This window comes from Olivibacter domesticus, from assembly GCF_900109575.1.
GTDB lineage: Bacteria > Bacteroidota > Bacteroidia > Sphingobacteriales > Sphingobacteriaceae > Olivibacter > Olivibacter domesticus.
On sequence record NZ_FOAF01000002.1, the window covers coordinates 57,672 to 115,342 of the forward strand.

General features: G+C 36.8%; 49 protein-coding genes and 1 tRNA gene (2 of these 50 cut by a window edge). 27 read left to right on the forward strand and 23 right to left on the reverse strand.

Annotated elements, in window-relative coordinates; translation table 11 throughout:
* Together BMY50_RS10930 and coaD are read left to right on the forward strand one after the other, a co-directional pair.
* On the forward strand, positions 1-275 hold the 3' portion of the coding sequence (locus BMY50_RS10930) for an RsmD family RNA methyltransferase (RefSeq protein ID WP_093323951.1). The gene continues 262 nt to the left of window position 1, outside the view; the window shows 275 of its 537 coding nt (coding positions 263-537); its start codon lies off the left edge, out of view; its stop codon occupies positions 273-275.
* Between the two features lie 72 nt (positions 276-347).
* Entirely contained in the window at positions 348-815 is a 468-nt protein-coding gene (gene coaD, locus BMY50_RS10935; protein ID WP_093323954.1) for a pantetheine-phosphate adenylyltransferase, read from the forward strand.
* Here the strand turns inward: coaD and BMY50_RS10940 are convergent.
* Positions 806-1,396 carry an NUDIX hydrolase gene (locus BMY50_RS10940; RefSeq protein ID WP_238383731.1) on the reverse strand — a complete coding sequence of 197 codons (591 nt, stop codon included), beginning with the start codon at positions 1,394-1,396 and terminating at the stop codon, positions 806-808. The two genes, coaD and BMY50_RS10940, sit on opposite strands and share 10 nt — an antisense overlap.
* 22 nt (positions 1,397-1,418) lie before the next feature.
* Here BMY50_RS10940 and pyrE point away from each other — a divergent pair, with 22 nt between their 5' ends.
* From pyrE to BMY50_RS10960, 4 genes are all read left to right on the forward strand, one after another.
* Positions 1,419-2,069: an orotate phosphoribosyltransferase gene (gene pyrE, locus BMY50_RS10945; RefSeq protein WP_093323960.1), complete on the forward strand. Its 651-nt coding sequence runs from the start codon at positions 1,419-1,421 to the stop codon at positions 2,067-2,069.
* Between the two features lie 8 nt (positions 2,070-2,077).
* Positions 2,078-2,479, forward strand: a complete 402-nt coding sequence (locus BMY50_RS10950; protein WP_093325701.1) for an SRPBCC family protein — start codon at positions 2,078-2,080, stop codon at positions 2,477-2,479.
* A gap of 277 nt (positions 2,480-2,756) precedes the next feature.
* Positions 2,757-5,354, forward strand: coding sequence for an ATP-dependent chaperone ClpB (gene clpB, locus BMY50_RS10955; RefSeq protein WP_093323963.1), 2,598 nt, complete (start codon positions 2,757-2,759; stop codon positions 5,352-5,354).
* Positions 5,355-5,475: 121 nt separating this feature from the next.
* Positions 5,476-8,028: a hybrid sensor histidine kinase/response regulator gene (locus BMY50_RS10960; protein ID WP_093323966.1), complete on the forward strand. Its 2,553-nt coding sequence runs from the start codon at positions 5,476-5,478 to the stop codon at positions 8,026-8,028.
* Here BMY50_RS10960 and BMY50_RS10965 read toward each other — a convergent pair.
* The 3 genes from BMY50_RS10965 to BMY50_RS10975 all read right to left on the reverse strand — a co-directional run bounded on the left by BMY50_RS10965 (position 8,025) and on the right by BMY50_RS10975 (position 12,961).
* The gene (locus BMY50_RS10965; RefSeq protein ID WP_093323968.1) at positions 8,025-9,395 is read right to left on the reverse strand and encodes a sigma-54-dependent transcriptional regulator; all 1,371 of its coding nucleotides are present in this window, start codon (positions 9,393-9,395) and stop codon (positions 8,025-8,027) included. The two genes, BMY50_RS10960 and BMY50_RS10965, sit on opposite strands and share 4 nt — an antisense overlap.
* Positions 9,396-9,512: 117 nt before the next feature.
* Positions 9,513-10,781: an NADP-dependent isocitrate dehydrogenase gene (icd, locus tag BMY50_RS10970; RefSeq protein ID WP_093323971.1), complete on the reverse strand. Its 1,269-nt coding sequence runs from the start codon at positions 10,779-10,781 to the stop codon at positions 9,513-9,515.
* An 11-nt stretch (positions 10,782-10,792) separates the two neighbouring features.
* Positions 10,793-12,961: a cation:proton antiporter gene (locus BMY50_RS10975; protein WP_093323974.1), complete on the reverse strand. Its 2,169-nt coding sequence runs from the start codon at positions 12,959-12,961 to the stop codon at positions 10,793-10,795.
* Positions 12,962-13,275: 314 nt separating this feature from the next.
* Between BMY50_RS10975 and BMY50_RS10980 the strand changes: the two genes are divergently transcribed.
* Entirely contained in the window at positions 13,276-13,611 is a 336-nt protein-coding gene (locus BMY50_RS10980) for a MerR family transcriptional regulator (RefSeq protein WP_093323977.1), read from the forward strand.
* Here BMY50_RS10980 and fbp read toward each other — a convergent pair.
* The 9 genes from fbp to BMY50_RS11025 form a co-directional block, all read right to left on the reverse strand.
* Entirely contained in the window at positions 13,595-14,641 is a 1,047-nt protein-coding gene (gene fbp / locus BMY50_RS10985; protein ID WP_093323980.1) for a class 1 fructose-bisphosphatase, read from the reverse strand. The genes BMY50_RS10980 and fbp overlap by 17 nt on opposite strands.
* 186 nt (positions 14,642-14,827) lie before the next feature.
* The gene (locus tag BMY50_RS10990; RefSeq protein WP_093323984.1) at positions 14,828-15,322 is read right to left on the reverse strand and encodes a metallophosphoesterase family protein; all 495 of its coding nucleotides are present in this window, start codon (positions 15,320-15,322) and stop codon (positions 14,828-14,830) included.
* 6 nt (positions 15,323-15,328) lie between these two features.
* The gene (locus BMY50_RS10995) at positions 15,329-15,901 is read right to left on the reverse strand and encodes a Maf family nucleotide pyrophosphatase (protein WP_093323987.1); all 573 of its coding nucleotides are present in this window, start codon (positions 15,899-15,901) and stop codon (positions 15,329-15,331) included.
* Between the two features lie 34 nt (positions 15,902-15,935).
* The gene (locus BMY50_RS11000; RefSeq protein WP_093323991.1) at positions 15,936-16,454 is read right to left on the reverse strand and encodes a KdsC family phosphatase; all 519 of its coding nucleotides are present in this window, start codon (positions 16,452-16,454) and stop codon (positions 15,936-15,938) included.
* Between the two features lie 57 nt (positions 16,455-16,511).
* Positions 16,512-17,279 (reverse strand): Rossmann-like and DUF2520 domain-containing protein, encoded by a 768-nt coding sequence (locus tag BMY50_RS11005; RefSeq protein WP_093323994.1) that lies wholly within the window; start codon positions 17,277-17,279, stop codon positions 16,512-16,514.
* A 76-nt stretch (positions 17,280-17,355) separates the two neighbouring features.
* Complete coding sequence (locus tag BMY50_RS11010; RefSeq protein WP_093323998.1) at positions 17,356-19,809, reverse strand: heme lyase CcmF/NrfE family subunit; 2,454 nt, start codon at positions 19,807-19,809, stop codon at positions 17,356-17,358.
* A gap of 37 nt (positions 19,810-19,846) precedes the next feature.
* A complete protein-coding gene (locus BMY50_RS11015; RefSeq protein WP_093324001.1) occupies positions 19,847-20,251 on the reverse strand; it encodes a cytochrome c maturation protein CcmE domain-containing protein in 405 nt (134 codons plus the stop codon).
* A gap of 137 nt (positions 20,252-20,388) precedes the next feature.
* On the reverse strand, positions 20,389-20,799 hold the full coding sequence (gene arfB, locus BMY50_RS11020; protein WP_093324004.1) for an alternative ribosome rescue aminoacyl-tRNA hydrolase ArfB: 411 nt from the start codon (positions 20,797-20,799) through the stop codon (positions 20,389-20,391).
* Positions 20,800-21,205: 406 nt separating this feature from the next.
* Positions 21,206-22,624 carry an IS110 family RNA-guided transposase gene (locus tag BMY50_RS11025; protein ID WP_202907817.1) on the reverse strand — a complete coding sequence of 473 codons (1,419 nt, stop codon included), beginning with the start codon at positions 22,622-22,624 and terminating at the stop codon, positions 21,206-21,208.
* Between the two features lie 207 nt (positions 22,625-22,831).
* On the opposite strand from BMY50_RS11025, the gene cmk reads away from it, so the two are divergent.
* The 3 genes from cmk to BMY50_RS11040 all read left to right on the forward strand — a co-directional run bounded on the left by cmk (position 22,832) and on the right by BMY50_RS11040 (position 28,139).
* Positions 22,832-23,521, forward strand: a complete 690-nt coding sequence (gene cmk / locus BMY50_RS11030; RefSeq protein WP_093324007.1) for a (d)CMP kinase — start codon at positions 22,832-22,834, stop codon at positions 23,519-23,521.
* A gap of 148 nt (positions 23,522-23,669) precedes the next feature.
* Positions 23,670-25,610, forward strand: a complete 1,941-nt coding sequence (gene rpsA / locus BMY50_RS11035) for a 30S ribosomal protein S1 (RefSeq protein WP_093324011.1) — start codon at positions 23,670-23,672, stop codon at positions 25,608-25,610.
* 144 nt (positions 25,611-25,754) lie between these two features.
* Positions 25,755-28,139 carry a glycoside hydrolase family 3 N-terminal domain-containing protein gene (locus tag BMY50_RS11040; RefSeq protein WP_093324014.1) on the forward strand — a complete coding sequence of 795 codons (2,385 nt, stop codon included), beginning with the start codon at positions 25,755-25,757 and terminating at the stop codon, positions 28,137-28,139.
* A 116-nt stretch (positions 28,140-28,255) separates the two neighbouring features.
* Here the strand turns inward: BMY50_RS11040 and BMY50_RS11045 are convergent, their stop codons facing one another.
* From BMY50_RS11045 to BMY50_RS11055, 3 genes are all read right to left on the reverse strand, one after another.
* Positions 28,256-29,839, reverse strand: coding sequence for a SusD/RagB family nutrient-binding outer membrane lipoprotein (locus tag BMY50_RS11045; protein ID WP_093324018.1), 1,584 nt, complete (start codon positions 29,837-29,839; stop codon positions 28,256-28,258).
* Positions 29,840-29,851: 12 nt separating this feature from the next.
* The gene (locus tag BMY50_RS11050; RefSeq protein ID WP_093324021.1) at positions 29,852-33,184 is read right to left on the reverse strand and encodes a SusC/RagA family TonB-linked outer membrane protein; all 3,333 of its coding nucleotides are present in this window, start codon (positions 33,182-33,184) and stop codon (positions 29,852-29,854) included.
* A 117-nt stretch (positions 33,185-33,301) separates the two neighbouring features.
* Entirely contained in the window at positions 33,302-34,492 is a 1,191-nt protein-coding gene (locus BMY50_RS11055; protein ID WP_093324025.1) for an ROK family protein, read from the reverse strand.
* Between the two features lie 205 nt (positions 34,493-34,697).
* Here BMY50_RS11055 and ychF point away from each other — a divergent pair, with 205 nt between their 5' ends.
* Positions 34,698-35,798 (forward strand): redox-regulated ATPase YchF, encoded by a 1,101-nt coding sequence (gene ychF / locus BMY50_RS11060; protein WP_093324028.1) that lies wholly within the window; start codon positions 34,698-34,700, stop codon positions 35,796-35,798.
* Positions 35,799-36,002: 204 nt separating this feature from the next.
* On the opposite strand, the gene BMY50_RS11065 is transcribed toward ychF, so the two are convergent.
* A tRNA-Arg gene (locus BMY50_RS11065) sits at positions 36,003-36,074 on the reverse strand.
* Positions 36,075-36,256: 182 nt separating this feature from the next.
* On the opposite strand from BMY50_RS11065, the gene BMY50_RS11070 reads away from it, so the two are divergent.
* The gene (locus BMY50_RS11070; protein WP_093324033.1) at positions 36,257-36,691 is read left to right on the forward strand and encodes a DoxX family protein; all 435 of its coding nucleotides are present in this window, start codon (positions 36,257-36,259) and stop codon (positions 36,689-36,691) included.
* Between the two features lie 65 nt (positions 36,692-36,756).
* On the opposite strand, the gene BMY50_RS11075 is transcribed toward BMY50_RS11070, so the two are convergent.
* Both BMY50_RS11075 and BMY50_RS11080 read right to left on the reverse strand, forming a co-directional pair.
* Positions 36,757-37,212, reverse strand: a complete 456-nt coding sequence (locus tag BMY50_RS11075) for a DinB family protein (protein WP_093324036.1) — start codon at positions 37,210-37,212, stop codon at positions 36,757-36,759.
* Between the two features lie 83 nt (positions 37,213-37,295).
* Positions 37,296-37,985, reverse strand: a complete 690-nt coding sequence (locus BMY50_RS11080; RefSeq protein ID WP_202907818.1) for a hypothetical protein — start codon at positions 37,983-37,985, stop codon at positions 37,296-37,298.
* Between the two features lie 260 nt (positions 37,986-38,245).
* Between BMY50_RS11080 and BMY50_RS11085 the strand changes: the two genes are divergently transcribed.
* From BMY50_RS11085 to BMY50_RS11145, 13 genes are all read left to right on the forward strand, one after another.
* Positions 38,246-38,737, forward strand: a complete 492-nt coding sequence (locus BMY50_RS11085; protein WP_093324042.1) for a YdeI/OmpD-associated family protein — start codon at positions 38,246-38,248, stop codon at positions 38,735-38,737.
* Positions 38,738-38,766: 29 nt separating this feature from the next.
* Positions 38,767-39,357 carry a Crp/Fnr family transcriptional regulator gene (locus BMY50_RS11090; RefSeq protein ID WP_093324046.1) on the forward strand — a complete coding sequence of 197 codons (591 nt, stop codon included), beginning with the start codon at positions 38,767-38,769 and terminating at the stop codon, positions 39,355-39,357.
* A gap of 98 nt (positions 39,358-39,455) precedes the next feature.
* A complete protein-coding gene (locus BMY50_RS11095; RefSeq protein WP_202907819.1) occupies positions 39,456-39,977 on the forward strand; it encodes a YceI family protein in 522 nt (173 codons plus the stop codon).
* Between the two features lie 244 nt (positions 39,978-40,221).
* Positions 40,222-40,425 (forward strand): fructose-6-phosphate aldolase, encoded by a 204-nt coding sequence (locus BMY50_RS11100; protein ID WP_093324051.1) that lies wholly within the window; start codon positions 40,222-40,224, stop codon positions 40,423-40,425.
* Position 40,426: 1 nt separating this feature from the next.
* Positions 40,427-41,110, forward strand: coding sequence for a cell division ATP-binding protein FtsE (locus tag BMY50_RS11105; protein WP_093324054.1), 684 nt, complete (start codon positions 40,427-40,429; stop codon positions 41,108-41,110).
* Between the two features lie 150 nt (positions 41,111-41,260).
* On the forward strand, positions 41,261-41,878 hold the full coding sequence (locus BMY50_RS11110; protein ID WP_093324057.1) for a nucleotide exchange factor GrpE: 618 nt from the start codon (positions 41,261-41,263) through the stop codon (positions 41,876-41,878).
* A gap of 2 nt (positions 41,879-41,880) precedes the next feature.
* Positions 41,881-43,032 carry a molecular chaperone DnaJ gene (gene dnaJ, locus BMY50_RS11115; RefSeq protein ID WP_093324060.1) on the forward strand — a complete coding sequence of 384 codons (1,152 nt, stop codon included), beginning with the start codon at positions 41,881-41,883 and terminating at the stop codon, positions 43,030-43,032.
* A 347-nt stretch (positions 43,033-43,379) separates the two neighbouring features.
* Positions 43,380-43,967 carry an outer membrane beta-barrel protein gene (locus tag BMY50_RS11120; RefSeq protein WP_093324063.1) on the forward strand — a complete coding sequence of 196 codons (588 nt, stop codon included), beginning with the start codon at positions 43,380-43,382 and terminating at the stop codon, positions 43,965-43,967.
* A gap of 120 nt (positions 43,968-44,087) precedes the next feature.
* Positions 44,088-45,002, forward strand: a complete 915-nt coding sequence (locus BMY50_RS11125) for an ABC transporter ATP-binding protein (protein ID WP_093324066.1) — start codon at positions 44,088-44,090, stop codon at positions 45,000-45,002.
* A 6-nt stretch (positions 45,003-45,008) separates the two neighbouring features.
* Entirely contained in the window at positions 45,009-46,325 is a 1,317-nt protein-coding gene (locus BMY50_RS11130; protein WP_093324069.1) for an ABC transporter permease, read from the forward strand.
* A 78-nt stretch (positions 46,326-46,403) separates the two neighbouring features.
* Positions 46,404-47,015: an HAD family hydrolase gene (locus BMY50_RS11135; protein ID WP_093325710.1), complete on the forward strand. Its 612-nt coding sequence runs from the start codon at positions 46,404-46,406 to the stop codon at positions 47,013-47,015.
* 223 nt (positions 47,016-47,238) lie between these two features.
* Complete coding sequence (locus BMY50_RS11140; RefSeq protein ID WP_093324073.1) at positions 47,239-49,569, forward strand: transglycosylase domain-containing protein; 2,331 nt, start codon at positions 47,239-47,241, stop codon at positions 49,567-49,569.
* An 80-nt stretch (positions 49,570-49,649) separates the two neighbouring features.
* The gene (locus BMY50_RS11145; protein ID WP_093324076.1) at positions 49,650-52,781 is read left to right on the forward strand and encodes a basic secretory protein-like protein; all 3,132 of its coding nucleotides are present in this window, start codon (positions 49,650-49,652) and stop codon (positions 52,779-52,781) included.
* A gap of 29 nt (positions 52,782-52,810) precedes the next feature.
* Here BMY50_RS11145 and BMY50_RS11150 read toward each other — a convergent pair whose 3' ends face one another.
* Positions 52,811-53,158 (reverse strand): GIY-YIG nuclease family protein, encoded by a 348-nt coding sequence (locus BMY50_RS11150; RefSeq protein ID WP_093324080.1) that lies wholly within the window; start codon positions 53,156-53,158, stop codon positions 52,811-52,813.
* A 102-nt stretch (positions 53,159-53,260) separates the two neighbouring features.
* Here BMY50_RS11150 and BMY50_RS28785 point away from each other — a divergent pair, with 102 nt between their 5' ends.
* Together BMY50_RS28785 and BMY50_RS11160 are read left to right on the forward strand one after the other, a co-directional pair.
* Positions 53,261-54,043, forward strand: coding sequence for an XRE family transcriptional regulator (locus BMY50_RS28785; RefSeq protein ID WP_093324083.1), 783 nt, complete (start codon positions 53,261-53,263; stop codon positions 54,041-54,043).
* Positions 54,044-54,067: 24 nt separating this feature from the next.
* Positions 54,068-54,958: a 3-hydroxyacyl-CoA dehydrogenase NAD-binding domain-containing protein gene (locus BMY50_RS11160; protein WP_202907820.1), complete on the forward strand. Its 891-nt coding sequence runs from the start codon at positions 54,068-54,070 to the stop codon at positions 54,956-54,958.
* A 35-nt stretch (positions 54,959-54,993) separates the two neighbouring features.
* Here the strand turns inward: BMY50_RS11160 and BMY50_RS11165 are convergent, their stop codons facing one another.
* The 3 genes from BMY50_RS11165 to BMY50_RS11175 all read right to left on the reverse strand — a co-directional run.
* Positions 54,994-55,731: an RluA family pseudouridine synthase gene (locus tag BMY50_RS11165; RefSeq protein WP_093324089.1), complete on the reverse strand. Its 738-nt coding sequence runs from the start codon at positions 55,729-55,731 to the stop codon at positions 54,994-54,996.
* 94 nt (positions 55,732-55,825) lie between these two features.
* Positions 55,826-57,034, reverse strand: a complete 1,209-nt coding sequence (locus BMY50_RS11170) for a GAF domain-containing sensor histidine kinase (RefSeq protein WP_093324092.1) — start codon at positions 57,032-57,034, stop codon at positions 55,826-55,828.
* A gap of 273 nt (positions 57,035-57,307) precedes the next feature.
* Positions 57,308-57,671, reverse strand: the 3' portion of a protein-coding gene (locus BMY50_RS11175; protein ID WP_093324095.1) for a response regulator transcription factor. The gene runs 323 nt beyond the window's last position; 364 of the gene's 687 nt are visible here — the last part of the coding sequence; the start codon falls outside the window, past its right edge — the gene reads right to left on this strand; it ends in the stop codon at positions 57,308-57,310.

The window sequence follows — 57,671 nt, forward strand, 5'->3', positions numbered from 1 at the left end:
AATTTCACTTAGAGCAAGTAAATGTCATTAAATATGATGCGCTGAAATATTTGGCTAGCTGCAAAAAGAAATTCGATTTTATTTTTGCCGATCCACCCTATGATCTGCCGCAGCTCCCCCAGATCCCCAAGCTTGTTTTTCAGTATGAATTGCTCAATGCTGGTGGATTATTAGTGCTGGAACATCCAAGCACGAAGAAATTAGATCAATCAACATTTTTCATTGAGCAGCGCAAATACGGTTATTCCTCTTTTAGTATTTTTGCGATGCCGTAACGAATTTTGCATACACGTCGATTTTCTATATGTTTGACTAATATATTGCAGTAAATTCATAATTGATCTTATATGGCAAAACAAATCGCTTTATTTCCAGGGTCATTCGATCCAATAACCAATGCGCATCTCGACGTAATCAATAGGGTTGCACCGTTATTTGATGAAATTCATGTTGCAATTGGTTTAAATAGTTCTAAAACACCCTTCTTTACACTTGAGCAGCGCTTGGATATTTTACAGGGAATATTTAAAAACCGACCCAAAATTATAGTCGGAACTTATACAGGCTTAACAGTTGAACAGTGCAAAAAAATAAAAGCGAAATATATTTTACGGGGGATCCGAAATGCTGCTGATTTTGATTTCGAAAATGCCATAGCACAAAACAATTTACAACTAGCTCCTGATATAGAAACGATCCTGTTGTTAAGTAGTCCGGGCTATGGCCATATAAGTTCAACAATAGTAAGAGATATTTTAAAAAACAAAGGTAACATTAAGCATTTAGTACCTAATGAGGTATTACGTTACACGTAGCCAGTTTTCACAAGCACATCTCCTATTAATCGATAGGTATTTTTCAGCACTTTAGCTAGATCATCCTTACGCAACCATTTAGCCTGTGTGATATCTTCACTAATTTGTGGTACTAATTTGGGCGTATTATTAACAGCCATCTCATACCATTTTGTTCTTTTCAGAACTATTATACCTTTCATTTCATAAATATGATAAGATGACATGATCTTTTCACCTAAGTAATCTACCTTAATACCACACTCTTCTTGAACTTCTCTCACGGCGGTTGTTCTACTTTTTTCACCTGGGTCAACTTTTCCTTTTGGAAGGTCCCATTTCCCCAAACGGTAGATAAAAAGTAATTTCCCTTCTCCATTTTTCACCAGGCCCCCTGCTGCATGAATCACTTTTACTTGTTTTTTTATCTCTTTAAGAGTGGCTTTTGGATCTTCAACTAATAGTAAATAATTTATTACTTGATCGACTTGTTTACATTTCTTATAAAGATCAACAATATCAAATGTCTGTAAATCAATTTGTTGATAACCATTAAGGGTGGACGGCATAAAATCGGCTACAATTAAGACCGATTCGTTCATATAAATTTTATAAATTTGCATCATGAATCACAAGAGTGAGATTGAACAAAAAGTTGCTGAATTTTTATTACAAATTAAAGCAATTAAATTACAACCTTCCAAACCTTTTACGTGGGCATCAGGATGGAAGTCCCCAATTTATTGCGATAATCGTATATCTTTATCCCATCCCACAGTAAGAACTTATATTCGTCAGAAGCTTTCTGAAGTAATACAGGAGGAATTCGGATCAATCGGAATGATCGCTGGTGTTGCCACCGCAGGTATTCCTCAGGGAGTGCTCGTAGCACAAGATCTTGGGTTACCCTTTGCGTATGTACGTTCCAGTGCCAAGGATCATGGTAGGCAGAACATGATAGAGGGTGAAATAATTGAAGGGCAACGAGTTGTTGTTATTGAAGATCTTATTTCTACAGGAAAAAGCAGTTTAAAAGCGGTGGAAGCATTACGCGAAGCCGGCTGTGACGTAGTGGGATTAGTAGCGATATTTAGTTATGGTTTTGATGTAGCCGACGAAAATTTCAAAGCTTCGAAGTGTAGATATACCACCTTATCAAATTATAGCGCGCTAATAAAATATGCTTCTGAGAACGGTTTTATACATCACGAAGAAGAAGATCTTTTGCGTGATTGGAGAAGAGATCCTGCAAATTGGGAACCGAAAACAGTTTAAGCCTTTTTATGACAACTATCGAGAGTAAAAGTATAATAAACCAACCCATTGAGGTAGTGTATAAGTTTCTAGCAGATTGTAATAATCATGAGAAACTTATGCCCGAAAATGTTTATAATTGGTCTTCTACGCAAGATGAAGCAAGATTTACCATACAGAATATGGCAAAACTTGCTTTAAAAGTTAAAGAACGCAAAGAAAATGAAGAAGTATTAATTGTTCCATCAGAAAAGGCCCCTTTTGACCTTACACTGTTATGGCGACTAAAACCCGTGGATACTTCCACTTCTGAGGTGATCTTCCTAATAAATGCAGATTTAAACATGATGATGAAGATGGTAGCAAGTGGGCCTTTAAAAAAACTCACAGACTTCCAAACAGCAAAATTGAAGGAAGAACTAGAGCAATAAATTCATTTGGTTATTGACCTACAGAACTAATATCGACAGCTATCGAGCGTGGCGATTCCCAAAAAACTTATAATTACTGATTATTAATCTGTTAATGGTTAATTCAGTCATTTTTTCAGTACAAAACACTAATAAACAGACAGTTAGTCAGCACAAAAGTACAATATAGCGACAAAATGTCTACTTTACAAAAACATGTTTTGCTGGTATTCGTTTTGTTAGTGAGATTAACAGATATGATGAATTATATCTGTTAGTTATACTTAAGAACTGAAAAATGAATTTAAACAATTTTACTATCAAAGCCCAAGAAGCTATTCAAAAAGCTTCTGAAATTGCTGGTGGGAACCAGCATCAAGCGATAGAAAATGCACATCTCCTAAAAGCCTTATTAACGGTTGATGAAAATGTTGTAAGTCATTTGTTAAAAAAACTAAATGTCAATATAAATCGCTTGAATGAAGCATTAGACGAGCAAATTAATAGTTTCCCAAAAGTTAGTGGAAGCAATGTATATCTATCGTCTACTACCAATACCGCTTTGCAAAAAGCACAAAATTATCTAAAAGATTTTAAAGACGACTTTGTTTCAGTTGAGCATCTTCTATTAGGTATTCTAAATTCTGGAGACAAAACCGCTACTTTATTGAAGGATCAAGGAGTTACGGAAAAAGATTTAAAAAAAGCAATAATCGAGCTAAGGGGTAATAGTAGAGTAACGGATCAAAATGCCGAAGCAACCTATAATGCCCTTAACAAATATGCCCGAAATCTTAATGAGTTTGCGGAATCTGGTAAACTAGATCCTGTTATAGGACGGGACGAGGAAATACGCAGGGTAATTCAAATCTTATCTCGAAGAACAAAGAACAATCCTATTTTAGTTGGCGAGCCGGGTGTTGGTAAAACTGCTATTGCCGAAGGAATTGCCCACAGAATTATCAAAGGGGACGTTCCAGAAAACTTAAAAAGTAAAACGGTCTTTTCCCTTGATATGGGTGCCCTTATTGCTGGCGCTAAATACAAAGGGGAATTTGAAGAACGTTTAAAAGCTGTTGTTAAAGAAGTAACAGAAAGCGACGGTGAAATAATTTTATTTATTGATGAGATTCATACCCTAGTTGGAGCAGGAGGAGGAGAAGGTGCTATGGATGCTGCCAATATATTAAAACCTGCACTGGCCAGAGGAGAACTTAGAGCAATCGGGGCTACCACATTGAACGAGTTTCAAAAATACTTTGAAAAGGACAAAGCCCTAGAGCGTAGATTTCAGAAGGTAATGGTTGATGAGCCCGATACACAAGATGCTATCTCTATTTTAAGAGGTATTAAAGAACGTTATGAGACCCATCATAAAGTCCGCATTAAAGATGAGGCAATCATTGCAGCCGTTGAACTTTCTCAGCGATACATCGCTGATCGATTTTTACCCGATAAAGCGATCGATTTAATGGACGAAGCGGCTTCAAAATTACGGCTAGAGATGGACTCTGTACCAGAAGTGGTGGATGAAATCGAGCGAAAAATCATGCAACTCGAAATTGAGAGAGAAGCAATTAAAAGAGAAAATGACACACACAAGGTAGAAGAATTAAGTAGAGAAATCGCCAATTTAGCTTCGGAACGGGATTCTTTAAGAGCCTCATGGCAAGGCGAAAAGTCTTTGGTAGATAATTTAAATAACCATGTGCAGCAAATAGAGGACTTTAAATTAGAAGCCGAACAGGCTGAACGAGCAGGTGATTATGGTAAAGTTGCCGAAATAAGATATGGCCGAATAAAACAAGCACAAGATGAGGTAGAGAAGCTTAAAAAAGAGCTAGAAGAAAAACAGGGTACTGGGAGAATGCTTAAAGAAGAAGTGACAGCGGAAGACATAGCCGACGTTGTATCTAGGTGGACAGGTATACCTGTAAATAAAATGGTGCAGAGTGAAAGAGAAAAGCTGCTCCATCTCGAAGAAGAACTTCATAAACGTGTTGCAGGTCAAAGTGAGGCTATTGAGGCTATTTCTGATGCTATTCGTCGCTCCCGAGCTGGTTTAAGTGATAAAAGACGCCCCATAGGCTCGTTTATCTTCCTCGGTACAACGGGCGTTGGCAAAACAGAGTTAGCAAAGGCTCTAGCCGAGTTTCTATTTAATGATGAACATTCTATGGTTCGCATTGATATGAGTGAATATCAAGAACGTCATGCCGTATCAAGATTAATTGGCGCGCCCCCAGGGTACGTTGGTTATGATGAAGGTGGGCAACTAACAGAGGCCATTCGAAGACGCCCCTACTCTGTCGTTTTATTAGATGAGATTGAAAAGGCACATCCTGATGTATTTAACATATTATTACAAGTTTTAGATGATGGTCATTTAACTGACAATAAGGGTCGAGTAGTGAATTTTAAAAACACCATCATTATTATGACATCTAATATTGGTTCACATCTCATACAGGAAAATTTTGCAGAGCTAAATGATGAAAATAAAGACGAGATAATTGCCAAGACAAAAAATGAAGTTTTTGAATTACTTAAGAAGTCTATTAGACCTGAATTTTTAAATCGCATAGACGAAGTAATAATGTTTACACCTCTTAATAGAGATGAAATTGGTGAAATTGTTCGTTTACAATTTGTGGGTTTACAAAAGCAGTTAGCCGAAATGGGTATACAGATTGAAGCGTCTGAGGAGGCCTTAGATTGGTTAGCTCAGCTAGGCTATGATCCTCAATTTGGAGCTCGACCATTAAAACGGGTTATACAGAAAAAAATACTTAATGAGTTATCTAAGGAAATACTTGCGGGAAAAATAGATAAGGAAAGTAAAATTAAGTTGGATATGTTTGACAATAAGTTTGTTTTCTTACAAGGTAACAATTAACAGATTTCTATAAATATAAAGCCAACTTGATATTGAAGCAAGTTGGCTTTTATTCGTTGTTCAAGTACTTAACCAAGTAAAGGTATCTCACTACTTAACCAAAATTCGTAACTTTACAATAATGGTGAATCAAAAGCAATCAAATAGAAGCGTAAGAAGGAAAGTCATTTTTGTCTTTATCTGCTGCTGTATTGCCCTTGGCATGGCTTGGGTAATAAGTAATGATGCTTTTAATCAGGTGCTAACAGCCGTAGATAATATTGCTAAACCGAATGAAAAAATGCGACTGGTAAGCCAGGTTTCGCGCGATATCATGCAATTGGATCAATTACAAAAAGCTGAAGTATTACTGGACCACGACAATAAATTCAATAGTTTCCAAAAAGAATCGAAGCTCGTTTCTAACGCGCTCGATTCACTAAAGAATCTGTATTCGCAAGACACTAACCAAATAAGACGGGTCGACTCTATTAAAATTTTGCTAAAGGAACGTGATAAACTTTTTAAAGCTTATGTACAAGTTCGGGAAAAGTTAGTAGATAGCCGTGAATTCTCAGAACAATTACAAAGCATAGGAAACATTCTACAAAATACCCCGCAAGCTGATAGTACTGTTGTTACCAGCAGAAAAACGGTAGAAACAACCACTATCGAGCCTGGTGAAGCTGCTAATAGAGATTCTACTATTGACGATCGTTCTTTCTTTGGAAAACTTTTTGGTTCGAAGAAGCGTACAACTTTTAAACCTAATATTCTTAATCAGCCAAGGAAAATTGTTAAAGAGGAATTAAATGTATTAATAGATACTATTAGTACCGCTAGGCAAGATAGTGCAATTAAACTAATAGACAGTGTTTTAAAGCAGATCGAAGAAACACAAAGAGCCCAGAGCATTTCTTTTATTGATCGTGAAGTAGAGCTCACGTATGCTGGTAATCTTTTGATAAGCAAAATGTTAAGCATTCTGAACGAGGTTGAAAAAGAAGGCATGCTACAGATGGAGAATGAAAATACACAAGCCAGGTTTGTAATGAACGACAGTGTCAGTAGGATCAACCTTGTCGTAATTGGTTTCTTTGCGATTACTGCTGTTCTGGTTTTACTTATTTTAGCTGATATAAGAAAAAGCAATCGATACCGTATGGAGCTGGAGGTAGCTAAAGAAGAAGCTGAATATCACAGTGCGGCTAAACAGCGGTTTTTATCAAATATGAGCCATGAATTGCGTACACCTTTGCAGTCTATAATTGGTTATGCAGAACAATTACGCGAGGAACACCCAGAGGATAGCAGAAAGGTAAATATTATCTATCAATCATCCGAACATCTATTGCAAATTGTGAATGAAGTGCTCGATTATAATCGGATTAATTCCGGCAAATTTCACTTTAACAATCAAGATTTTTATTTATCACAACTTATTGATGAAGTTTTCGGTGCTATGCAACTGCAAGCTGAAGAAAAGTTTCTAACCTTAGGCTTAATTAAGGAAATTGACGGCACAGGTTATATGTTTGGTGATCCATTTCGGCTAAAGCAAATTCTCTATAACCTTCTAAGTAATGCAATAAAATTCACAGAAAAGGGCTCCGTTACACTGAAGGTCAGCACAGAAGTTAAGGAAACGATTGCTAATCTACGGATTATAGTAAATGATACAGGAAAAGGAATACCTGAGAACGATTTATATCGTATTTTCAATGAGTTTGAACAGGCTGAAAATTCTAATTCAGGCATTCATTTTGGTAGTGGATTAGGGCTTAGCATTGTCAAAACGCTTTGCGAAGCAATGGGTGGATCTATTAATATAAAAAGTGAATTAGATAAAGGCTCTGTCTTTGAAGTATTCTTACCGCTAAAAACTTCTACATTAATCAAATCAGATGAGGAGCAAGAAGATCTTGTACCGATCAAAGATTTTCAGGGCACCATTTGGGTAATTGATGATGATGATTTTATTCTAGAACTTTGCCGCAACATTTTTAATAAATACAACATTAAACACCGTGCTTTTTCCAGCCCTACTGAACTTCTCAATACACCTTGGGACCCAGCCGTCAATATCCTGTTAATGGACATGAGAATGCCTGGGAAAACCGGAACTGAACTTAATCATGAATTGAGACCTAAAATTGGCAACGATGTTAAAATATATGCTTTTACTGCGCAGGCTCTCCCAGAAGAGAGAGAACAAATTTTAGCAGAAGGCTTCGATGGGTTGCTACTTAAACCATTCAAAGAAATTGATCTATTACATCTATTGGGGTTAAGAAAAACATCAGAAGAGGCTTGGGCAATAAAAAACAGAAATGATTTAAAGGATTTTGATTTCTCGAACCTGAGGAAACTTACATTTAACGATAATAATCAGGTACTGAAGATTCTAAATATTTTTGTGAAAGATACCACGAAAGACCTAATCAGTTTAAGAAATGCGCTCCAAGCAAACGAAAGAGATGAGTTGTCTTTGATATGCCATAAACTAGCAGGAAGAACTTCTCAGATAGGTGGACAGAAAATTGCAATGAAATTGAGAAAATTAGAAATAGACATTCGTAATAACGAATTTGATATTTTAGAAATTCAAGCTGTAATAGACCAACTTTATCGATTATTAGATTATCTTCAGGAGGAACTGCACTCTTCTTCTTCAAATATTAATCTTGCCATTTAAGAAATACCATATTTCTCTAACTTGTTATAAAGCGTTTTACGGTCAATGTTTAATACCTGAGCTGCCTTACTTTTATTGTATTTTACTTGTTGCAACACATCCATTATTAACTGGCGCTCATGGGCCTCACTTTGAGATTTCAAATCGACCGCAACATTTTCGCCAACATTCGCAGGAAGGGTGTCATGATTATGCTGATTGATCGACAAGACCATTTCATCAGGTAAAGCCGCGATCTCAGCTGTATCTCCAGGAGTTAAAAGGACCATTCTTTTAATTACATTCTTTAATTCTCGAAGGTTTCCTGGCCAATCATAAGATTTAAATATGTCCAAAACTTCTTTAGACAAATGAATTACGTTTCTATTTAACTCACTATTTGCTTTATCTACAAAGAAATTAATAAACGTATCCATATCATTCCCCCTATCCCTTAATGCGGGTACAATAATCTCAAATTCATTTATCCTGTGGTAAAGGTCCTCTCTAAAATTAACAGAAGATGAATTCCCCAATAAATCATCATTCGTCGCGGCAATTACACGTACATCTACTTTTATTTGTTTATTAGCACCAATTGGTTGTATCACGCGTTCTTGTAACGCTCTCAAAAGTTTCACCTGAACATCATAAGATAAATTACCAATTTCATCTAAAAACAGCGTCCCTCCATTTGCCTCTTCAAATTGTCCTTTTTTATCCGTTAATGCTCCTGTAAAGGAGCCTTTAATATGACCAAATAATTCGCTAGCTGCCAGTTCCTTCGATAAGGTACCGCAGTCAATCGAAACGAATGGTTTATTTGCTCTGTTGCTTTTTAAATGTATTGATCGCGCGACATATTCTTTTCCTGTTCCACTTTCCCCTCTAACCAGCACTGACATATCGGTTGGAGCTACTAGATTAATATACTCATGTAATTTTTTAGATTGGGCGCTTATCCCTTTCACAAAATCAACATTCTCCGGAGATTCAACCTTTTTGCGCTCAATAACAGGTATCTCATCTTTCTTATTACTTAAGGCATCTTTCAGAATCATCAATAACTCATCGGGATTTACAGGTTTAGTAATATAATCGAAGACACCCTGCCTCATGGCTTTTACTGCGGTTCTTACATCATTAAAGCTTGTCATAATGATAACCGGTATATTCAATCCTTTATCCCGCATTTCTTCCAATACATCCAAACCAGTACCATCCCCTAAACGGTAGTCGAGCAACGTTAAATCAATAGATGCATCCAATGACTTAATGCTGCTTTTAACGTTATATTTCACCTCTACGTCATGCCCGTTTTTTTTAAGGAACCCTTCTAAAATAGCGGAAAAGGTAGTATCGTCTTCTACAAGCAGGATTTTTGCCATAAATATTTTTCTTTATCCTCCAACGGATATTAATTTTCTTTATTATATTTTAAACTACAAACCTAACCATTTTTTATTTAGCACTGCGTACATAAGACACATTATTTACCTATTAAATTACTTAAGCATATTATCAATAATAGCCGTTCCGAATTCGCTCGTCTTCAGTAAAGTAGCACCTCGCATTTGATTATAAAAATCAATGGTAACCTTATTCTCTGCTATTGTTTTTTGCAGCGCATTTTTTATGATCGATGAAACCTCGTTCCAGCCGATATAATCAAACATCATAACACCGCTTAATATAACCGAGGAAGGATTCATGGTATCTGTATTGGCAAATCGTGGCGCCGTTCCATGGGTTGCCTCAAACACAGCACGACCGGTACGGTAATTTATATTTGCACCCGGAGCAATACCTATCCCCCCAACAATGGCTGCTAATGCATCAGAGATATAATCGCCATTTAAATTCAATGTCGCAATTACCGCATAATCTTTTGGGTTCAACAAGATCTGCTGTAAAAAATTATCGGCAATTACATCCTTTATAATCACTTTCCCTGCAGCTATGGCCTCTTTCATGGATGCGTTAGCTTTTTCTTCTCCATGCTGTTTCTTTATATCCTCCCATTGGTCCCATGTATAAACTTTATCGGCATATTCGGTAACCGCAAGTTCATATCCCCACTGTTTAAATGCTCCTTCTGTGTACTTCATGATATTACCTTTGTGTACTAAACTAACAGAAGGTTGTTTATGCCTAATAGCATATTCTATAGCTGCTCTAATAAGACGAACGGAACCGTCTTTTGAAACGGGTTTTATCCCTAATGCTGTATGTTCCTTAAATGGATAATCTACATTAAATTTTTGAGACAGTATTGCTTTTAAATCATTCACCTCTTTACTATCGGCCTCAAACTCAATTCCTGCATAAATATCTTCTGTGTTCTCTCTGAATATAACCATGTCTACATCTTCCGGATGTTTTACCGGTGAGGGAACTCCTTGAATCCAAGATAAAGGTCGTTGACACACAAATAGATCCAAGGTTTGTCTGATTGTTACATTCAAAGAACGAATCCCGCCACCAACGGGAGTTGTTAAAGGGCCTTTTATCGAAACTACATAGTCAGACATTGCATCTATAGTTTCCTGTGGAAGCCACTCCCCTTTTGTATCAAAAGCTTTTTGTCCAGCAAGTATCTCTTTCCATTCGACCTGTCTTTGCCCATTATATGCCTTTTTAATAGCTTCATTAAAAACACGAACAGCGGCATTCCATATATCTGGACCAATTCCATCACCAATAATAAATGGAATAATAGGGTTGGCGGGTACCCTTAATTTTCCATCGCTGTTAACTACTATTTTTTCTGTCATATCAATTAAATCTATTGATCATTAAATTTACCCTTATTTTTAATTTTCAGTATACTTCCAAGACCCCTACCCATTTTCTGTAAATGAGAGTATCCTCTGTTTACAGACATAGCACTTACTTCATCATAATTATCAAATGTGCTAGTAGGCCTTCTACTCGGGTAAATTAATATTCTATTATTATTTTCATATTTCCGCCCGAGTTTCTTAGGGATTCCATCAAATTCTCGGTTATATGACACTTCGCCAATTCTAGCTGAGACGAAAATCAATAAGTCAGTATCTTTAACGTAGTGTTTTATGGTAGCCAGATCATCCCATTCTTTGTGCAATACAAACTTTATGTTACAACTTATTTTATTTCTTTTAAAATAAGCAAGAATTGCACTTTCAGATCTTATGTTTGCTATACACGAAATAGGCAGTGTGAGTTCCAACGCAAAACGTGCGATCTTATTTAGCCAATAAGAAAATCCTTTTTCATCTTCGGCCATTGGCGGACAAACGAGGGTAATCCGATCATTACTTACAAATGGTTTACCAAAATGACACATAAAAATATTTATATCCGTTCTGTTAAGGATACTTTCTGTTTTCTCTCCAACCATTTTTTCTATAATACCTACTTGACTGGGCCATCCTAATAAAATGCTATCTGCCATGATTTCCCTCGAGGCTCTACTAATACCTCCTGCTATATTATAGTCTATTGTTGCCATCATATTAACTTCAACCTCACTTCCCGAAGCATATTTTGCCGTAGAATCTAGATTCTTCTTTGCCTTTTTGAGATTTTCCTCCGCTAGTTCATTGTTTGGTACAACAGATAATATTGTAACTGGGTGAGGCGACTTTTTGTTTTTAATCATTGTTGCAAAATCCAATAGGATTTCCATATTGTTAAGATTTGCTATCGGAACTAGAATGTGCTCATCTCCTAATACATCTTTTTCTTCCGTAACAGCATCCTGATCGCCAGCAAGCACCACCTTTTTAGATGCTGCTTCCGTTGCTATTGAAGCCACAATACAAGTTACCAATATTAAAACAATCGTGCCGTTCAGTACATTCTCGTCAATAATATCATTCGCGTATCCTACCATTATTATCGCTAATGTAGCAGCGGCATGCGCACTACTTAAACCAAAAATCACCTGCCGCTGAGCAGCACTATATTTGAATGATATTTGGGTAAACCAAGCGGCAATCCATTTTCCGCAAACTGCGACTAATGTCAATGTTCCAGCAACAATTAACGCTTCTGGCCCTTTGTATAGCACTTTAATATCGACTATCATACCCACACTTATTAAGAAAAATGGAATAAAAATAGCATTGCCTATAAATTCAATTCTATTCATAAGTGCGGAAGAATGAGGAATAAATTTATTTAAAGCAAGCCCTGCCACAAACGCCCCAATTATTGGTTCTAGGCCCGAAACTTCTGCTATAAAGGCAGCAAAAAATACAATAAAAAGAACAAAAATATAATGAGATGTTTTTTCGCTTTCTACTCTTTGAAAGAACCACTTAGCGATCTTTGGAATAATACCGAACATAATTCCTAAAAACACAGCAAAAGAGATTGTTAGCCTGATCCAAAACTGTTGATCTAATTCTCCCTGTGAAGAACCAACGATTACGGCCAAAATTATCAGAACGGCGGTATCAGTAAGAATAGTACCCCCTATGGTAATGGCAACTGCTTGGTTTTTTGAAATTCCGTAGCTATTTACCACAGGGTATGCTACCAAGGTATGTGTAGCAAACATGCTCGAAACAAGAATGCTTGATCCTACGTCAAAGCCTAAAACATAATAACAAACAGGGTATCCAATTATGATAGGAATAATGAAAGTAAAAAAACCGAAGACAAGACTTTTATGTCTTGTTTTTCTAAATTCATTCATATCCAGTTCTAAACCAGCTATAAACATAATGTATAATAACCCAATAGTAGAAAACAAGTCAACAGCCGAACTTCTTTCCAATATATTAAGACCATGGGGGCCAATTATTACGCCAGAGAGTATTAAGCCAATGATACCTGGAATTTTAATTTTCCTTAGTAATATAGGTGCTAATAAAATAATCAGTAGAATTAAAGAAAAGATAAGGACAGAGTTTCGCAGCGGAATTTCAAAAGCATGGGCTATATGTTCAAAAAAATTCTTATTCATATTATTAATAGACTGTTACTAGCTACACAGATTAACGGTTTGCCTCTAAATATAGTTTTTTTAAATGGATTTTAAATTCGGTCACTACTATAATTTATTAAAATGCCTCACTTCAACGCGATATTTACAAACGGGAAACAGTATGCTCTTTACAATTATCGCTTCTCATAGAAATTTTAAAAAGACTAAGTAGCAAAATAAATAATGGTTTGAATATTTAGCTATTTTAATTTAGCTTTGGAGATGCTTGAATTATTATCAGAGATCCTTGCATTTTAAAGATTGAAAATTGTTGAAATCATCTGGAAATTAACATGCCTTATAAAGAACGGGAAATAAATAAGCTTTACTACACAATGGGTGAAGTGACACAAATGTTTGGCGTTAATGCCTCTCAAATTAGATTCTATGAACGGGAGTTTGATATCATACAACCTAAAAAAAACAAGAAAGGCAATAGATTATTTACTCCTGAAGACATAGAAAATTTTAAGATTATCTTTAATCTTGTTAAAAACAAAGGCTACACTTTACAAGGGGCACGGGATTATCTTAAGACAAACAAAACGCAAGCCAAAGAAAATCAACGCGTAATCGATTCATTAGAAAAGCTCAAACAATTTTTAGTGGAAGTTAAAGAGCGTTTATAGCGCTAATATGGTCGTTATTCCGCTCACTATCTGTCCGTTTTAAAAAAGACATTAATTTTTTCACCATTACTTCCGATCCTAAGAAGATTGCCGAACGCTGATGTAGACGATTGGGAACAATGTCTAGTATACGGTTCATTCCATCAGTAGCTAAACCACCTGCTTGTTCTAAAATGAATGCCATGGGATTACATTCATAAACCAGTCGTAACTTCCCATTGGGATAAGCAGAAGAAACTGGGTAAAGAAAAATCCCACCTTTTATTAAATTTCTATGAATATCAGCAACCATAGATCCTATATACCTAGACGTGTAAGGTCTACCAGTTTTACCATCTTCCTCTTGGCAATATTTTATATAATCTTTTACTCCTTGAGGAAAATGCACATAATTCCCTTCATTAATAGAGTAAATACTACCATTTTTTGGTATGGTCATATTAGGATGTGATAGGCAAAACTCTCCAATAGATGGATCCAAAGTAAATCCATTTACTCCCTTACCTGTAGAATACACCAACATTGTTGAAGACCCATAAATAACATAACCAGCAGCAACTTGCTCACTTCCCTTCTGTAAAACATCGCTTATTAAGGGCTTGCCTTCTAAGCTTTGTCTGCGATAAATGGAAAAGATCGTTCCGATAGCAACATTAACATCAATGTTTGAAGAGCCATCCAACGGATCTATAGCAACAATATATTTCGCGTTTTTTGAAATTTCCGATTCTATATAAACACATTCATCATGTTCTTCAGAGGCAACTACACAACACTCACCTCCACTACGTAACGCTGCGATGAATTGCTCATTGGCATACACGTCCAATTTTTTTTGTCCTTCTCCCTGCACATTCACCGTTCCCGCATCACCCAAAATATTAACTAAGCCGGCCTTGTTAACTTCTCTATTTACAATCTTTGCAGCAATACCAATATCTCTCAATAATCTACTTAGCTCTCCTTTAGCATATGGGAAATCAGTTTGTTTTTCTATAATAAATTGGCCTAGGGTTTTTACTGCGATCATAATGGTGTTTCTTAATTTACGAACAAAGGTAAAGTTCCAAATCAACAAATACAACAAACACAACAAACTTAGTGTACAAACTGTAGATATATCAGTATAAACGATACACATATTTTCTCAAATAACAAACTATTAAACAGCACATTAATATATAAAAACAAATATACTAAAAGCCTTTAGTGTAAATCATCTATCGGTAAGCTCTATCACTTCTAGGTTTTTTATCTCTGTTTTATCAATACCAAAGCGCATAAGCGTTCTCACCTTATGCCACCCTTGTTTTCCCGCAGCACCTGGGTTTAAGTGCAAACAATTAATTTTTTTATCATAGATTACCTTAAGAATATGTGAATGCCCTGTAATGAATAATTTAGGTGGATTACTATAAATTTGCTCACGTACTCTTGGAGCATATCTATTTGGGTAACCACCAATATGAGTCATCCATACATCAACGTCCTCGCATTTAAATTTCAAATCTTCCGGGTAGCTACTTCTGATATCCTTCCCATCAATATTACCATACACACCTCGAAGAGGTTTAAAAGAAGCTAGCTGGTCGGCCACTTCTATTGTTCCAAAATCACCGGCATGCCAAATTTCATCACAATCTTTAAAATGTCTTAATACAGCATTGTCCAAAAAGCTATGCGTATCTGAAAGCAATCCTATTCTCGTCATTAAAAATTACATCTTAGTCAACTCTTTATAAAGCCTTGCTGTTGGCAATCCCATTACATTGGTATAGGAACCTTCGATATGATCTACTGCGACTGCTCCAATCCATTCCTGAATTCCATAAGCGCCTGCCTTATCATATGGTTTATAAGTATTTAGGTAATATTCTATTTGCTCATTATGGAGATCGTTGAAATAAACAGCCGTTACCTCATAAAAAGAACGAGTTTTTTCTATTGTTTTCAGGGCGACTCCCGTAATCACTTCATGACGTTTGCCCGATAACATCTTCAGCATATCAAATGCTTCCTCGTAATCTTTGGGCTTACCTAAGATCTTATCGTCTATACAAACAATAGTATCTGCAGTAATTACTATCATATTATCTGATGTTATTTCAAATGCCTCTGCTTTTTTCGTAGCTATATATAAAGCGACTGCGGCGCCTCTCATTGCTTCAGGATAAGACTCTTCGACCTCTTTTACCTCCGTTAAGAATTGTATTCCTAAAGACGCCAACAGTTCTTTCCGTCTAGGTGATTTAGAAGCTAAAATAATATTTTTTAGATTTAAATTTTCCATAATACATTATTCGGTATGTCTCTATGTTCCATACTCATATACTTTTTACGGCCACATCATCATCCCATTTGTTTTGCAGTTTTAACACCTTTTCAATTACATCTCTCACCGCCCCCTTTCCACCGTCTTTTGAACTGATGTAATGTGATACTGCCTTAATTTCTTCTACCGCATCATTGGGACATGCTGCTATTCCTACTTCACGCATAATTGTTAAATCTGGTATATCATCTCCCATGTATAGAACATCACCTGCCTGAAATTGTTGCTCATTTAGCCATTTATTGAAGCAGGTGATCTTATCCTGGATCCCCATGAATGTGTCAATTATACCTAGACCTTCCAAACGTAAACGAACCCCTTCAGATCTACCGCCTGTAATCACAGCTATCGAAAACCCTTTCTTAACAGCAAGTTGCAAGGCATACCCATCGCGAATATTAAAGCTTCTCAGCTGTTCACCTTGTTCCGTCACCAATACTTCCCCATTTGTTAATACGCCATCTACGTCAAGTATAAATGCCTTAACTCGTTTTAATTTATCAAATAACATGATATGTATTCCTTAGACGCACAGTCCCTAGTATATAATTGTTTACTTTTATTTACGCTATTTAAAATGATTTTTTAAAATCCCCTCGCTTAACAAGCTATAGATGTTTTGCCAGTCTGGATGCTCTCTTAATAAATCTATATGTTTATCCATTATAATTTTATCATTTCTTACAGCAGGGCCTGTCTGCACTTCATTTGGATTATGTAACTGTATTTTATTTGCTGTTTCAACAATCAATGGCCTTAGCAAGTTGAAGTCAACACTCTTCTCTTTCAAAAAATTATAAGCCACCGCATACAAATAATTACTAAAATTGCAAGCGATAACCGCTCCTAAATGCAAACATCTACGCTGCTCCGAATTGTATTCATATATTAAAGGAGAAAGTTTAAATGCCAGATTCATGACTTCCGCTTTGGTTTGCTGATCTGAAAATTCAAGGATTAGCGGCACCTTACTAAAATCTAGCTCTACTTCCTTAGAGATCGTTTGTAAAGGATAAACTACCCCACAAGAAGATGAAAAAGGTTTAAGAACTTCTATATCTGTACTTCCTGAAGTGTGAAGTAAAATTTTATTTCTTAACCGGAGTGTAGAAGCTACCTCGTGTATCGCTTCATCCTTCACTGCTATTATATAAACGTCCGCCTCTGTGGTTACGTAAAAAAGATTATCAATAGGTTCAGCCCCAATCCCATCTGCTAATTGTTTTGCATGATCATAATTGCGACTATATACCTGCTTAATATGATACTCGGCCTTTTTTAATGCATAAGCCAAATGTGTAGCAACATTTCCGCTTCCTAATATTATTATATCCATACCCTATAAAAAACGGGGGTTATAGTAGCTCCATAGCCCCCGTCGGGTAAAATTAACAATAAAAGTGTATAAATGTTTATGCTATCTTCCCTTTAAGCTCTTTATTTCTTCTAAAAATGGACAATAAGAACCCAACGGTCATAATAATCGTTCCGCACCAGAAAAAATTTATATATGGAAATTCAATTGCCTTCATTACTACCCATTTCTTTTCAGGCAGGGCCTTTTGATAAATCATCAACTCAACCCCTTTGTCGGGAACTATTTTGGTAAATCTCAAACGAAGCCCCTGTTCATTAATATCTTTTGCAAAATCAAAGCTATTCCCGTTTTTTATCAGGTACTTTGGATCCGCTTCAAAAACTTCCCCTGAGGCAGCATGAACCTCTAACTGTAGAGCAAAAAGAAGGTCGCCATTCGCTAATGGCATATTTTGAAGTGTCGCATTTCTATTAACACCTTTCACTACGATATACCCACTTTTATATCTTAAGGTATCACCAATATTAACCATTTGTGTAGATGGTTCTTCAAACCCTTCGTTCGCGTCATGTCCTTCATGACCATGATCATGTTGTTCCGTAGGTTCATCCAATTTTGGAGCAGAAGTAACAATAGTATAAATATCCTTCGTTATATAGTGACGCGTACTGGGTGTTCCTATAAGTCCCATTTTTGGATTTTGCTGTGCATTTGGTGTTAATTGAAAACGTTCAACTATTTTACCTGTTTCTTTGTCCTTTCTTTCGTAATTTATTTTATAATATACATTTGGGTTAGCTACACTATCACCTACATAGGTAATTGTATAACCATCCATTTCTATCGGTTCATTTATATATAAAAATAAATTTTCACCAGGCTTTTCTGCGTCCTCAAAGCCTGCTATAGGTATAGACCCACTGGCATTTAAGGATACAACCTTATTTGTAGCTGCAGCAACCAAAGCCCCTATTAGTAAAAGCGCAAACCCTATGTGTGCAACAGAGGAGCCTGCTAATTTCCATTTCCCTTTGAAAGCATCCCCTAAAACTCTCGCATTTGCCACCAGTGAAAATATAGCGGCGAGGGACAACAGAATATATATAAAATTAGTATAGACCTTCGTTATATACACTAAGATGGCAGTAAGAAGGACAGAAACTATAAAAGAAATTAACAAATTAGCATAAAACACCTTTGGTGTAGTTTTCTTATACTTTAAAAACTGACCAATTGCCGATAAAGTAAGCACTAATATCGCGAATGCCGCTTGCCACTTATTGTAATGAGCAATCGCATCAACAGGGGGAGCAACTTTGGTTTTAAATATAGCATTGAATACAGGAATAGAAGTTGTTGCAATAATCTGTACACACGCTATAACTAAAATGAGCGCGCCAATAAATAGCCAAAATTCTCTTGAATAAGTATCTTCATCTTTTTTAGTTATCGGGAGTTCTTTCCACCGTGTTACCAAAAAATAGACCATTAATATTAAAAACACTACATTAAATGCTACTAATTGCCAATACATACCTAAATCAGTAAAGGAATGCACTGAAGTTTCCCCCAAAACACCACTACGTGTTAAAAATGAGGCGTATATCACTAAAACAAAACTTATTAGTACTAGAAAAGTTGCTGTAAAGTACGAATGTCCTGAGTTTTTAAATGCAATAATAACATGCACTGCAGCAATCAATGTGAACCAAGGAATGATAGATGCATTTTCAACTGGATCCCAGGCCCAGAATCCGCCAAAATTTAATGCCTCATACGCCCAAAAAGACCCCATTATAATACCTGCGCCAAGTACCATAACGGCAAATAAGGACCATGGTAAAGCAGGCTTAAGCCATTCTTTATATTTTCTTTCCCATAAACCTGCTATCCCGTAGGCGAAAGGAACAATCATAGAAGCAAAACCTAAAAACAATGTTGGAGGATGTATCACCATCCAGTAATTCTGTAATAAAGGGTTTAAACCGTTCCCATCAGCTATCATGCTGAGATAATTCGGATTGGAAAAGATAGGCGCTTCTAACGCTTGTCGTAAAAGTATGAACGGTGAGCTTCCAACGCGTTCTCCAAACACCTCTATCCCCAATAACATGGACGCTAAACAAGCCTGACAGAGCATAATAATGGTCATGACAGGATTTTCCCAGCTTTTACTACGAAAAAGCACTATCAATGCCAATAAAGATTGCCAAAACATCCATAACCAAAAGCTTCCCTCCTGTCCTTCCCAAAAACTAGAGATGATATAATATACTGGTAGTGTGCGCGAAGAATGCGACCATGCGTAATGATATTCAAAAAGGTGGCTATAAATGATATAAAAAAGGCTGCTTCCTATACCAATTACAGAAGCTATGTTTATAAAAAAGCTAATTCTAGCTATTTTATGCCAGGATGTATCCTCCTTATGCCGTGTAGCAAAAAAATAGCTTATACAGGATAATAATGCTGTTCCAAAAGATAAAATGATAAGGAACTGACCAAACTGACCTGGAAAAAGGCTTTCGCCTTGAAATTTAATATCCATTTATAAAATAAGATTGGGGCTAACTTAAGGAATTCTTCTAAACGCTTGATGCAGCAGATTCCGTCACTTCTACTTGATCCTTATTATATTTAGATGGGCATTTCATGAGTATCTTAGATGCATGAAATTCTTCACCTACCATTTTCCCAGTAAGTACTATTTGTTCAGACCGTTCAAAATCTTGTGGTTTAGAACCATTAAAAACCACTTTGCACTCTGTACCATCATTATCTACCATATAGAAGGCAAAATAATTAGCGTTATCGGTTGGTTTATAAAAAAGTTCTTTACCTTTATTTAATTCTCCAACAACATGAATCTCTTCTTCCGTTTTTTGCGCATCATTAAATGAAGCGTATGTACTGGAATCGGTATAAATACTGATTATCATAGCAATGGCTACCGCGATGATCACAATACCTAAAATAGCACCTTTTTTCATTAGAACAGCTTAATTTTTAATAATAATGAAATTTCCGAATAGATTTCTCATCAATAATATTTTTTGCAAAAGTACAAAATACTAAACAGATAGCTTGTAATATTGCAAGCACCGCACGTTATTAAGAAACATTCTAATTAATATTCATCCTGTTTCTTTCTGCTAATTTTCAATAAAGATTTTTGTCTTTTACTATCTAGTCGCTTTTCTACGGAGGCTTTGCTTCGCTTACTTTCTTTGCGCTGCTGGGGCAGCTTCAATGCATGGTTTATAAGCGTAATCAGTTTCTTCTTTGCTATTTCTTTGTTTTTTAACTGAGAGCGATCTTGCTGACAGATTACCTGTAATTTTCCTTCGCTTTGGATACGTTGATTCAGCTTTACTTTAATACGGAGTTTTTGTTCATCAGTAAAAAGTGAACAAGCATTTAAATCAAACAGAAGTTCCACTTTAGTAGAAACTTTGTTTACGTGTTGCCCCCCTTTACCACCACTTCTGGAGGTTTTATAAGAAATAAACGGTTCCAGACTTTTACTTTCAAATATCATATACCTTTATAATGTGCTAAACTGCAAACTTAGTAAAGCATACTAATTAGTTTGTATTAAATTTGCTATGAGTTATTGTGTAGTAATAATTTTATCATATAATAGTAAGAACATAACACGTACATTATAGGAATCTATCCCTATGATGTCCCTATGATGTCCCTATAAAGTCCCTATTATGTCCCTGTTTTGTCCCTATAATAAAAGAAGCCAGTTATTAGAAATAGTATATTTCATCCGAATATAAATAGCACACTTATCTATCCGTCAGTCAATTAATAAAATCGGTTAAGAAATATAAATTTTCATCCACATGCTAAAGGCAATACTCTTTTGTGCTTAACTGATTAGGTCAGTTTCCTCTACGTTGTCTATGCTTACAGTAATATCCGACCTTCTTTGTTTCTTATGCCGCATGCCCATCAAACTCCAGATTCGGCTGCAATTGCTTTAACTGTTTTTTATAGTATGCGACCAGCTTGTCTTTCCTGAAGTTATCCAGGTGTTCCGGGCCCAGTTCCTTGAAATGTACGTTGTCCTTGATAATGAAGTAAGCGGCGACCAGGATCTTGTGTCCTATTGCAATGATGGCTTTCTTTTTGCCCCTACGTCCTACCAGTGACCTGTATTTTGCGCCGAAATATGTCCCCTTGCTCCGTGATCCGGCCCACCCGAGTTCGGTAAGTAAGGAGCGTAAGTACTTATTGCCATGCGTAATCCGGCCGCTTTTGTTCTTTCCGGCGCTTTCGTTGGTTCCCGGACAGATTCCCGCCCACGAGGCAAGGTGATGGCTCGAGGGGAATTGTCCCATGTCAAGGCCGATTTCGGCGATGATGCCCACCGCTCCGTTCCGGTCGACACCGGGCATTTCCGACAATCTGTCTATTTCCAGGTTATACGGGGCGCATAGCTCATCGATACGGACAGTGACTTCAGCAATGGTGGTCTCCAGTCGATGCATGTTGGACAGGATCGTCCGCAGCATGAACCGGTGGTGGCCAGTTACATGACCCCTTAGCGATTCCAGTATGTCCGACCGGCTCGCTTTTACACGGCCATGGACAAACTGCAGCAGGTCTTCCGGATGGTAGCCGCCCTCATCCAGGATGGCAGAGATCATTTTCATGCCCGTTACCCCGAAAATGTCCGTCAGCACCACAGAGAGCTTGATATTGGCGTCCTCCAGGATTTTCTGGAACCGGTTCCTGTCCGAAGTGATCTGACCGATCAGCTTCTTCCTGTATCGGGTCAGGTCCCGCAGCTCACGTATCGACCGGGGCGGGATGAAACTCCCCTTCAGCAATCCGCATAGAAGCAGTTTAGCCAGCCAACGGCTGTCACGCTTGTCTGTTTTGTGGCCGGGGATGTTCTTCACGTGCCGTGCATTGACCAGCAGGATCTCGAAGTCATCCCCAAGCACATTGAAAATCGGCTTCCAGTAGACCCCCGTACTCTCCATGGCGATGTGCGTGATCCCGTGTTTTTTCAGCCACGCCCGCAGTTTCTCCAGCGAACCGGTAAACGTGCTGTAACTTTTTGTCATCGTTTTTATACCTTTGCCCTGTATGGTCGCCACAACGTTCTCCTTGTGGACGTCAAGCCCGCATCCGCGTTCAACGACCTGCTCAAATTCTATCGATCCTTTATCCATAGCCGCTTTTGTTTTGTTTTTTGTCCAATACAAAATTAGGCGGCTATGGATAATATTCATGCCCTTTTGTCTGAACGCCGTAAAAAGCAAAAAAAATCTGCTGATGGAAGTTTCCTCTATTAAAAATAGCTCTTCAATGGTATCGGAGAGATCGATAACGGCTTTAGCCCTCATGAACGCCTTATGGAGGTATACAGGTGTGAATAAATCTGTTTTATATGCAAACCAATTATATCGCACATACCTCCGTCATTGAATGACGGAAGCTTGAACACCAAAAATAGACACTTGTGAAAAAAAGCAAATTTATCTAAGTTTGATTATAGCTTAATTTCAGATTTTCTCCACCCATTCTGTACATTTTACTACTTTTGTGCACCCATGACGAAAAGAAACATTATCATAGCCATTGATGGATACTCATCTTGCGGCAAAAGTACGGTTGCCAAAGCGTTAGCAAACAAACTCCATTACGTTTATGTAGATAGCGGAGCTATGTACAGAACAGTTACCCTTTATTTTTTACGAAATAATATCAATTTAGAGGACGACAGTAAGATATCGAAGGCGCTTGAGGACATTCATATTGACTTTCATAAAGAACACGGTATAACAAAAGTTCTTTTAAATGAGGAAGATGTATCCGAAGAAATACGGCAAATGCCGGTGTCTGAAAATGTAAGTGCTGTAAGTGCTATTAAGGCTGTTAGGAAGGCGATGGTAAAGCAGCAACAAAAAATGGGTGCGCGTAAAAATGTAGTAATGGATGGACGCGATATAGGGACCGCAGTTTTTCCAGATGCACAAGTAAAAATTTTTATGACTGCCGACCCAAAGGTCAGAGCCGAACGTCGGTATTTAGAACTGAAGAATAAAGGTGAAAATATTACTTTGGAGGAAGTCTTCGAAAATATAGCACATCGTGATTACCAGGATACAACTAGAAAGGAAAGTCCTCTTATAAGAGCTGAAGATGCTATCATATTAGATAATACTAATATGACAGAAGAAGAGCAACTGGCTTTTGTATCCGATAAAGTAAGCGTTATAGCAGAAAAACAAGAAAAATAAACGAATAGTTAAACATCTTTTTAACTTTATACCATATTGTAAATCACCAATTTTTCTCAACAAAACTGTCATTTTTTGCTTTATTTAAAAATAATTTTTGCACCTTTGCAGTCCTGATGAATTTCGGGAAAAGGAGATAAATTAATTAATGGCAAAAAAACAAGAAGCAGAAAAAGAGTTAAAAGCTAAACAAGCTGAAATTCAAGACACTGACCTAAAATCAGTTAAGGAAAAAGAGAACATCGAATCAGAAGCTGATTCAAAGTTCATTGATGAAATCAAATCAAACACTTGGATTACCCCTGAAGGTGACTTCGACTGGGATCAAGATGAAAAAGGTTTCGGTAACTACAGCTCAGAAGAGCGTGCTAAATTAGAGGAGCAATACGCTGGCACTTTCAACTCCGTTAACAAAGGAGAAATTGTTGAAGGAACGGTAGTTTCTATCAACAACAAAGATGTGGTACTTAACATCGGTTTTAAATCAGATGGCTTGGTATCTCTTTCTGAATTCCGCGATTTACCTGAATTAAAGGTAGGTGACAAGGTAGATGTTTTCGTTGAATCACGTGAAGATGAAAACGGACAATTAGTTTTATCACGCAAACGTGCCAAAACTCAAAAATCTTGGGAAGCTATCAACGAGGCGTTAGAAAATGACACCATTATCAATGGTTTCGTAAAAAGCCGTACAAAAGGTGGTCTTATTGTAGACATCAAAGGTGTTGAAGCATTCCTACCTGGTTCTCAAATAGATATCAAACCTATACGTGATTATGATGTATATGTTGGAAAAACAATGGAATTCAAGGTTGTTAAAATCAATCATGAATTTAAAAATGTTGTTGTTTCACATAAAGTACTGATTGAAGACGATTTAGAAAACCAAAAATCTGAAATTGTTGCCAAACTAGAGAAAGGACAAGTTCTTGAAGGTACTGTTAAAAATATCACTGATTTCGGTGTGTTCATTGATCTTGGTGGTGTTGACGGTTTACTACATATTACTGATATTTCTTGGGGACGTATAGAACATCCAAAAGAAGTATTAGCATTAGATGAAAAAATCAATGTAGTAGTACTTGATTTTGATGATGAGAAAAAACGTATTGCATTAGGCTTAAAACAACTTACTCCGCATCCATGGGAATCTTTAGATACTAACTTAGCTGTTGGTTCAAAAGTAAAAGGTAAGATTGTTACTGTGGCAGATTATGGTGCTTTCTTAGAAATAACACCTGGTGTAGAAGGTTTGATTCACGTTTCTGAGATGTCTTGGTCTCAAAATTTACGTAGCCCACAAGAATTCTTAAAAGTTGGCGACGAGATCGAAGCTGAGGTATTAACGTTAGATCGTGACGAGCGTAAAATGAGCCTGGGTATCAAACAATTGACGCCAGACCCTTGGAAGAATATTGCAGAACGTTATCCAATTGGAAGCAAACACAAAGCGATTGTTAAAAACATGACTAACTTTGGAGTGTTTGTAGAAATTGAAGAGGGTGTAGATGGCTTGATCCACATATCTGATCTTTCATGGTCTAAAAAAGTTAATCATCCAAATGAATTCACTAAAGTAGGTGAAGAATTAGATGTGGTTGTTTTAGAACTTGACGAAGAGAATCGTAAATTAAGCTTAGGCCACAAGCAATTAGAAGAAAATCCATGGGATACTTTTGAAACAATCTTCACGGTAGATTCAGTTCACGAAGGTACTGTGCTAAAAGTAACCGATAAGGGAGATATTGTGGCGTTACCATACGGTGTTGAAGGGTTCTGCCCAAGCAAACATAGCATCAAAGAAGATGGTAAAGCGTTAGTTGCTGAAGAAGCTGCAGAATTTAAAATTATTGAATTTAACAAAGAGGCTAAACGCATCGTTATTTCTCATTCTCGTATTTGGGAAGACGAAAGAGCTGAAGCACGTATTGAAGAATTCAATAACCGTAAGAAAGAAGCAAAAGCTGCTTCTAATGCAGTTAAAAAAGTAAAAGATTCAGTAGAGAAATCTACTTTAGGTGATTTAGATGTGTTGGCTCAATTAAAAGAGCAAATGGAAGGTGAAGAAGGTTCTAAAAAATCAAAATAAATTTCTTTTTTAATAAAATAGAGAGCCGCTTTGGGAAACCGAAGCGGCTTTTTCATGCTAGTATAATATAAGTGTATTAAGGACAGTATTGTCTTTTTTACTATCTTTAGATGACTAAAACAACATCGCAAAAACACAATTTATATGCGCAAACATCTTATTACTATTTTATCTCTTTTTATCTTTCCCTTTTTACTCATCGCTTTTAGCTATCCAAAAACACCAATTTATAAAGACCCTTCTTATAGTATCGATAGAAGAGTTCAAGATCTACTTCAACGAATGACTGCTGAAGAAAAGGTTGGGCAACTTTCTACTTTGCTGGGATGGGAAATGTACAACAAGACAAATAACGACATACAAATCAGCCAGAAATTTAAGGAAGCTGTAAAAACACAGCATATAGGAATGCTATGGGCAACCCTAAGAGCTGATCCTTGGACAAAAAAAACGTTAGAAACGGGACTTATGCCTATTGAAGCAGCCAAGGCGACCAATGCACTACAAAAATTCATGGTAGACAGTACGCGGTTAGGTATCCCTCTCCTGCTCTCTGAAGAATGTCCCCACGGGCATATGGCCATAGGAACTACTGTATTTCCCACAGCTATTGGTCAAGCAAGCACCTGGAATCCTATTTTAATCCAACAAATGGCGCAAACAATTGCCAAAGAAGCACGTGCTACAGGAAGTCATGTGGGATATGGACCAATATTAGACCTTTCTAGAGACCCTCGTTGGTCGAGACTGGAGGAAACTTATGGAGAAGATCAGGTATTAAATGGAAAAATGGGGGTGGCAATGGTAAAGGGATTTCAGGGAAATGATTTAACAAGTGGTTATAACATTATTTCTACCCTTAAACATTTTACTGCTTATGGTATCCCAGAAGGTGGACATAATGGCGGAAGCGTTACCATCGGGCGGCGTGAACTTGAGCAGGCCTATCTTTTACCCTTTCACCAAGCAGTGAAAGCCGGTGCCTTATCAGTCATGACAGCTTATAATTCAATTGATGGAGTTCCCTGCTCGGCTAATCCCTGGCTTTTAAAAAACGTTTTACGAGATAATTGGGGCTTTAAAGGTTTCGTAGTTTCTGATTTAGGAAGTATATCAGGACTTGTTGGAAGTCATCATGTGGCAGCTACTCCCGCAGAAGCAGCTGCACAAGCAATAAACGCTGGTTTAGATGCCGATCTAAGTGGGTATGGCTATGGACCGGCTTTACTACAAGCTCTTCAAGAAGGACTTGTAACGGAAAAGGTTCTAGATGTAGCCGTTAGCAAAGTGCTCTATCAGAAATTTGCACTGGGTTTATTCGAAAATCCTTATGTCAAGGTATCCAAAGTAAAATCGTCTGTACGTACAGATGAACATATTACTTTAGCTAGAAACGTGGCACGTGAATCCATTATTTTATTAAAGAATAGCAATCAAACATTACCTTTACGAAAGAACCTTAATAGCATTGCTGTAATTGGACCAAATGCCAACAATATTTATAACCAGCTGGGGGATTATACGGCACCTCAGTCTGAAGAGAATATAGTGACGGTTTTAGAAGGTATAACCAATAAAGTTGGTACTTCAACGAAAGTGAACTATATTAAAGGCTGTGATATACGAGACACTACCAACACCAATATAGAGGAGGCTGTAGAAGCGGCGCGAAAAGCTGACGTAGCAGTAGTGGTGCTTGGAGGCTCTAGCGCTCGTGATTTTAAAACTTCTTATCAAGAAACAGGTGCAGCGCAGGTGACAGCAGCACAAGATGCTTTAAGTGATATGGAAAGTGGTGAAGGCTTTGATCGTTCCACTTTAGATCTATTAGGCAAACAATTAGCACTCTTAAAAGCTATACAAAAAACGGGCACTCCAGTTGTATTGGTAACTATCAAGGGAAGACCCCTTAATCTGAATTGGGCCCAGCATAATGTAGCAGCCATCATTGATGCCTGGTATCCTGGTCAGGAGGGTGGAAATGCGATTGCAGATGTTTTATTTGGCGACTATAACCCCGCAGGAAGATTAACCGTTTCTGTCCCGAAATCTGTAGGACAGCTACCCATGTACTATAATTATAAAAACCCTGCAAAGCACGATTATGTAGAGATTGATTCAAAACCCTTGTATAACTTTGGTTATGGTTTAAGTTATACAACATTTGCCTATACTGATCTCCAATTAAAAACGATCGAAAAAGATAATGATTTTGAAACTCAAGTTGTTTTTAGATTGAAGAACGTTGGAAAATATGATGGCGATGAAGTAGCACAACTCTATGTTCGGGATGAAGTATCTAGTGTAGTAAGCCCCATCACGCAATTAAAGGACTTTCAGCGAATCCATCTAAAGGCTGGAGAAGAAAAGGAAATCAGTTTTCTACTTACGGCTGATGATTTAAAGCTCTTGAATCCGCAAATGAAGTGGGTAACCGAAAAAGGTGCTTTTAAGATAATGGTAGGATCATCATCTGATAATATCAAATTAACTACCGATCTTGCCACTACCCAAGATTATTATTTATAAAGAAAGCCTAAAAAAGCAAAAAGGAGGTTCATAATGAGCCCCCTTTTTGCTTTTTTTGTGGAAGGATGATACAATCTTTTAAATATTCTCAGTCCTTAAATTAAAATTCCACTTCTTTACTGCACATCCCAGAATAATTTGGTGTTAACATTATCCTGCGCTTTTACTGCTTCATAGTTAGCTGCGTTGTATACAGGTTCCGATGGTGGCAGATTAAATTTAACAGGGACTGTTTTTTGAAGATCCGAATTCTGAACAACAAAACTAAATTGTGGATAGTCTAATCTTCTATTCTCCGACCAAGCTTGTACCGTTTGGATGACATTGAAATGTAACCATTTTTGTGTTGCAATAAGCTGAATTTTATTGCTAGCTCCATCCCAATTAAGATTAGATAAGTAGGTGTTAACCTGTGCTTCAGTAGGCGTAACGGCAGCAGGAACAGTATTATCATTACTTCTACTTCTAATATCACGATACAGATCCACGGATTCTTTTACACTGTTCTCAAAAGAAGTTTTCGCCGATCCACCGTTTCCATTTTTCTGATAGTATTCCGCCAACAATAGATTAGTTTCTGTTGCAGAAAATAAAACACCCGGAAAGTACTGATTTCTGGATATAGTTGATCGGTTAAATATAGAAATGGTACCGCCTCTTGCCAAATCAGATTGTGTGGCGCTAGCCAATGATTGATCTAAACCTTTGAACTGTCCGTCAGCTTCAGCACCGGTTTCAAAAATGAAAGGTAAACGGGGGTCTGCATTTGCCACCATATGATCGATCATCACTTTACTGGCTAAATTAGCGTTCCACCCACTTGCTTCAAATGCATCTCTGATCCCTTTGGTTTGTATACTATTATCATCAAGGTTAAAGATATCGATTTGCGCATTCTCCTCATTCGTCATAATCAGCGGATAGGTAGCTTGATTATTAATGATCTCAGCCAACTCTTGTGTCGCTCTTGCAGCAAATGTAGAACTTTCAGACACCCGCATCAACATTCTTAATCGTAAAGAGTTACAATATTTCTTCCATAATTCTACATTGCCATTATTAATAACATCTTGCGTAGTAAATCTGTCTTGAATAGCTTGACTTAAAGATATTGCATTAAGCTCCGCACTTATCGCTTTCAAGTCATCAAGCATAACGGTATAGATGTCTTCAGCCTTATCATAAGTTGGATACGAAGACTGGTAATCACTCTGGTTCGTGCTGAGCATTCCAGCTTTACTCCAAGGAATATCGCCATGCAGATCAACAGTTTGTTGCGTTTGATCGTAGAATAAGACCTTCGCTGCTAAGAAGAATATTCTCTTTTCTTCTTTTTCAGCATCTATGGATTTATTATAGACTGTTTCCAATTCTCTATATTGTGCAAGCCCTTCGTAATATCGCGACCATCGATCTTCAATGGCGGCACCACCGGGCAATAAATGATTCTGTTCATTGACCCAACCCGCTATATGCAGATATCGAAAGATAGTGGGCCTAAGGGTTACAAATAAATTTCTATATTCTGGCACGATTAACTGGCGATAACTGTAGATCATTCCAGTGAATTGTCTTTCAACCGTTACCTCCGTTACTTTTGATGGATCTCTATAAACTTCATCAAATGAACTCTTCTTACAGGAGGTTGTATATATTAAGGAGGCGGCGCACAGCCCCATTGCTAAAAAATATCTTTTCATAACTATTTATTTTTAAAAGCTCGCACGTAACATTAAACCAAAAGTTCTAGTAGCCGGGCTGGTTCCTGCGTTACTTACTTGATTAATCCAGTTTGACCCACCAGTCATTTGCTCTGGATCTAAATCCTTGATACTTCTGTATAGAAAGAACAGGTTACGTCCAAAAGCCGATATCTGTACATTTTTAGCTCCAAGTTTGGCAGCTAATGAAGTAGGAATTCTATAGCCCAATGAAAGTTCACGCATTTTGATATAATTGTTTTTCTGCACATACAGCTCATACCTCGAGCTAGAGTATTGTGGCCCTCCCCAATTATAGGTGTTGTTATAATAAACAGCTTGGGAAATAATGTTATTATTTGGCGTACCGTCTGAAAGCACTCCATCCATGAGCATTCCGTCATGATAAACAGTCTGACCATTTGGACCAACCGCTCCATCAAAAGCAATCCCTCTTCCACCATCCATGTAATAACTTAAACCGCCATGTTCTGCGTCCATATAATTCAAACTTTCTTCCGTTAAGCCTCTGCTAGTCATCCAGTTAATTCCGGTCGGCATCGCATGTCCTCCCCAACGGAAATCAATGAGCGCATCTAAAGTGAAGTTTTTATAAGTAAAGGTATTGATCAAACCACCAACTGCCTTTGGCATTGCATTTCCTGCTTTAATCCAGGTATCTGCATCCAACTGGTATAAACCATTGTCTTGGACGATCTTATTGCCATTTTCGTCGGTAGCAATCGGGTGAACCATGATATCTCCCATTGGCTGGCCTACTTTGGAAACCAGCTGAGCCGCTTGGCCGTCATAATCCCTATGCAATAATTCTGAAACCCCGCCGGGTAACTCTTCTACAATATTTTTATTCATGGAGAAGTTTAGGACTGCATTCCAACGAAAATTTTCAGATTGAATGGGCGCGCCGGTGATGGCAAATTCCCAACCCTTATTTCTCAACGCGCCCACGTTCGCAAATATAGAACTTGCTCCCATGGAAATAGGAAGTGTATAATTTAAGATCTGATCTTGGATCAAGCCGTTATAATAGGTGATATCAAAACCTAAACGGCTATCAAGCAAGCGCGTTTCCAAGCCAAACTCAACCTCTTTCTTTCGCTCTGGTTTAATATTCTCGTTGCCAAAATCGACTGTTGGAACGTTATTATAAATAACCGCCGCACCACCTTGCCTTTGAACACCTAAAGTTTGCTGCGTATAACTCAGTGCGCTCTTATAAATGTCTGGATAGTTACCTACAATCCCCCACGATCCCCTTAATTTAGCGTAACTGAATATTTCAGGAAGGTCAAACGCCTCACTCAAGACCAAACTTGAATTTACAGAGGGGTAATACAGTACATTATTGTCGGGATGCATCGTAGAAATACGTTCGCGACGTAATGTTCCCTCGACAAACCAATACTCCTTTAAATTGAAATTCAAGGTTCCAAACAAGGCATCTCTCAACATATTTCTCCGGTAATTGTATCTAGTGCTTCCGCCTATGGTATTATTGGAAGCATTTATATCAAACCAATCCCGAACACTTAATCCGCCAGCTGTTTCCCTCTGCACATAAGTATCCTGAGATTTTGTAGCCGTATACCCCCCCATAACCCCTAACTTTATATCTGGATTAATTTGTTTGCTGTAAGTAGCCAAAAGATCTACATAGTAGATATTTGCATTTTGGGAACCCAATCCAAAATATCCTGTAGTAGCATCATAAACTATTGGTTTTTCAGTTGGTTGTTTGTCCTCTGTTTTTAAAGAGGTTATATCCGCAGAAAATCGTGCACGAAGAGATAAGTCGCTAGTAACCTGATAAGTATTTGTAACAGAACCAATTAAACGGTTAGAATATTCATCATATTCCTTTGCTTTCGTATTCCAAATGTAATCTAACACATCTGTTTTATAGCCATTGTACCTTAAATTCTCTTCAGGTGTTAAACTTTGTACATTAGGGGCTTCCACAACATACTTATAACCCAAACTCGTTTTGTATTTATTCAAATACCATTCTGGATTATCAAAAGTAGAAATCATCCCGGTGAAGTTATTGATCATACGATCTGTTAAGAAAGGTCTATTATGCGTGTGTTGATTCACGTAATTGACAACAACATCGGTCGTTAACTTGTCCCATAATTTAAATGAGGTATTAAGATTCGCTATGTTCTTTTTATTATAGGAATCCAAGGAGGTCATTTCATTATCCTGACGCGTTAATGAAAAACGGGTATTTGAATTTTCTCCGGTATGACCCAAAGCGAGATTAAAGATCGTATTGTTTGGATTGTTAAAAAATTTGCTGTAGGCATTTTGCGCAACATATGGTCTTACTTGACCATCCCAAGAGATCACATCCTGCCCATCGAATTTCGGACCGAAATTCACGGTAGCAGGTAATAAGCCACGGGTAACACCGTTAATTGCCAGATCGTCACTATAATAATAAAACAGATCTTCCGCCTGATTGTCATTTTGGTACGCTGTGGTATAGCCGGGCCCCCTTACATCTTGAAACCTTGGTAAGTAAGCAATTCTGTCATTTGTATAGGTGGCGTTGAAATCAATTGAGTATCCTTTGCCTCCCTTACCAGATTTTGTGGTTACCAAAACCACACCATTCATTGCTTCTGATCCATATAAAGCTGCAGCCGAAGCACCTTTTAAAACACTGATGGATTCGATATCCTCAGGGTTCAAATCTTCCAATCCGTTACCTCTCGCCCGTTGGTCACCCCAATAGTCGGAGTTATTGAACGTTGTTTGACGCATAGGTACCCCATCAATGATTACCAAGGGTTGCGAATTTCCTGTAATGGAATTCGTACCGCGTATATTGATATTAATACCGGATGTTGCACCACCAGGAGCGGCTGAAATTCTTACACCGGGCGCTTTTCCGTATAGTGCACCTGCAAAGTTAGGAGAGCCTGTCTTTGTTAATTCTTTAGCACTCACCGTACTTGTAGCATATCCTAATGATTTAGCTTCTTTTTTGATACCCAATGAAGTTACTACTACTTCTTGCAAGGCATTTTCGTCAGTCTCCAAAGTTACCTTTAGAATAGACTGATTACCAACAGGGACATCCTTTACGACATAGCCTATCATCGAAAACGACAATGTTTCACCAGCGGAGGTTTGAATAGAAAACCTACCGTTAGCATCGGTAGAAGAAGCCCTGGTTGTACCTTTTACACGGACAGTTACACCAGGCAAAACTCCTTGTGCATCAGACACAATGCCTGATACCGTAGTTTGAGCAAAACTGCTGAAAGTTATTATACATAATAACACAACAGCAAATGCTTTTGAATATAATTCTTTCATGATTTGATTGGTTTGTTAAAATTTCATTAGATTGATTGTTGTCGATTGCTCGTTTATTTGTTAGGTCCTTTTTATTTTATATCATAGGCAGATCGTTTAAAATGAAATGATTTTTCCTTAGAAGAATCGCTGGGTCTTTTCCATTACAAGTGTTGCTGCACCCAATAACTCAGCGTCTTTATTTAATTTTGATGGTAGTATTACACATTGTTCGGCCAGCATCGGTATACTAAATTCATTTACTGCTTGTTGAATAGGTGCCATCAATATTTTTGAAGCAATGGCCCCCCTTCCACTGATTACCACACCCTGAGGATTCATAATATGGATAAGAGTAGCGATGCCTTTTCCAATTAAAAAGCCAGATTTTGACAATAGATTAATGGCGAGTTGATCACCCATATTTGCAGCTTTTAAGAGGACCTCCCCAGATATGCTTTCATCTTCCGCTAGCATTTCACTCATTTTAGAAGCAAATCCATTCAGGATCTCCTCTTGCGCCTTTCTTGTGAGTGTTAATAATGAAGCATCCACTTCCAAGCAGCCCCTTTTTCCACAGGAACAGAGTCCGTTGCTATCAGCTAATGGAATATGACTGAACTCTCCGGCAAAACCATTATGCCCTCGAAAAAGCTCGCCATTTACCACCATACCAAGACCTATTCCCCACCCTACATTCACTACCATAACATCGTGCATACCTTGCGCTACACCGAAATTTAACTCGGCTAATGCAACGGCACTAGAATCATTATCAATGAATACCGGAAGGCCGATTCTTTCGCTGATATGATGAGCTAAGTCTATATTTCCTAAACCATAGTATGTCTGGTTAACACCTTTTTCGGCATTTACAAAACCCGGCATTGCCATCCCTACTCCTAATAAATTTTCAAATGGAATTTCTATGCGTTGTAAATACTCGCTAACAAAGTCAACTAATTGATCTATTGACTTCGTGGTGTTTGTGAGACAGATCGGTTGTTCAACTGGCCCTGTAATAATCTCATTTTGTAGGTTAAACAAAGCAATTTGTGAAACCACCTGATCTATGGCAACTGCAACCATGTATTTTTCGCAGTTATTATTAAGTTGATATTCGTGCGCTCTCCTCCCCCCAGTTGACGGAGCAAGTTGATTATTTAGAATGAGCTGTTGCTCTCTTAAACCATTTATAACCCCTGTAATTAAAGGCAAACTTCTACCAGTTAATTTCCCCAAATCATTTATTGGTATAGGACCTTTATAATATAAATGCTTAAGGACCTCTAGCTTTAAAGCTTGTTGTTTGTTAGGCTTAGTTTCCACAATAATTTAGATTGATTACTCAAACATAATAACATTTTTACAAAAAACAACATACTTATTATTTTTTTAAAAAAAGTACATACACTTAAATCCAAAAAAGCCATTAAATATTTATCTGTGTAACAAAAACACAGATATTATAAAATCTTTTTATTTCCTATCTTTGCGCCTATTGTAACAAAAAGTAAAAAAGCAAGTAAATTAAATGGCACTTCAATGCGGCATTGTTGGTTTACCCAACGTAGGAAAATCCACTCTATTCAATTGTTTATCGAACGCTAAAGCGCAAGCGGCTAATTTCCCATTCTGTACAATTGAGCCCAATGTGGGAGTAATTTCAGTACCTGATGAAAGGCTAAATAAACTGGCCGAATTGGTTATTCCTCAACGTGTAGTTCCTAATACCATTGAAATTGTTGATATAGCGGGCCTTGTAAAAGGAGCGAGTAAAGGCGAAGGTTTAGGCAATCAATTTTTAGGTAATATACGTACTACAAATGCTATCATACATGTATTACGTTGTTTTGATGACGGCAATGTTATCCATGTAGATGGTTCTGTTGACCCCATTCGTGACAAAGAAATTATTGATACGGAATTACAACTTAAAGATTTGGATACAGTAATAAAACGTATCCAAAAAGTTGAAAAGATGGCTAAAACAGGTGGGGACAAAGACGCAAAAAAAACTTTTGAAATTCTTAGCATTGTTAAAACTCATCTAGAATCAGGTAAATCGGCACGTACTACCAATATTTCAGAAGAAGATTTTGAATTTATTGGTGACTTAAATTTGCTAACCGTAAAGCCGGTGTTATACGTTTGTAATGTAGATGAGGCGTCTGTGGTTGATGGTAATGCCTATGTGGAACGTGTACGTGACGCTGTTAAAGATGAAAATGCAGAGGTCTTAGTTATTTCTGCCCAAATTGAATCAGAAATCACCCAATTAGATAGTTATGAGGAACGTCAGTTATTTTTGGACGATCTCGGATTATCGGAATCTGGCGTTCATAAATTAATCCGCGCTGCTTATAAATTACTAGATCTGGCAACTTATTTTACTGCTGGTGTACAAGAAGTTAGGGCTTGGACAATAAATAAAGGATTTACAGCGCCACAGGCAGCTGGTGTCATACATACCGACTTTGAAAAGGGTTTTATTCGTGCTGAAGTAATAAAGTATAATGATTTTATTACTTATGGCTCAGAAAATGCTTGTAAAGAGGCCGGAAAACTGAATGTTGAGGGTAAGACCTATATAGTGGAAGACGGCGATATTATGCATTTTAGATTTAACGTTTAATTTCGTTGGAATCATAGTGAAAATAATAAGAGCTGTGCGATAATCGCACAGCTCTTATTATTTTATGTTCACCCGAAGGGATTGTTGGCGTCGCTCTTTGCCCGCACATAAGGCCGCCAAGAGAGCGTTCGAACCCCGCCTGCCCTGCTGTTCTCATCCCTTCTTATACACGAAAAGCCTCTCTCTCGAAAGGCTTTTTCTTTGTTCACCCGAAGGGATTCGAACCCCCATCATCAGAACCGGAATCTGACATTCTATCCATTGAACTACGGGTGAAAAATCTTCGGCAAACATAGATAAAATTGTTATTATTTGCAATCATAAAACCTTTTCAATATAACAGATCTTTATATACTCCTGAATGTTAAATGATTAGTACTACCATCTTGCAAAATTGTATAAAAGTTCAATTTTCGTTATGTTTGATAGTTCATTCAGTGTCTATATAAACTTTTGTTATGCTATACAATAGACCTAATCTCTTTTTTAAAAGATACAGCTCTTGGTCTCCGCTATTTATAAGGCTTGTGGCTGGCTTCCACTTAATATATGGTGTACTCGATAATGTGCTAAGCCGCGCACGAATGACCGAATTTATTCAATATTTAAATACGCACGGTGTACCCTATTCCATTGCTGCTTATTTATCGGTATATGCACAACTTATCTGCGGTGTCTGCTTTATATTAGGCTGTTTTCAACGCACTAGTGCCTTTGTAATGATCTTAAATTTCATTTTTGCCTTGATAATTGCTCATGTAGGTGATCGTTACGATAATTTATTTCCAGCTTTATTTATGCTCGCCTCATCGCTATCATTGTTCTTCAGTGGAGCAGGTAAGCTCTCACTCGATCAATACAGAATTAGACGATTTAGAAGCAAAAGGAAGTAGCTTTAACAGATAAATTAAGGGTTTTATCTATTAGCGTTAAGCATATCTACAATTATTTGCCGATACTATTCGCTGACATAAAAAATATAGTCGGTAGCAGGCAAAGTTGACAGCCCTGCTAATTTTAGCTGTTGCCCTATTTGTGCACGATGATGTGTACCGTGATTGATAAGGTGCGCGAGGATATCGTCCAAACGCTTGGAAAAAGAAGTTCCTTTGGAGTTCTGATAGCTCACAGATTTTTCAAAATCAGAATCGGTTAGTCCTTGCAGAAAATTTATCCAGTTAGTATGATTTCCAAGAGTAACTTCTCGCAGGTTCTGCAATGGCCATTCCGGCCATAGTGCATAGGTAATCGCTGATTCCTGTTTACATCGTTTGAACCATATTTGCTGAGCAGCTAAGAGGTGCGACATGAGTCCTTTTCCTGTTTTCATCTGCTCTTCATCAGTCAGAAGACTAATTAACTTCAGGTTCATTGATCTATCATAATCAAAAAGCTTTATAAAATAGTCCCTCATTTTTTTTAAAAGTGTTTTTTTAACATGTACAGCTGTTTTAGCGCGATTATCAAAAATGAAAATTACATCTATTTCTCATAGCATCAATCAAAAATTTCAGTTATTTTCATCCCAATAGCTGAATAATATAAAGTTGTCTTCCCTTCATATCCGGAATCCGTGCCTACCAATACCCAGATTTTCCCTTCTGCATCCGTTGTAACTAGAAATTCTCCCGCTCTCTCCAGCAACTTATATTCATATACATCACCACCATTAGCTACATTGCCAACCACTACCATATCTTCTCCATCTGTACAGCATTGGTTAATCTTATCAATATTCATTTGATAGAAATTATTTTCATCTGCACTCGCCAAGGGCTCCGTTATGCTGGCCCCTACACCTAATCCTACTGCTTCTCCTGGAGCTCCCCCTGCGCCCACTCCACCGCTCATAGCATCCGATGCAAGCTGAATTGTAAAGTTTATTTTATAGGTGGTTAACGGTTTAAATCCGGCCAATTGTTTTTTCAAATACATAAATAAATCATCGCTCCTATTCATTCCCGATAGCATATATGCTTGTTTTTTGCTATCCAAAGGCTCAGGAAGGTAAGACAATTCTTCTTTTAATTCATATATCTCAGCATTGTTCCCGCTATAATCGGAAAAACCGGCCACCCAATTATCTTCACCGGCGGAAAAATCTGTATAAAAAGAAAGTTCTGAAACACCTTCTTTTTTATCTTTTGAGCAGGCGTACATCAATAACAAAGGAAAAATTAAACTCATTAGCAATTTAAAATTCATAAAACAAAAAATTGGTTCATTAAGTTTAACGATCACCTATTAGAAATTGCTACAATTCGGTAATAGGTAGTTCCCTGCACAAATACAAATAGTTGAAATCGTTTGTTATTTAACTCTAAACAATCATCACAACCCTTAAAATAATATGGAAAATGATAAAAAAATTTAAGCATGAAATTGATCTAGAGAATTTACTATTTTAGTCGATACATTAAATCATTCATGCAATACTTATCGGCATCATGGAAAACATGCAAATAAATCGAGCGGCTTTAATTGAAAAATTTCCCGGGAAAGGAGGTTGGAGTTATATTATCATCACTGAAATTTCCCCTGATTTTCGCGACCGTTTCGGTCAAGTTAAAGTGAGTGGAACTATTGACCATTATATACTAGAAAATGCAACAGTAATGCCCTACGGCAATGGAAAGTTTTTTCTCCCATTAAATGCCAACATTCGCAAGCAGCTTCAAAAACAAGCTGGCGACACCGTCCTATTAAAAATTTATTTGAGCAGATCTTCAAAGATGGCTGAAACTGATCTGAAAGAAATTTTAGCGGATGAGCCTAATGCGCTTAGTTTCTATAAAGATTTGCCTGAAAATGAAAAAAGCCATTATCTTAAATGGATCAATGATACACAAAATGAAGAGACGCAGGTTGAACGTATTGCCAAGATTGTAAATGATTTATATGAACGAAGCCGTTATGAACGACCGATCAAAGCACAATAATTATTTAGAAAACTTTGAAAATATATTAGATGGATAAATATTCATTAATCTTGGAAAATATCAAAAGACACATTAAACTAACCCAAGACGAAGAGAGAAATTTTATTTCATTACTGAAGCCTATAGCTATTAAGAGAAAGGAATGGTTATTAGAAGCAGGCGAAATATGCAAATACTCTTGTTTTGTAACAAATGGGTGTTTAAGAGGCTATACCATTGATACAAATGGCTTTGAACATGTGCTAAGCTTTGCTCCAAAAAATTGGTGGATCGCGGATATGTATAGCTTAATAAGTCAGAAACCCGGAACGATATATATTCAAGCGCTTGAATCAACAGAAGTGCAAGCCTTATCCAAAACAGCACAAGAACGGCTTTATATAGAAATTCCAGCTTTTGAACGCTTTTTTAGAATTATCACAGAAAATTCACTTGTTTCCTTTCAACAGCGGTTGCTTGATAATTTAAGCTTGCCTGCTGAAGAAAGGTATCAAAATTTCTGTAAAAGATATCACGGTTTAACCGATATTTTACCAGCAAAACAGGTAGCATCCTACATTGGCGTAACACCCGAATTTTTGAGTAAGATGAAACATAAATTGCTTTATAACAGTAGATAGAATCTAATTCTCTAATCTATATTTCTTAACATACATTAAGTATAATACATAAGAGCTTCCATAACTTTGTGATAGAAAATTTAATAAAAGAAAATATTATGGCAACTAAATGGAAAATTGACACTGCACACAGTGAAATACAATTTAAGGTGAAACACTTAATGATTAGCACCGTAACAGGCAGCTTTAAATCTTTTGATTTGAAAGTTCTTACCGACGGCGACGACTTCAGCACTACATCTGACATCAAGTTTACTGCAGATGTTGAATCTATTGACACAAACAACGCACAACGAGATGGCCATTTAAAGTCTGCAGACTTCTTTGATGCCGAAAAATTTCCAAAAATAACATTTGAAAGTAATGGTTTCGTCAACGACAACAAATTGAATGGCACCCTTACAATAAAAGACATCACCAAACCATTTGTACTGGATGTTGAATATGGTGGGAATGTGGTGGACCCATATGGTCAAAACAAAGCGGGATTTACCATTGAAGGAAAAATAAGTCGTAAAGATTTTGGGCTAACCTGGAATGCTGTAACAGAAGCAGGAGCTGTAGTGGTAGGGAATGATATACGTATTAATGCAGAAATTCAGTTAATACAGCAAGCTTAAAATACATTATTTTTAGCACAACAACAGCCATTTGATCTTATATTGTTAGATGCGGACCTTAGTCAGGAAGAGGAAAATCAATTAATTAAGACCGATAACTTATTTGTCAAGAAAAATCATCTTCTATTCACCCAATTTTGTACCACATCATTTATGATATGGATATTTTTGCTATACAGTAAATTAAAATGTCTATTGAAAAAACTAGATGATATTTCCAATAATGTACTAACTTTGGCTTATTATGTATATAATAAAGGTAAGAGGAGTAGCGAAGATTCCAGACTACGTCCAGTTACGCGATGAAAATTTTACGTTATTGGCGTATTTCAGAGTTGACAGGCCAGACAAGTCATTGGAAAAAATAGGCTTAGCGGACAAGATGGAATATATTATGACATTAGTGCAAGAACTCCCCTTTGGACAAATAAAAAAAATAACCCTCTAGCATGATTACAAACACCGTTATCAAACTTAGAAACATAGATATTTATCAACAAAAACATTTAGTTCTTTCTAATGTCAATATACAGATTGATTCAGGCGAATTTGTCTTTATGATTGGTCAAACAGGTTCAGGTAAAAGTAGTTTACTTAAAGTTATATATGGTGATCTACCTGTATCAACTGGAGATGGCTTAGTTGCCGGCTTCGATTTAGGTAAGCTTCATGACCGGGACATCCCCTTTTTAAGACGAAAATTAGGAATCGTTTTTCAAGATTTTCATCTTCTTACAGATAGAACTGTTGAAAAGAATTTAGAATTTGTAATGCGTGCAACAGGGTGGAAAGATAAGAATCTGATTAGGGAGCGCATGTTTGATGTATTGGATAAAGTTGGCTTAAGATCAAAGTTAAAGAAAATGCCTCATGAACTGTCGGGTGGAGAGCAACAACGCGTTGTCATTGCGCGGGCTTTATTAAATGACCCTGAAGTAATTCTGGCGGATGAACCAACTGGAAATTTAGACCCTAATACTTCAGAAGAAATTGTGCTCTTGCTTAAGGAGATCAGCCGGGCAGGAACTGCCGTTTTAATGGCCACGCATGATTACCAGATCATCCGTAATATGCCGTCTCGTATTGTGCGGACGGAGTCTGGCCTGTTGCAAGACAATGTTTCCATATCTTAATAACAAGTTGAATTAAATTATTTAGCTGACAAGTTTTGAACCCTTACGTCATTATGTTAGTATAAAACGACAAATACTGACATCCTGACTGCTAATCATTGCTTGGCAACAAATTTGTTCGAGCATGATTATTTTGAATGCTTTTGAATTATGGAAGAACAAAACAAGAAGAACGAAAATCTTGAAGAAAATCAAAATCTCGAGAACAAAGATATTGCGGAAGAACTGGAATCCGTGAATGAGGCCCGTTTACACAATAAAGGTGAAATAGATAATTCTGATGAAACAGAAGATGTTAACCCAACCTTAAGTTTAGAAGAAAGACACAAACAGGAACTAGAAGAAGCTAATAATAAATATCTTCGTTTGTATGCAGAGTTCGATAATTATAAACGCCGCACATCGAAAGAACGTGTTGATTTATTGCAAACGGCAGGAAAAGATGTGATAGTTGATCTATTACCCGTTCTAGATGATCTTGAACGTGCACTTAAATCGATGGAAACTGCTCAGGAAGTCCCTATTGTAAAAGAAGGGGTTGACCTGGTATTTCAAAAACTTAAATCCTCTCTTACAAAAAAAGGATTGAAAGAAATGGAATCAATTGGCAAGGAGTTTAATGCGGACTTACAAGAAGCGATTACAAAAATACCCGCTCCTACTCAAGAATTAGTAGGAAAAGTGATTGATGAAGTGGAAAAAGGCTATTTCCTGAATGACAAAGTTTTGCGATATGCAAAAGTAGTGGTAGGGAGTGAATCATTATAAAAATGGCAAAAAGAGATTATTACGATATATTGGGTGTTTCGAAAAACGCTGAACAAGCAGAAATTAAGTCTGCCTACCGAAAACTTGCTATAAAATATCACCCCGATAAAAATCCGGATAATAAAGAAGCAGAAGAAAAATTCAAGGAAGCCGCAGAGGCGTACGAAGTACTAAGTAATGCTGAAAAACGTCAGCGTTACGATAGATTTGGACATGCTGGTAACAGCGCCAATGGAGGATTTGGAGGCGGTGGAATGAATATGGAAGACATATTCAGTAATTTTGGAGATATATTTGGAGGTGGCAATCCATTTGAAAGTTTCTTTGGCGGTGGCGGTCAATCAAGAGGGGGCAGACGTATTATAAAAGGTACTAATCTTCGAATTAAAGTTAAGCTTACACTTGAAGAAATTGCCAAAGGGGTTGAAAAAAAGATCAAAGTAAACAAATTAGTTGTTTGCAAAACTTGCGATGGTTCGGGCGCTAAAGATAAATCATCTACTTCTACCTGCCGTACATGCGGAGGTAGTGGTAGTGTTAGAAGAGTTACCAACACTATTCTGGGCCAGATGCAAACTACGAGCACTTGCCCGACTTGTAATGGAGAAGGGGTAGAAATCACTGCAAAATGTACAACCTGTCAGGGTGAAGGACTCGTTCGCGGTGAAGAAACGATCAGTATAAACATACCGGCTGGAGTAAGCGAGGGTATGCAATTATCCATGAGTGGTAAGGGGAATGCGGCTCCTCGCGGGGGCGTACCGGGTGACTTGATAATCCTAATAGAAGAAACTCCGCATGAAGTATTAAAGCGTGATGGAATCAATGTAATATATGATCTTTACATTAGCTTTGTTGATGCAGCATTAGGATCAAGTATTGAAATTCCAACTATAGATGGAAAAGCAAAGATTAAAATAGATCCAGGTACGCAGGGTGGCAAGATTCTCCGCTTAAAAGGGAAGGGTATTCCGGAAGTAAATTCCTATCATAAAGGAGATCAATTAATATATGTGAATGTATGGACACCTAAAGCACTCTCACAAAACGAAAGAGAACAGTTAGAAAATTTACGCGAATCTCCTAATTTTAAGCCTCAACCTGGCAAACATGAAAAGAGTTTTTTTGAACGCATAAAAGAGTTTTTCGAATAATAATTTTATTACGAGACATAAAAGAAAAAAGCACCAGGTGTAAAAAACCATGGTGCTTTTTTCTTTTATGCGCTGACTATTTGTCGGATGCTGACAAATTTAGACAAATAGTCAGATTCGTAATACACCGACAGGTGAAAAAGTTTTGTCAAAATTAAAACATATCGTCTTTAAATGAATAAGTTACAAAAAACAGCCATATAGATATATTTAAAGCCAGCTTTTATTTTATTCGATTAAATGATCAAAATAGATTTTTAATTTAACTTGGCATAAACATTGACTTAACAAATCAGATAGTCAAACAAAATATAGCTATCGATAAACGTTAACAAAATATATTAAACATGAGAAAATTATTCTTAACTCTTACAGCAGCTGTTGCTTTAACTTTCGCCGCAAATGCGCAGACCGAAAAAGGTAAATTATTTTTAGGGGGTTCCGTTGGTTATAATTATAACAAGGTTAACGGTACTGAACAATCAACACAAGGCTTCAATATCACACCAAGCATTGGTTACTTTATAAGTGATAATTTTGCTATTGGTACAAGTGTTGGTTATGGTTATAGTAAAGCGTCGGATGGAGATTTAGACAGAAAATATAATACCATTAATGTTGCACCATTTGCAAGGGCTTATAAAGGGAATGAGACCTTCAAATTTTTCGGTCAGCTTTCTGCTCCTATGTCTTGGGGAAATGTAAAAGAAAACGGCACAAAAACACAAACAGTGGCTCATTATGGTGCTCAGTTATCTCCAGGTATTGCATTTTTCCCACATAAAAATGTTGGTTTAGAATTAAGCGTACGTGGATTATATTATGGAAATGATAGAATTAAGGATGAAAATAGTGGTGCTAAATCAATTCAAAATTCTTTTGGATTAGCAAGTGATTTCTTTGCTCCTCAACTTGGCGTGCAATTTTATTTCTAACATTTTTACACATTAGACTAACAAAAGGGGTAAGTTATTTCAGCTTACCCCTTTTGCCATTTATAATAAGATTTGTAACAAAAATCTTTTAAGGGTATCTAAACTTGCAAATAACTGCGCATGTTAGAGATTAACAATATTGTAAAGCAATATGCCCAACACCGGGCTTTAGACGACATATCACTTTCTATAAAAAGAGGAACAATCTTTGGCTTATTAGGGCCTAATGGCGCAGGCAAAACTTCCCTTATTAGAATAATAACACAAATAACGGGTCCAGATAGTGGAAGTATTCTTTTTAATGGGGAACATCTGAATCCACAACATATAGAGAAAATAGGTTATTTGCCAGAAGAAAGAGGATTATATAAAAAGATGCAAATTGGTGATCAAATGCTTTATTTAGCTCAGTTAAAGGGTCTTTCGAAAGAAGAAGCAAAGCGAAGGATTAAGCACTGGTTTGAAAAAATGGAAATGCAAACGTGGTGGAACAAAAAGGTAGAAGATCTTAGCAAAGGGATGCAACAGAAAGTACAATTTGTGGCAACCGTTCTTCACCAACCTGAATTATTAATTCTTGATGAGCCTTTTTCGGGATTTGATCCGGTAAATGCGGATTTGATAAAAAGCGAAATTCTTGAGTTGCATAATAATGGAACAACAATAATTTTCTCAACACATAGAATGGAATCGGTTGAAGAATTATGCGACAACATCGCGTTAATTAATAAATCAAAGAAAATTCTGGATGGCTCTCTAGTTGAAATTAAAAATAGCTACCGTGAAAATAAATTCAAAATCGTCTATCATAGTCAAGAAGATTCAATTCCAATTAACTACGCTCTATTTATTGTCGAATATAACAAAAGGGTTGATCACACCACTACCCTATTCATTAAAATTTTGGAAGATAAAACCATCAATGAAATATTAAGCTATTTACTGGAAAAGGTGGAGATTCGACACGTTGAAGAAATTATTCCGTCTATTCACGATATTTTTGTCAAAGAAGTGACTACCAATCGTCTTAATTAGATTCTCATGAATAAAATACTACTTATTATCCAACGTGAATATTTAAGTCGGGTTAGAAAAAAATCATTCTTACTAACAACCTTTTTAGTGCCACTACTTTTTATTGGCATGTATGCTATTATCTTTTACGTCGCACTCAATAATCAAGAACCAACTACCCAGGTACAGGTTATTGACGATTCAGGCTTCATAATCAATGAACTAAAAGATACCGATCATTTAATATTTACCAAAGCTAATGGCTCAACGGGAACGGTTAAGAAGGATTTAGAAAAGGGCGAAAAAAACACCATTTTATTGCTTATCCCTCCCGATGTAGCGTCTTCACAAGTTGTTGAATTATACGATACAGAAAAAAAAGGCATAAGAACCATCAACGATATTGAAAACCAACTAAATGATATATTAAAATCTAAAGCATTGAAAGATGCTGGGATAGATACTAAAATTTTAAACAGCATAAAACCAGCTATTACCGTAAAGTCAAAAGAACTTACTGTTGAAGGAGAGAGAGATAGTAGTGTTGGGGCGGCTATTGGCGTAAGCTTTGGTCTTTCTATACTGATTTATTTATCACTTTTTCTTTACGGAAGCCAGGTAATGCGAGGCATTATTGAAGAAAAAAGTAATAGAATAGTTGAAGTGATTATATCATCAGTTAAACCTTTTCAATTAATGATGGGAAAAATCGTTGGTATAGGATTAGTAGGAGTTACCCAATTTGTGTTATGGATTGTTTTATCTGTTGGGATGCTTGGTGTTGCAGGAACAGTAATGATGGATAAAAATATTTCAACGGAAATCAGCGAAACGAAACACATGAGTGATACCAAAGACGATTATAAAACCCCAAGTGGTTCCCCTATTAATGGTTTAATTAAGAATATTAAAACCGTTGATTACCCTTATGTAATAAGTTCATTTTTGATTTATTTTATTGGGGGGTACTTGCTTTACAGTGCATTATTTGCGATGGTAGGTTCGGCAGTAGATAGTGAAACCGAAACCCAGCAATTTATGCTTCCCATCATTATGCCACTACTCTTTACCTATATGCTGTCTTTCTCTGTATTAATAAATAATCCCCATGGTTCTTTAGCTTTTTGGTTGAGCATGATTCCCTTTACTTCTCCCATCGGCATGTTAGTACGCATTCCATTTGGGGTGCCCACATGGCAATTGATACTATCAATCGTATTGTTAGTAATAGGTTTTGTTGGCACTACTTATGTAGCGGCAAGAGTTTATAGAGTAGGTATATTAATGTATGGAAAGAAAGCAAGTTATAAAGAGCTTTTCAAATGGTTTAAATACAAAGGATAGTCAAACTTATTTACCTAAAATTAGGAAAGTAAATAAAATTAGGGCAATTTTGCCAGCGTTTTAATGGTAAATAAATATATGAGCATAAACACTTTAGAAAAATTATCGATACTTAAAGAAAAAACAGCGGGAAAATACAAAGCACTGTTATACGATTGTGATGGCACATTAGCTGATAATATGCTTGCACACAAGCTATCATATAAAGAGGCTGCAGCCAAATATGGAATAGACCTTGACACAAATATTATTGACGAACTAGCTGGCTGGCCCACACTTTTAGTTGCTGAAGAGATAAGCAAAAGATATCAAACTTATTTACCTGATACTTTTTCAAAGGAAAAAACAGCCGTTTTTTTCGATAGATATATAGAAAGAACGGAGCCTATTGCTTTTGTGACAGAGCATTTAAAGAGCAATTTTGGTAAAGCACTTATTGGAGTTGTATCCGGAGGAAGCCGAAGGACTGTTCAAAAAACGCTATCCGTACTTGGTTTAACAGATTATATAGATGTGCTCATATGCGCTGGCGAAACCCCTAATGGAAAACCGTATCCTGATCCATTCTTGGCTGCAGCAAAAACGCTGGAAGTTGATCCCAGTGAGTGCATGGTTTTTGAAGATGGAGATCCTGGTGTTACCGCTGCCATAGCAGCTGGCATGGATTGGGTAAGGATTGATAAAATCTAGTAAGTAGTATCTTTATCATCAATATTTCTCTTGAAGATAAGCTTACAGACCTTCTAAACTCTTTGCGTATACACTCCCAAAGACGTTCATATCAACAATTAGTGAAAAGGCTATTGTATATACATTTATAAGCCTATATTCGTGCATGCGTTTTAAACAACCTAACGCAAGTATTTAACATTTTTTTGCATTTATTTAACAGTCATTTTAAGATATTTACTGCATGTTCAGGAGAATTAAAAATAAGTTTCTTCGCTATATTCTTATCTTCATATACTTTATCGTCATTTTTCTATGTTCGATAGAGTTGAATTTTTTAGGACTTTTTGGTTATTCTCCAACAGTTAAAGATATCGAAGCTCCCACATTGCATGTAGCATCAGAACTTTATACTGCGGATGGCAAACTAATTGGTCGTTACTTTAAGGAGAATAGATCACCAGTAGTTTACGATAGCATTTCTAAAAATATCGTAAATGCTTTAGTTGCAACGGAAGATATCAGATTTTTCCGTCATAGTGGTGTTGACTTTTTCGCCGTAGTGTCGAGTGTTGTTTCCACCGCAACCGGCGATAAGAGAGGCGGTAGCACTATCACACAGCAATTAGCAAAAAACTTATTCAGAACACGTTATAACCAGTCGTCTGGTATACTCGGAAAAATACCGGGTATGAGAATGCTTATCATCAAAATAAAGGAGTGGTATACTGCATTGAAATTAGAACGGAAATATAGTAAAGAGGATATTCTTACTATGTACCTTAATACCGTTTCTTTCGGCAATAACACATATGGTATAAAAACTGCTTCCAAACGTTACTTTAATCAAAACACAAATGACCTAACGGCTCCTCAGGCAGCTTTATTGATTGGCATGCTGAAGGCTACCACCTTATATAATCCGGTGCGTAATCCGGAGAAATCCATCCAAAGGCGCAATGTGGTATTGTCGCAGATGCAGAAGGCTAAATTTTTAAGTGCCGGGCAATACAAGGAATACATAAACTCACCTTTAAATTTGAGTCTCGGCACCATTGGGGAAGAGGGAAAGGAAGATTCCTATTTACGTGGAGCAGCCGAAAGAGCCATAGAAAAATGGTGTGAAGAAAATGGTTATGATCTCTATGAAGATGGCCTTAAGATCTATACAACAATAGATTCCCGGTTACAACAATATGCAGAAGAAGCTGCTTATGATCAAATGTCCATTTTACAAAACCGATTGGAAAAGACCTGGGGAAAAGAGGAGCCATGGCGAGATTCAAAAGGAGAAGTAATCGAAAACTTCTTAGAGAACCTTGCAAAAAAACTTCCTATTTATGAATTCTTAAGTAAAAAGTTTAATAAAAATATCGATAGTATAAATTTCCACTTGAATAAGCCAAAGCAAATGGAAGTTTTTACATGGGATGGAATGAAAAAAGTGGAACTCTCCACAATAGATTCCTTGGCACACTACGCCAAATTTCTAAATACCGGTATGATGGCTATGGATCCCTATACTTCTGAAATAAAAGTATGGGTGGGTGGCATAAATCACCATTATTACAAATATGACCATGTAAACCAGGCTAAAAGGCAGGCTGGATCAACATTTAAACCTTTCGCTTATCTCACGGCTTTGGAGCAAGGTATGTCACCTTGCGATAAATTTGTTGATAAGGCGGTTACGATTAATTATGTAGAAAAGGGCGAAAAAAAAACTTGGGAACCCAAAAATGCTGATTGGAAATTTACCGGCCTGAACATGTCTTTAAGATGGGCCATGGGTCGATCTATTAATTCTGTTACCGCGCAGGTTACTGAAAAAGTTGGCTGGGATAATGTAGTAAAAGCAGCGCATAAATGCGGCATTACCAGTCATTTAGCATCCGTTCCATCGGTAAGTTTAGGATCAAATGATGTAACAGTATTTGAAATGGTAAGTGCCTATTCAACCTTTCTAAATAAAGGGAATCACGCCAGCCCCATACTAGTAAAAAAAATCACCGATCAAGATGGTAAGGTGTTGATTGAGTACCACACAACACCTAAGCGTGTATTGAGCGAAGAGATTGCTTGGTTAATGACTTATATGCTCCGAGGCACTATGGAGGAACCTGGAGGTACTTCCCAGGCATTGTGGGAATGGGATTTATGGAAAAAGGGTAATCAAATTGGTGGAAAGACAGGTACATCCTCTGACTATGTTGATGGCTGGTATATGGGTATTACAAATAATTTAGTGACGGGTGTATGGGTTGGAAATGATGAGAGAAGTATACATTTCAAAAATTCGGCAACAGGAGAAGGGTCGCGTACCGCTCTTCCAATTTTTGCAAAATTCATGGAAAAACTCTATCATGACCCTAATAGCGGTTATACATATGCGCCTTTACCTGAGCCAACAGTAACGATAAGTAGAGAATATAAATGCCCTAGTCCTAGAATAGTTATTCCAGATAGTACGAAAACTGATAGTCTGGAAAGTGGTATATTACCTTTACTAAATCCGCTTCAGGACGATGAAGAAATGAACCGTATAAATGAACAACTTCAGCCAATCAAAAATTAAAGTTAAGCTCAGTCCGAAACGGTTTGCGTAAATAGTTCTTAAACATTATTTTAGTAATCAAATTGTACCTAAGCAATCGTATGAAACGAGTTACTTCTATTAAGAATATATTATTTGTCCTCATTTATACTTTATTTATTCTTTTTTATACACCTTCAAGTGTCTATGGCCAATATTTTGGCCAGAATAAAATGCGGTACAAAACGCTGGATTTTAAGGTGAAGGAAACCCCTCATTTTGATTTTTACACTTATCTTCAAAATGATAGCTTACTTAGCAGATTTGCCCAAGAAAGTGAACTTTGGTATGAGTTACACCAACAGGTATTTAGAGATACTTTTCTTCGCAAAAACCCGCTAATACTCTATAATAACCATCCCGACTTTCAGCAAACCACTGCGATTGGTGGACAGATAAGCATCGGGACGGGCGGGGTTACTGAAGGTCTGAAAAATCGTGTGGTAATGCCTATCATGCAAATTAACAATCAAACAAGGCATGTGTTGGGGCATGAGCTTGTGCACGCTTTCCAGTACCATAGTTTAATAGAAGGAGATTCAACTAAATTAGAAAATATTGGAAATTTACCACTATGGATGGTTGAAGGTATGGCCGAATATCTGTCGATCGGCAAAAAGGATGCATTTACAGCTATGTGGATGCGAGACGCTTACTTAAACAAGGATATACCAAGTTTGCGAGATTTGACAGAAAGCGGTAAATATTTCCCGTATCGATACGGCCAAGCCTTCTGGGCTTATGTTGGTTCTACTTATGGAGATACAGTAATTGTACCGTTCTTTAAAAATACTGCGAAATTTGGTTATCAAATGGCGATCAAGCAAACTTTTGGTTATGACGAACAAACGCTTTCAAATCTTTGGCGAACGAGTATAGAAAATGCATATAAACCCTTACTAATAGATACGGCTCAAGTTCCGCGGGGAAGGTTGATTATTGATAACAAAAATGGTGGTAACATGAATGTCTCCCCTACCATTTCACCCGACGGAAAATATGTAGCGTTTCTTTCAGAAAAAGATCTTTTTAGTATTGATCTCTTTTTGGCAGATGCGCAGACAGGGAAAATTATAAGAAAATTAAGTAGTCGGCAGAACAATTCACATATCGATGAATTTAGCTACATAGAAAGCGCAGGTGCTTTTTCTAACGATAGTAAAAAATTTGCATTTAGCGTTTTTAGCGGAGGGCGTACAAAGCTGATGATTCTAGACGTTGAAAAGGGGAAAATGTTATCGATTGAAAGTATGGACGATGTAGCTGAATTTTCGAATGTTACATGGTCTCCAAATGGTGAGGAAGTTGCCTTTTCAGGTTTAAAAAATGGGCATAGCGACTTATACATATATAATTTATCATCTAAAAAACTGGTACAGTTGACAGATGACATGTATTCGGATTATCATCCTAGCTTCTCTAGAGATGGCAAAAAATTGGTATTTAGTACTGATAGAATCAGTCTACAAAGCGGTTATGATGGTGTTGACATCCCCTTAGGTTTGGCAGTCATAGACATTGCCACTAAAAGTATAGAAAAAATAGATATTTTCCCTGGGGCAAACAATCTAAACCCACAGTTTTCTGCTGACGATAGTCAGATTTATTTTCTCTCAAATCGTGATGGATTTAGAAACATGTACCGCTATACAACTAAGGGTCATAAAATTGAAAAACTTACAGACTATTTTACTGGTATAAGTGGCATTACAGAATATTCACCTGCGCTAAGTGTCTCTGCTAATGACGACATCTTATACTCTTATTATCGCTCTCAAAAATATACCATATATAATGCAAAACCAACAGACTTCACTCCCACTGAGGTAACTAGTACAGATGTTAATTTTAATGCAGCCATGTTACCTCCGCCTCAATCGCTGGGAGTAGATATTATTAATAGCAATTTAAAAAATTATAATATCTTCCAGAGAATTGAAAAATCATTGATCAAACCAATTCCTTATAAGCCCAAGTTCCAGTTGGATTATTTACAGGGAAGTGGTGTAGGAGTTGCGGTTGGTAGCCGCTATGGGGCTGGTCTAGCAAGCGGTATTCAAGGTATATTTTCTGATATTTTAGGACGCAATCAATTATTTGCCGGCTTATCTATAAACGGAGAAATTTACGATTTTGGGGGGCAATTCGCCTATATTAATCAAAAAAGTAGAATTAATTGGGGAGGTTCTATTTCTCATATTCCCTTTATGTCAGGCTTAATGAGCTATGGCACTGAAGAGATAGACGGTACAACCTATCACGCAGAAAACACCGATATTATACGGACCTTTCAAACACAGATAGATGCTTTTGCTGCTTATCCTTTTTCAAGGGTTACACGTTTTGAAGTTGGGGCGGCCCTTGCTCGCTACAGCTATAGAATAGACCGGTTTTCTAATTATTATGAACAAAATACCGGGCATTTTGTAGGAAGTGACAGAAGAAAAATATCTAATGAAGAAGCTAGTCAAACTTACGGTGGAAACTTTAACTCATTCACTCTTCAACAAGTAAATGCTGCCTTAGTTGGTGATAATTCCTATTTTGGAGTAGCAGCTCCTTTAAGCGGGTATCGCTATAGATTATCTGCAGAAAAATATTTCGGAGATTTCAATTTTACTGCATATACAATCGACCTAAGAAAATATCATCGTATTAAGCCGATTTCTTTGGCTGCCCGTGCCTATACATATATGCGCGTGGGTAGCGGTGAAGATGGACTATACCCTTTATATGTTGGATATCCTTTCTTAATTAGAGGATACGAATCGGCCACTTTTTATGATAATCGTAATAATCGAACGGAGGGGTATAATTTAAATCAGTTAATGGGGTCTAGAATTGCAGTAGTAAATTTGGAAGCCAGATTACCCTTTACGGGACCAGAGAAATTAGCCGCTATTAAGTCTGGTCTTTTATTTTCGGATCTCAATATATTTTTTGATATGGGGTTAGCTTGGAGCGGTGGGGACAAGATCGCTTTTAAAAAAGATCCTGATATTATTGGTCAGATAACTAATCCAGATGGTTCAATGGTAGATGTGTACGAAAGAGTGCCGGCAATGAGCGCGGGTGTTTCCCTTCGTGTTAATATCTTTGGATATTTTGTATTAGAGCCATATTATGCGGTTCCTTTTAATCGCAAAGACCTAAAATTCGGAACCTTCGGGCTCAATTTTGCACCAGGATGGTAGTCGCATATTACAAAACTAGCCAATCAATTTTATCTTATATAATTTTGATTGGCTAGTTGAAATTGTATACCATCTCTCATTACAATCTGTTCCTTTCCTAATTTTAAACTTAAATCTACCCAGTCTTTATTAAGTAAACGGATTAATCTTTCTTTTTGTGATCTGGTAAAGATGCATAAGGTATTAAACCGAAGTAATGCTGCTTCGTCACAGGTAAATTCTTCGAAATATACTAATCTAGAAACCTTCGCCGTCGAGTCAAAAAATAATTGCTTATGTTCTTTATAAAAAGTCGTCGTTTTTAATAAATTGTCCGTTAATCCTACATGTAAGCATTTCCTATTACAGTCTGTCAAAATATACACAAATTGCTTCATAATAAATACACTAATATTTTTCGCTAATTAAAAATAAATTACTAACTTTATTGGCACAATAATACTAACAATATTAGTAAATACAAAACTAATTTTAAAAAAATGAGCAACATCGCAACAAATCTTAAATATCTTCGGAAGAAAAAGGGGCATACACAACAGCAATTTGCTGATTTGATGGAAATTAAGCGATCTTTAGTCGGGGCCTACGAGGAAGATAGGGCGGAACCAAAATATGAATTACTAAAAAAATTCGCATCCCATTATGAATTAACAATGGACGAATTGGTAAATGAAAAAATTGATGACAAGTGGAAGCCCAGTCCTAAAGGTGATTCTTCTAGCGTCAGAATTTTAAGTATTACAGTAAATGACGAAGATAGAGAAAATATAGAGCTGGTTCCTGTAAAAGCGAGTGCGGGTTATCTTAACGGTTATGCAGATCCTGACTATATAAGTGAATTACCAAAGTTTAGATTGCCAATTTTTAAACAGGGGACCTATCGCGCATTTGAATTAAAAGGGGACTCAATGCTTCCATTGCAACCTGGAACTATTATAGTGAGTGAGTATGTGGAAAATTGGTTCGATATAAAACCTGCTCAAACTTATATTGTCATTTCTAAAACAGAAGGAATTGTTTATAAGCGAATTGCCCACAAATTTAAAGAAGATAAAGGACTAAAATTATTATCAGATAATAAAACATACGATTCTTATTGGATCAATACAACCGATATTTTAGAAATTTGGAAAGCAAAAGCATTCATAAGTACTGATTTTCCAGAACCAACACCAGAGCCAACACTAGAGACATTAACCAGTATGATGGCTCAAATGCAAAAAGCTATTAGTGGCATAAAAAGCGACGACAAAATAAATTAAGTTTCTTCTATACAAATCATTATCATGCACCATATTACAGTAGTTGGTTCAGGAACCATGGGAAACGGTATAGCACATACTTTCGCACAAAGTGGTTATCGTGTATCTCTTGTTGATGTCAGCAAAGAAGCACTGAAAAGGGCTCTGTCGTCTATTGAAACCAATTTAGATAGACAAATAATAAAACAAACGCTTACTGAAGATGCCAAAACAACTACGCTAAACAATATTAAAATTTTTACTGATCTTCAAGCAGCCACTGTAAATGCTGAACTTGTAATAGAGGCTGCAACAGAAAATTTTGACACCAAGATTAAATTGTTCAAGGATTTGGATCATTTGTGTTTACCGGAAACCATCTTAGCTACGAATACATCGTCTATTTCTATCACAAAATTAGCATCCGTTACCTCCCGTCCGGAAAGAGTAATTGGCATGCATTTCATGAATCCTGTTCCTATCATGAAGTTGGTCGAAGTAATAAAGGGATTCACTACTAACAATGAAGTAACATCAATTATCACACAAACTGCTAAAGAATTAGGCAAACAACCTGTTGTAGTAAATGATTATCCTGGTTTTATTGCCAATAGAATTCTTATGCCAATGATTAATGAGGCTATTTATAGCCTTTATGAAGGAGTAGCAGGGGTAGTAGAAATTGATACAATAATGAAATTGGGGATGGCTCATCCCATGGGGCCTTTACAACTGGCAGATTTTATTGGACTAGATGTGTGTTTAGCGATATTAAATGTTTTGCATCAAGGTTTTGGAAATCCCAAATATGCTCCTTGCCCTTTATTGATCAATATGGTTGCAGCCAAAAACCTTGGGATAAAAACAAAAATTGGATTCTATGATTATAGTAGTGGAACGAAAGATTTAAAAGTTTCAACGCGCTTTCATTCATAATCGTATTATTTGGTGCCAAATCGCTAAGTAATTAACTAAGTATCAAACCGTTCTAATTGCTTTAGCAAAGTAGCAAAATCTTTTGGATAAGGCGCTTCAAAAGAAAGCTCAATACCGTCTAAACGAAGTGTTAATTTCTTGGCATGTAATGCAAAACGTTTCATAATCGGAAGCTCCTCCTTTTCCTTACCTAAGGTATAGCCCCTTTTTATTTGAGATAAATAAACAGGCTTACCTTTGTATAAATCATCTCCTACTATAGAGGCGTGTTGCGTCGCCAGGTGTATTCTAATTTGGTGCATCCTTCCTGTTACAGGCTGGCACTCTACAAGTGTATAATGTTTAAAATAAGTTAATGAATTGAACCAAGTTTCGGCAGTTTTCCCATTTGCCTTATCAATAGTTACATTTTTATTACCTAAATTTAAAATGGGTAAATCTACTTTTAAATTTTCGAAAACATGATTCCCGCCAATAATGGCGTGATATATCTTTTTAACTCTCCTTTTTTCAAACTCTATGGAAACGGCCCGGTATGTTTGTGGGTTCTTAGCAATTAATAGAAGGCCAGATGTTTCTTTATCTATACGATGGCAAATTTGAGCATCTTCATGATATTGCTTCGCCATCCTTAGAACATTCACTCCTTCTCCCCCCCTTTCATCTAAAGAAGGAATAAAAGGCGGCTTATTCACCACTATCAGGTCATCACTTTCAAACAGTATAAGATCTTTAAACTTTGGAAATTTAAAATTAGTAGATTTCTCCCCCATAGTCTGCAAAGGTAAAAAAATTAGCGGAAGAAGAAATCAATAAGCAATATTAAAGAATTTGAGAATTCAAATTGCTGTTTAACAAACATTGTTTTTAAAAGCTAGCAAATGGCAATGCGATAAAAAAGGACGATCCCATACCTTTTCCATCACTCTCTGCCCAAATTTTACCATTATGCAGTTCCACAAGAGTTTTTACAATAGACAATCCCAAACCATTGCTACCTTCTTTTCCAGTCGGGACCGAGCTTAAACGAGCAAATTTCTTAAATAGCTTTTTCATGTCCTCCTCAGATAACCCTTGCCCTTCATCTCTAACTTCAATCAAGGCTCTACCATCTACTTCCTTGGCAATCAAGCTAATTGTTGTATCAGGATAAGCATATTTAGAAGCGTTACTCAATAAATTTTCAAAGATCTCTCTTATTCGGATTTTATCCCCAGCTACAGGTTTCTGAACAGCATTAACAAAAATTATTTTTTGCTTTTTTTGATGTACTATAATTTCAAAATCAGCTAACAGTTCTTTAAATAGTGAATCTAACACACAAGGCTCTATTCTAAGTCGCATTTCACCATCCTCAATTTGTGAAAGATTAAGAAGATCATTTAAACTTGAAAGAATAAAATCAGATGATTTTACTATGCGTTCTGTCATCGTCTGCATACTTTTCTGCTCCTTACATTCTCTTTGAATCAATTGAGCATACAATTTAATAGAGGTAAGCGGGTTTTTGAGATCGTGCACGGTTGCATTCATTAAATCCGTTTGTACCCTTACTGCGTTACGTGTAGCCAATCGAAACTTCAATTCATCCATAACGATTGAGCCGAGACTACTTAACATCTCAAGTTGTTTATTAGAAGGATATTTTGGTGATGGGTCTGCAACGCATAATGCTCCAATTTTATAGCCGTCAGGTGTCAGAAGAGGTGCAGCAGCAAAGAAATTAACACCAAACGATTTTTTTAAATGTTTAGGATCTTCAATGATGCCAGAAGCTTCCTCTATGTGATTGAATACAACAACATTGTCCTGTAAAATTGTCCATGAACATAGACTATCCTCTCTATTTGTGTATCTTTCAAATTGTCCGGTTGTATCTGATTTTAGAAAAACTTTATTTTCATCTACAAAAGAAATAAATGCACTGGAAGCTTCAAAAAGCTCCATGGCCAATTTAGCTATTTTGTCAAATGCTACTTCTGGTGGAGTATTCAAAATATCATACTTATACAATTTCCTCAAACGATCATTTTCGTTTAGCGGAATTATATTAAGCTGCTTATGATATATCCCCATAGTGAATAATTATGCCGTAAAACTATAACTAAATTCGAAACATTCTCCCGAAGACGGCCCAATTCTACTTAAGATGATCTTTTTTTGACAATATGCAATATACAAAAAGGAAGCAGAAAATTTATGTTGAATTTATTAAAAAATAATACCTGTTGAATGCGTTATTTTTTGATCACCTATTGTGATAGTCTTTTTTTCAGGATCGAAATTAAGGCTTTAATAATGATCAGAATGTGCCTAAACAAAAAAGGAACCTTAAGGTTCCTTTTTTGTTTAGGCATCAAATTTATACCCTACTCCCTTTACTGTCGAGACATAGTCGTCTCCAATCTTCTCCCTTAATTTACGTATGTGGACATCGATTGTCCTATTCGTAACAACCACGGAGTCTTCCCAAATACTTTTTAAAATTGTTTCTCGTGTATAAACCTTTCCTGGCTTCGAAGCCAATAGATATAACAGCTCAAATTCCTTCTTGGCTAAAACAATCTTCTTATCATTTTTATAAACAAGAAACGTTTCTCTATCAATGACTAAATCCGCAATTTCAACTTTATTCTCCAACGTTTCATCGCCCTTACTGTTTCTTCTTAAAATAGCATTAATTCTGCTAATTAATGCTCGCGGTTTTATTGGT

What these genes read in the sequence shown, in the direction of transcription:
- icd (WP_093323971.1), bottom strand. Translation starts at nt 10,781, where the DNA reads ATGACAGAAAAAATAGTAGTTAACAGCGATGGAAAATTAAGGGTACCC.
- BMY50_RS10990 (WP_093323984.1), bottom strand. Translation starts at nt 15,322, where the DNA reads ATGACGAGAATAGGATTGCTTTCAGATACGCATAGCTTTTTGGACAAT.
- fbp (WP_093323980.1), bottom strand. Translation starts at nt 14,641, where the DNA reads ATGATCGCAGTAAAAACCCTAGGCCAATTTATTATAGAAAAACAAACT.
- BMY50_RS11080 (WP_202907818.1), bottom strand. Translation starts at nt 37,985, where the DNA reads ATGAGTTTAATTTTTCCTTTGTTATTGATGTACGCCTGCTCAAAAGAT.
- BMY50_RS10980 (WP_093323977.1), top strand. Translation starts at nt 13,276, where the DNA reads ATGCCTTATAAAGAACGGGAAATAAATAAGCTTTACTACACAATGGGT.
- BMY50_RS11025 (WP_202907817.1), bottom strand. Translation starts at nt 22,624, where the DNA reads ATGAGGGCTAAAGCCGTTATCGATCTCTCCGATACCATTGAAGAGCTA.
- BMY50_RS11050 (WP_093324021.1), bottom strand. Translation starts at nt 33,184, where the DNA reads ATGAAAGAATTATATTCAAAAGCATTTGCTGTTGTGTTATTATGTATA.
- BMY50_RS11150 (WP_093324080.1), bottom strand. Translation starts at nt 53,158, where the DNA reads ATGAAGCAATTTGTGTATATTTTGACAGACTGTAATAGGAAATGCTTA.
- BMY50_RS11140 (WP_093324073.1), top strand. Translation starts at nt 47,239, where the DNA reads ATGTTCAGGAGAATTAAAAATAAGTTTCTTCGCTATATTCTTATCTTC.
- BMY50_RS11100 (WP_093324051.1), top strand. Translation starts at nt 40,222, where the DNA reads ATGTATATAATAAAGGTAAGAGGAGTAGCGAAGATTCCAGACTACGTC.
- BMY50_RS11070 (WP_093324033.1), top strand. Translation starts at nt 36,257, where the DNA reads ATGCTATACAATAGACCTAATCTCTTTTTTAAAAGATACAGCTCTTGG.
- BMY50_RS11010 (WP_093323998.1), bottom strand. Translation starts at nt 19,809, where the DNA reads ATGGATATTAAATTTCAAGGCGAAAGCCTTTTTCCAGGTCAGTTTGGT.
- BMY50_RS10960 (WP_093323966.1), top strand. Translation starts at nt 5,476, where the DNA reads ATGGTGAATCAAAAGCAATCAAATAGAAGCGTAAGAAGGAAAGTCATT.
- rpsA (WP_093324011.1), top strand. Translation starts at nt 23,670, where the DNA reads ATGGCAAAAAAACAAGAAGCAGAAAAAGAGTTAAAAGCTAAACAAGCT.
- cmk (WP_093324007.1), top strand. Translation starts at nt 22,832, where the DNA reads ATGACGAAAAGAAACATTATCATAGCCATTGATGGATACTCATCTTGC.
- BMY50_RS10950 (WP_093325701.1), top strand. Translation starts at nt 2,078, where the DNA reads ATGACAACTATCGAGAGTAAAAGTATAATAAACCAACCCATTGAGGTA.
- BMY50_RS11120 (WP_093324063.1), top strand. Translation starts at nt 43,380, where the DNA reads ATGAGAAAATTATTCTTAACTCTTACAGCAGCTGTTGCTTTAACTTTC.
- BMY50_RS11125 (WP_093324066.1), top strand. Translation starts at nt 44,088, where the DNA reads ATGTTAGAGATTAACAATATTGTAAAGCAATATGCCCAACACCGGGCT.
- BMY50_RS11090 (WP_093324046.1), top strand. Translation starts at nt 38,767, where the DNA reads ATGGATAAATATTCATTAATCTTGGAAAATATCAAAAGACACATTAAA.
- BMY50_RS11170 (WP_093324092.1), bottom strand. Translation starts at nt 57,034, where the DNA reads ATGGGGATATATCATAAGCAGCTTAATATAATTCCGCTAAACGAAAAT.
- ychF (WP_093324028.1), top strand. Translation starts at nt 34,698, where the DNA reads ATGGCACTTCAATGCGGCATTGTTGGTTTACCCAACGTAGGAAAATCC.
- coaD (WP_093323954.1), top strand. Translation starts at nt 348, where the DNA reads ATGGCAAAACAAATCGCTTTATTTCCAGGGTCATTCGATCCAATAACC.
- BMY50_RS11005 (WP_093323994.1), bottom strand. Translation starts at nt 17,279, where the DNA reads ATGGATATAATAATATTAGGAAGCGGAAATGTTGCTACACATTTGGCT.
- BMY50_RS11045 (WP_093324018.1), bottom strand. Translation starts at nt 29,839, where the DNA reads ATGAAAAGATATTTTTTAGCAATGGGGCTGTGCGCCGCCTCCTTAATA.
- BMY50_RS11000 (WP_093323991.1), bottom strand. Translation starts at nt 16,454, where the DNA reads ATGTTATTTGATAAATTAAAACGAGTTAAGGCATTTATACTTGACGTA.
- BMY50_RS10975 (WP_093323974.1), bottom strand. Translation starts at nt 12,961, where the DNA reads ATGAATAAGAATTTTTTTGAACATATAGCCCATGCTTTTGAAATTCCG.
- BMY50_RS11105 (WP_093324054.1), top strand. Translation starts at nt 40,427, where the DNA reads ATGATTACAAACACCGTTATCAAACTTAGAAACATAGATATTTATCAA.
- BMY50_RS11160 (WP_202907820.1), top strand. Translation starts at nt 54,068, where the DNA reads ATGCACCATATTACAGTAGTTGGTTCAGGAACCATGGGAAACGGTATA.
- BMY50_RS11145 (WP_093324076.1), top strand. Translation starts at nt 49,650, where the DNA reads ATGAAACGAGTTACTTCTATTAAGAATATATTATTTGTCCTCATTTAT.
- BMY50_RS10940 (WP_238383731.1), bottom strand. Translation starts at nt 1,396, where the DNA reads ATGAACGAATCGGTCTTAATTGTAGCCGATTTTATGCCGTCCACCCTT.
- arfB (WP_093324004.1), bottom strand. Translation starts at nt 20,799, where the DNA reads ATGATATTTGAAAGTAAAAGTCTGGAACCGTTTATTTCTTATAAAACC.
- BMY50_RS11095 (WP_202907819.1), top strand. Translation starts at nt 39,456, where the DNA reads ATGGCAACTAAATGGAAAATTGACACTGCACACAGTGAAATACAATTT.
- clpB (WP_093323963.1), top strand. Translation starts at nt 2,757, where the DNA reads ATGAATTTAAACAATTTTACTATCAAAGCCCAAGAAGCTATTCAAAAA.
- BMY50_RS11165 (WP_093324089.1), bottom strand. Translation starts at nt 55,731, where the DNA reads ATGGGGGAGAAATCTACTAATTTTAAATTTCCAAAGTTTAAAGATCTT.
- BMY50_RS11085 (WP_093324042.1), top strand. Translation starts at nt 38,246, where the DNA reads ATGGAAAACATGCAAATAAATCGAGCGGCTTTAATTGAAAAATTTCCC.
- BMY50_RS28785 (WP_093324083.1), top strand. Translation starts at nt 53,261, where the DNA reads ATGAGCAACATCGCAACAAATCTTAAATATCTTCGGAAGAAAAAGGGG.
- BMY50_RS10965 (WP_093323968.1), bottom strand. Translation starts at nt 9,395, where the DNA reads ATGGCAAAAATCCTGCTTGTAGAAGACGATACTACCTTTTCCGCTATT.
- BMY50_RS10995 (WP_093323987.1), bottom strand. Translation starts at nt 15,901, where the DNA reads ATGGAAAATTTAAATCTAAAAAATATTATTTTAGCTTCTAAATCACCT.
- pyrE (WP_093323960.1), top strand. Translation starts at nt 1,419, where the DNA reads ATGAATCACAAGAGTGAGATTGAACAAAAAGTTGCTGAATTTTTATTA.
- BMY50_RS11110 (WP_093324057.1), top strand. Translation starts at nt 41,261, where the DNA reads ATGGAAGAACAAAACAAGAAGAACGAAAATCTTGAAGAAAATCAAAAT.
- BMY50_RS11075 (WP_093324036.1), bottom strand. Translation starts at nt 37,212, where the DNA reads ATGAGGGACTATTTTATAAAGCTTTTTGATTATGATAGATCAATGAAC.
- BMY50_RS11040 (WP_093324014.1), top strand. Translation starts at nt 25,755, where the DNA reads ATGCGCAAACATCTTATTACTATTTTATCTCTTTTTATCTTTCCCTTT.
- BMY50_RS11130 (WP_093324069.1), top strand. Translation starts at nt 45,009, where the DNA reads ATGAATAAAATACTACTTATTATCCAACGTGAATATTTAAGTCGGGTT.
- dnaJ (WP_093324060.1), top strand. Translation starts at nt 41,881, where the DNA reads ATGGCAAAAAGAGATTATTACGATATATTGGGTGTTTCGAAAAACGCT.
- BMY50_RS11015 (WP_093324001.1), bottom strand. Translation starts at nt 20,251, where the DNA reads ATGAAAAAAGGTGCTATTTTAGGTATTGTGATCATCGCGGTAGCCATT.
- BMY50_RS11135 (WP_093325710.1), top strand. Translation starts at nt 46,404, where the DNA reads ATGAGCATAAACACTTTAGAAAAATTATCGATACTTAAAGAAAAAACA.